The organism is Streptomyces otsuchiensis (genome assembly GCF_004305975.1).
GTDB lineage: Bacteria > Actinomycetota > Actinomycetes > Streptomycetales > Streptomycetaceae > Streptomyces > Streptomyces otsuchiensis.
Genome location: NZ_BHZI01000003.1, coordinates 1 through 57,671 on the forward strand (window position 1 = coordinate 1; position 57,671 = coordinate 57,671).

The window sequence follows — 57,671 nt, forward strand, 5'->3', positions numbered from 1 at the left end:
CGACCACTCCACCCACCGCCCCAACGCCACCTCACACTCCACCAACGACTCCCGGAACACCGACGACCACACCGCCAGCTCCCGACCCATCCCCACCCACTGCGAACCCTGACCCGGAAACACGAACACCACGCCACGCCCGCCGTTCGCCACACCCCGCGGGGAACTGGTGGACGTTCCGCCGACCACCGATCCCAGGCCCGCCACCGCGCTCTCGCGGTCTGCGGCCAGCACCACCGCGCGGTGCTCCAGTCCCGCCCGGGACAACAACGACCGACCGACATCGAGCAGTTCAGGACCGGACTCACCCGACACGAACTCGCGCAAGCGGTCGGCCTGGCCCGCGAGGGCCGCGGCTGTCTTCGCCGACACCACCAGCGGCACCGGCCCGGCACCGGCCGAAGGCTCCGGCACCGAGACCGCCACCTGCTCAGCCGGTTCAGCCTGCTCGATGATCACATGCGCGTTGGTGCCACTCATCCCGAACGACGACACACCCGCCCGACGCGCACGACCCGTCTCCGGCCACGCCCGCGCCTCAACCGCCAACTCCACCGCACCAGAAGACCAGTCCACATGCGGAGTCGGCTCGTCCACGTTCAACGTCGCCGGCACCACCCCGGACCGCAACGCCTGCACCATCTTGATCACACCCGCCACACCGGCGGCCGACTGCGTGTGCCCGATGTTCGACTTCACCGATCCCAGCAGCAGCGGCGCACCTTCGCCTCGCCCCTGGCCGTAGGTCGCCAGCAGCGCCTGCGCCTCGATCGGGTCGCCCAGCTTGGTCCCCGTACCGTGCGCCTCCACCACATCCACGTCCGACGCACCGAGACGCGCGTTGGCCAGTGCCTGCCGGATCACCCGCTCCTGCGACGGACCGTTCGGCGCCGTCAGACCGTTCGACGCACCGTCCTGGTTGACAGCCGAACCCCGCACCACAGCCAGCACCTCATGGCCGTGACGCACCGCGTCCGACAACCGCTCCAGCACCAGCACACCGACACCCTCGGACCAGCCCGTACCGTCCGCCGCACCCGCGAACGACTTGCACCGGGCGTCCTCGGCGAGGCCGTCCAGGCGGCTGAACTCGGTGAAGATGCTCGGGCCCGCCATCACCGTCACACCGCCGGCCAGGGCCATGCCGCACTCGCCGTTGCGCAGTGCCTGCGTCGCGAGATGGATCGCCACCAGCGACGACGAGCACGCCGTGTCCACCGTCACCGCGGGCCCTTCCAGGCCGAACGAGTACGCCACCCGGCCGGAGAGCACACTGGTGGCGCCGCCGGTGAGCTGGTAGCCGGCGATGTCCTCCGGAAGGTCCTTGTCGAGGCCGTAGTACGAGGAGGCGGCGCCCGCGAACACTCCGATCGGCTCACCTGCGACCGCCAGGGGGTCGAGCCCGGCCGCCTCGAACGCCTCCCATGCCGTCTCCAGCAGCAGTCGCTGCTGGGGGTCCATCGCCAGCGCCTCACGCGGCGAGATGCCGAACAGTTCGGCGTCGAACCCGGCCACGTCGTCGAGGAATCCGCCGAGCCGCGCGTACGGGAGGTCCGTGGCGTCGATGTCCCAGCCGCGGTCGGTCGGGAAGGCGGTGATGGCATCCTCCCCGGAGCGCACGAGCCGCCACAGGTCCGCGGGCGACCGGACCCCACCGGGCAGCCGGCAGGACATGCCGACGATCGCGATCGGCTCGCCGAGGTCGGTGGCGGCGCCGGAAGGCGCCTGGTCCGCCGGCCCGATCTCACCGACCAGTTCGGTGCCGAGGTGGTCGGCGAGTGCGGCCGGAGTGGGGTGGTCGAACAGCAGCGTCGCCGGCAGGCGCAGCCCGGTGGCCGCGTTGATGCGGTTCCGCAGTTCGACGGAGGTCAGGGAGTCGAATCCGAGTTCCTTGAACACCCGGTCCGGGGCGACCGCGTCCGCGCCCGCGTGCCCGAGGACGGCAGCGGCTTCGGCGCACACCAGCCCGGTGAGCAGGCGGTGCTGTTCGGCGGCGGGCAGCGCGGCGAGACGTCCGGCGAGTCCCGTTCCGCCGGTGACCGTGCCGGCGGCGCGGCGCGCGGGGGCGCGCACCAGGCCGCGCAGCAGCGCGGGCACGGGCCGCAGCGTCCGGGCGACGGACACATCGAAGCGCAGCGGCAGCAGGTACGGCAGGCCGGTGGCGTGGGCGGCGTCGAAGAGGGCGAGTCCCTCGTCGGCGGTGAGCGCGCCGCCGACGCGGGTGGCGCGGGCGAGATCGGCGGTGCCGAGGTTGCCGCTGATGGCGCTCTCCTCGGCCCACAGGCCCCAGCCGAGCGCGGTCGCGGCGAGTCCCCGGGTACGGCGGTGCTGGGCCAGGGCCTCCAGGAAGGCGTTGGCGGCGGCGTAGTTGGCCTGGCCCGGGGTGCCGAACGCGGAGGACGCGGAGGCGTAGACGGTGAAGAGAGCCAGGTCGTGGCCGGCGGTCAGTTCGTGCAGGGCGAGCACGGCAGCGACCTTGGGGCGCAGCACGCCGGTGATCCGTTCGGGCGTCAGCGCCTCGATGACGCCGTCGTCGGCGACTCCGGCCGCGTGGACCACCCCGGTGAGCGGGTGCTGTGCGGGGAGGGTGGCCAGCAGTTCGGCCAGTGCCTCCCGGTCGGTGACGTCGCACGCGGCGACTCGTACCCGTGCGCCGAGCGCGCCGAGTTCGTCCGCGAGTTCCTGGGCGCCGGGGGCGGTCGGCCCGCTCCGGCTGGAGAGGACCAGATGCCGTACGCCCCGGTGTTCGACCAGGTGCCGGGCCAGCAGCGATCCGAGGGCGCCGGTGCCACCGGTGATCAGGACAGTGCCGTCCGGGTCGAGGGCGCGCGGCAGCGTCAGGACGTTCTTGCCGACGTGGCCACCCGACCCGACGTGCCGGAAGACCTCGGCCGCCAGCCGGACGTCCCAGGTCCGCGCGGGGAGCAATGTGAGGCGGCCGGTCCGGAAGAGCGTCAGGACCTGCCGCAGCATCTCCTGCAGCCGGTCCGGGCCTGCCTCGCCGAGGTCGAAGGAGCGGTAGCTGCGGTCACCGAACGAGTCCGGGTCGCGCAGGTCGGCCTTGCCCATCTCCACGAAGCGGCCGCCGGGGGCCAGCAGCCGTGCCGAGGCGTCGACGAACTCGCCGGCCAGCGCGTTGAGGACGACGTCCACACCGCGTCCGCCGGTGCGCTCCGCGAAGGCCGTCTCGAAGCCCAGGTCACGCGAGGACGCGAGATGCGCCGCGTCCAGGCCGGTCGCCGGCCACTTGGCCGGCGAGGCGGTCCCGTAGACCTCGGCGCCCAGGTGCCGGGCGATCTGTACGGCGGCCATCCCCACGCCGCCGGCGGCGGCGTGGACCAGCACCGACTCGCCGGACGCCAGCCCCGCCAGGTCCACCAGCGCGTAGTAGGCGGTCAGGAAGGCCATCGGCACCGAGGCCGCGTCCGAGAAGGTCCATTCCTGCGGCACCGGCGCCACCATCCGCCGGTCCACCACGGCCAGCGGCCCGAAGCCGCCCTCGAACAGGCCGAAGACGCGGTCACCCGGCGCGAGGTCCGTGACCCCGGGGCCGACCTCGGCCACGATCCCCGCGGCCTCCGATCCCATGAGGGCCGAGGGGTCCGGGTACTGCCCGAGTGCGATCAGCACATCGCGGAAGTTGACCCCGGCCGCGCGGACCTCGACCCGTACCTCGCCCGGTGCCAGCGCCGCGGTCGCGTCGGAGGCGGGGGCGAGGGCCAGGTCGCGGAGGGAGCCGGAGGCCCGGTCGGCGGTGAGTCGCCAGCCCTCGGTGTCGGGCACGGCGAGGGCGCCGGACGCCGAGGCGCGGGCCAGCCTGGGGGCGAGCAGGGTGCCACCGCGCAGTGCGAGCCAGGGCTCGTCGCCGTCCGCGAGCGCGGCGAGCAGGTCGGCGCCGGTGCCTGCGTCGGTGCCGGTGCCTGCGTCGGTGCCGGTGTCGGTGTCCAGCAGGACGAATCGGTCGGGGTGCTCGGCCTGCGCGGAGCGTACGAGACCGCCCACTGCGGCCCCGGACAGACCGGTGACATCGTCACCGGGTACCGCGGCCACGGCGGCGCGGGTGACCAGCACCAGACGGGACGCGGCGAATCTCTCGTCTGCCAGCCATGCCTGGATGCCGGCCACGACCTCGGTGACGACGGCCTCGGTGTCCACGTCGGCCGCGTCAGCCACGGGCCACGCGACGACATCGGGTGCGGCACCGGAGAACCCGGCCATGAAGGCGGCGAGTCCGTCGGTGGCCGTGGCGAGCGAACCCCGCCGGGCCGGCACCGGCACGGGCGTCCAGTCGAGGATGAACAGTGAGTCGTCGTGGCGCGGGCCGACGGCGGTCGCGGTCCGCAGGGTGAGCGTCTCGACGGTGGCGACGGGGGCACCCTCGGGGTCGCTGATCCGCAGCGTCCAGGCGTCCACGCCCGCGGGTGCCAGGTGGACGCGGGCCCGGGTGGCACCGGTCGCGTGCAGGGTGGCGCCTTCCCAGGCGAAGGGAAGCCCGGCGCGGTCCGGGTCGAGGCCGGTGAGGTGCAGCGCGGCGTCGAACAGGGCGGGGTGCAGTCCGCAGCGGCCCGCCTCGCGCTGGGCGGACTCGGGCAGCTCGACTTCGGCGTACAGCTCCTCGCCCGCCCGCCACGCGGCCTTCAGCCCCTGGAAGAGGGGACCGTACGCGAAACCGGCCTCGGTGGCCCGCCCGTAGAAGCCGTCGAGCTCCACCGGTTCGGCGGCGCGCGGCGGCCATGTCCGCACGGTGCCGGTCGGAGCTGCGGGGGAGGCGGCGAGCAGGCCGACGGCGTTGCCGGTCCATTCCTCCTCGCCGTCGGGACGCGAGTGGATCTCCAACTGGCGAGTGCCGTCCTCGCGTTCGGCTCCGGCGCTGACCTGGATCTGTACGCCTCCGCGCGTGGGCAGCACGAGCGGCGCGGTGAGGGTGAGGTCCGCCACGGTCCCGCAGCCGATGTGTTCCCCTGCCTGCCAGGCGAGTTCGACGAACGCGGTGCCCGGGACGAGGACGCTGCCGAGGATGGTGTGGTCGGTGAGCCAGCTGTGCGTGGCGGTGGAGAGCCGGCCGGTGAGCAGGACCCCTCCCCCGGCGGCGAGCGACACGGCGGCACCCAGCAGCGGGTGCCCCGCCGCGCCGAGCCCGGCGGAGGTCAGGTCTCCGGAACTCAGCCGGACGCTGGGCCAGTACGCCTGCCGCTCGAACGGGTAGGTGGGGAGTTCGACGCGCCGGGCGCCGGCCGCGGCGAGCGGCGCAGCCCAGTCGACGGGGGCGCCGTGCGCATGGACGCGCGCGATGCCGTGCAGCAGCGACGCGCCCTCGTCCGCGCCGGAACGCAGGGCGGGGACGGCGGTGGTGTCCTCGGCGATATACGGGACGAGGGCGGACAGGGAACCGTCCGGGCCGAGTTCGAGGAAGCGGGTGGCGCCGAACTCGTGGGCCCGGCGCACGGCGTCGGCGAAGCGGACGGGCTCGACGATCTGCCCGACCCAGTAGTCGGGGGTGGCCGGGTCACCGGTGGCGGTGGTGAGGACGGGGATCGTCGGGGCGTGGTACGTCAGCGACCGCGCGACGGCGGCGAACTCGTCGAGCGTCGGTTCCATCAGGTGCGAGTGGAACGCGTGCGAGACGGCCAGCCGTTTCACGCGCACACCCCGCGCCCGGAACCGCTCCTCCAGCGCACCGACCGCGTCGGCGTCACCGGAAACGGTGACCGAGGTGGGCCCGTTGACCGCCGCCACATCGATCCCGTCGGGCAGCGCCAGCCCGTCCTCGGCCGCTTCGACGGCGAGCATCGCGCCGCCCTGCGGCAGCGCGTCCATCAGCCGGGCGCGCGCCGACACCAGAGCGCAGGCGTCCTCCAGCGACAGCACCCCGGCGAGGTGCGCGGCGGCCAGCTCACCGATCGAGTGGCCCACCAGCATGTCCGGGGTCAGCCCCCAGGACTCCACCAACCGGAACAACGCCACCTCGATGGCGAACAGAGCGGGCTGGGTGTACGCGGTGCGCGCGAGGAGCTCCGCCTCCTCCCCGAACATCACGGCCTTCAGGGGGCGTTCGAGGTCGACCCGCGCGCATACGGCGTCGAGCGCTTCGGCGAACACGGGGAAGGCGTCGTACAGCCCACGCCCCATCCCCAGCCGCTGCGCGCCCTGTCCCGAGAACAGGAACGCGGTGCGCCCGGGCGCCGCCGTGCCGGACTCCGTCTCCGGCACGGCCGTGCCCTCGGCGAGGCCCGCGAGCGCCCGCAGCGCGTCGTCGCGCCCCGCCGCCAGGACGACGGACCGCTCGGCCAGCGACGCACGCGTGGTGGCCAGCGAGTAGCCGAGGTCGGACAGGCGGGTGTCGGGGCGCTCGGCCAGATGCGCGTGGAGTCCGGCCGCCTGCGCGCGCAGGGCGCGCGGGGTGCGGGCGGAGAGCGGGAGCGGGGTCAGCGGCGGTTCGGCGGCCGCCGGCGACGGCACGGGCGGGGCCCCTGTGGCCGCGGGGTCGGGTTCGGGCGCCTGCTCCAGCACCGTGTGCGCGTTGGTGCCGCTCACCCCGAACGAGGAGACGGCGGCGCGCCTGGTCCGGCCTGAGCCGGGCCAGGGCCGGTTCTCGGTGAGGAGTCGGACGGCGCCGGCCGACCAGTCGACCTGCCGGGTGGGCTCGTCGGCGTGCAGGGTGCGGGGCAGCACGCCGTGCCGGAGTGCCATGACCGTCTTGATGACGCCGGCGACACCGGCGGCGGCCTGGGTGTGCGCGATGTTGGACTTCACCGAGCCGAGCCACAGCGGGCTTTCGGCGGGGCGGCTCCGGCCGTAGGCGGCCAGCAGCGCCTGCGCCTCGATCGGGTCGCCGAGCCTGGTGCCCGTACCGTGCGCCTCGACCAGGTCCACGTCGGCGGGAGCCAGGCCGGCCGAGGCCAGCGCGTCACGGATGACCCGCTGCTGCGAGGGGCCGTTCGGCGCGGTCAGCCCGTTGGACGCGCCGTCCTGGTTGACGGCCGAACCCCGCACCACCGCCAGCACGTCGTGGCCGTTGCGTACGGCGTCCGAGAGCCGTTCCACCAGCAGCACCCCGACGCCCTCGCCCCAGCCGGTGCCGTCCGCGCCGTCGCCGAACGCCTTGCACCGGCCGTCGGCCGCCAGCCCCCGCTGACGGGAGAACTCCACGAACGCGGCGGGCGTGGCCATGACGGTGACGCCGCCCGCGAGAGCCATGGTGCATTCGCCCCTGCGCAGCGACTGCACGGCCAGGTGCAGTGCCACCAGCGACGCCGAGCACGCGGTGTCCACGGTGAGGGCGGGGCCTTCCAGCCCGAAGACGTAGGAGAGCCGTCCGGACAGCACGCTCGCTACGGCGCCGGTGGCGAGGTAGCCCTCGGCGGCCTCCGGGTCTGCGGCGAGCGCGGTGGCGTAGTCCTGGCCGTTGGTGGCGGCGAACACGCCGACCCGCCCACCGCGCACCGACTTCGGGTCGATACCGGCTCGCTCGAAGACCTCCCAGGAGGTCTCCAGGAGCAGCCGCTGCTGCGGGTCCATGGCGACGGCCTCGCGCGGCGAGATCTCGAAGAGCCCGGCGTCGAACTCGGCTGCGTCGTGCAGGAATCCGCCCTCATGGCCGTAGCTGCCGCCGGACCGCTCGGGGTCCGGGTCGAGGAGCGCGTCCAGGTCCCAGCCCCGGTCGGTGGGGAAGGAGCCGACCGCGTCACGGCCCTCGGTGACCAGTTGCCACAGCTGTTCCGGGGTACGGACGCCACCGGGGAAGCGGCAGGCCATGGACACGATGGCGATGGGCTCGGAGTCCCGGTCCTGCTGTTCGCGCATTTCCTGGCGCGCCTGACGGAGCTCGCCGGTGACGAACTTCAGGTGGTCGAGCAGCTTCTCTTCGTTCGTCATCAGGATGACTCCCCGCGGGCAGGACCGTACATAGCGTCAGGATTTGCCGAATTCGTTGTGGATGAGGTCGAAGAGGTCGTCGGCGCTCGCCGACTCCAAGTCGATGTCCGCGGACTCCGGCCTGGAGCGTGCGGGTGGCACGGCCGCCGCGGCGCCGAGCCGGTCGACCAGTTCGCGCAGGCGGGCGAGCAGGACCGCTGTCTCCTCGCCGTCGGGCGGGGTCTCGGCGAGTGCCGCCTCCAGCTTCTCCAGCCGGGCGACCGCGCTCTCCCCGCCCGCGGCCGGGCCCGCACCGCTCACGAGAAGGCCGCGCAGGTGCGTGGCGAGGGCGGCGGGGGTCGGGTGGTCGAACACCAGGGTCGCGGGCAGGGTCTGCCCGGTGGCGGCATCGAGCAGGTTGCGCAGTTCGACGGCCATCACCGAGTCGGTGCCCAGGTCGCGGAACTGCCGGTCCGGGTCGATGGCCGCCGGGCTGCCGTGGCCGAGGACGGCGGCGGTCCGGGAGAGCACCAGGTCGACCAGGAGGCGCTCCTGTTCCACCTGCGACGCCCCGGCCAGCCGTTCGGCCAGACCCGGCCCCTGCCGGTCGGGCGCGGGCGGCTCGGGCCGGAGTGCGGCGGGCAGCAGGTCGAGCAGCCGCCCACCGCGCCCGGCGTCCAGAACAGCGCCGAAGCGGCTCCAGTCGATACCGGCCACGCAGAGCGTCGTCCGCTGCTCGGCGAGGGCCGCTTCCAGCGACAGAAGCGCCTCCTGCGGCGGCAGCGCTGTCACACCGGTGCGCTGCTGCTGCTCGCCCGCCGCCGTGCTCCCGCCCACGCCTGCTCCGGCCCACGGTCCCCACGCGAGGGCCGTGGCGGGACGCCCGGCCGCTCGGCGCCGCTCGGCGAAGGCGTCCAGCGCGGCGTTGCAGGCGGCGTAGGCGGCCTGCCCGAGGTTGCCGACGACCCCGGCGAAGGAGGTGTACAGCACGAAGGCGTCGAGCTCGTGGTCCGCGGTCAGTTCGTCGAGGTGCCGGACGGCCGCCAGGCGCGCGTCCAGCACGTCCGCGACCCGTTCGGGGGTGAGCGAGCCGATCACTCCGTCCTCCACCGTTCCCGCCGAGTGCACGACGGCGGTGAGCGGCAGTTCCTCCGGTATGTCCGCGACCACCTCCGCGAGCGCGGCGCGGTCGGTGACGTCGCAGGCGACGAGGGTGACGCGACTGCCGAGGGCGGTCAGTTCGGCGGCCAGCTCGGCGGCGCCGGGTGCCTCCGGGCCCCGGCGCCCGACGAGCACCAGGTGCGGCGCGCCCCGCCGGGCGAGCAGGCGGGCGGTGTGGGCGCCGAGTGCGCCGGTACCGCCGGTGACCAGCGTGGTTCCGGCCGGGCGCCACTCCTCGGCGGTACCGTCCGTGGTGCTGCGGGCGCTCTGGACGAGGCGCCTGCCGAGTACGCCGGTCCGGCGGATCGCCGCCTGGTCCTCGGGCCCGTCGGCGCCGAGCAGCGCGGCCAGCCGTGCACCGGCCCGGTCGTCCCATTCGGCGGGCAGATCGACCAAGCCGCCCCAGCCGCGGGGCATCTCCAGGGCGGCGACCCGGCCGAAGCCCCAGAGTGCCGACTGGTCCGGGTCGGGCCCCGGGTCGTCCGTGGAGACTCGCACCGCGCCCCGAGTGGCACACCACAGCGGGCCCGTCACTCCCGCGTCGTCGAGCGCCCGGGTGAGGGCGACGACGGACGCCAGGGCGCCGGAGCCCGATGCGGGCGGCAGAGCCAGCACGCCGGCCGGGGTGGCCTCCGCCGTCGCGGCGCGGAGCCGGGCCGCGAGGGCGGCGGGGTCGGTGCCTCCGGGGATGACGAGGGTACGCACGCCGGCGTGGTGAAGCGCGGAGCTGACGTCGTCGGTACCGGCGTCAGCGCCGTCGTGCCCGCCGGGCGGCGCCACCAGGAACCACGTGCCGGTCGGCCGGGCAGCCCCGTCGGCCACCGGCACCCAGCGCACCTCGTACTCGCCCTCTCCCGAGGGGGTGCGGTGCCGGGCCGGGAGGGCTTCGGGCCAGAAGCGGGTGTGCTGGAAGGGGTAGGGCGGCAGGGTGACGGGCGGGGCCTCGGGGAACACCGCCGCCAGGTCCACCGCCGTCCCCTCGACCCACAGCCGGGCGACGGCCGCGAACAGGGACTCCACCTCCGGACGGCTGCGGCGCATCGCGGGCACCGCACCGGGGACGAGGGCGGACAGGGCACCGTCCGGGCCGAGTTCCAGGAAGCGGGTGGCTCCGGTGTCATGGGCCTGGCGCATCGCGTCGGCGAAGCGGACCGGCTCACGCACCTGTCCCACCCAGTAGTCGGGGGTGGCGATGTCGCCGGGCGCGGTGGTGAGAACGGGGATCTGCGGGGCGTGGTAGGTCAATGACTGCGCGACGGCTGCGAATTCGTCCAGCATCGGCTCCATCAGCGAGGAGTGGAACGCGTGCGAGACGGCCAGCCGCTTGACCCGTACCTCCTGCGACCGAAGCTGCTTCTCCAGCGCCTCGATCGCCTCCGCCGCACCGGAAACGGTCACGGAGGTGGGCCCGTTGACCGCCGCGAGGTCCACCCCGTCCGGCAGTTCCAACTCGCCCTCAGGCAGCTCCACGGCCAGCATCGCCCCACCGGCAGGCAGGGCATCCATCAACCGCCCACGCGCCGACACCAGAGCGCACGCGTCATCCAGCGACAACACCCCCGCCACATGCGCGGCGGCCAGCTCACCGATCGAATGCCCCACCAGCACATCGGGAGTCACACCCCACGACTCCACCAACCGGAACAGCGCCACCTCCAACGCGAACAACCCAGCCTGCGCATAGACAGTCCGCTCCAACGACCCCGCGTCCTCACCGAACACCACCCCACGCAAAGGCAGCTCCAACTCCACCCGCGCACACACCGCGTCAAAAGCATCCGCGAACACCGGGAACGCCCCGTACAACTCCCGGCCCATACCCAGCCGCTGCGAACCCTGACCCGAGAACAACAACGCCGTGGAACCCTCACGTGCTGTTCCCCAAATGGCCCTGGCGGACGGCTCGTCCGTCGTCAGTGCCGCCAGGCCGTCGGAGTAGCCCGCGGAGTCCTCGGCGAGCACGACGGCGCGGTGTGACAGTCCGAGGCCCGTCGTGGCGAGTGCCCGGCCCGCCGCGACGGCGGAGACGCCAGTGTCCTGACAGAGCGTGATGAGCCCCTTCGCCCGTGCGTGCAGCGCCGTGCCGGAGTGGGCCGAGAAGGCCCAGGGCAGTACGGAGCGCTGGGCAGGTGCCGGGGGCAGGGCGACATCGGCCTGTTCCAGGACGACATGGGCGTTGGTGCCGCTGATTCCGAACGAGGAGACGGCTGCCCGGCGCGGCCGGCCGGCCCGTGGCGTCCACGGCGTGGTCTCGGTGAGGAGACTGAGGCTGCCGGTGTCCCAGTCGACGGAAGGTGACGGTTCTGCCGCGTGCAGGGTGCGGGGCAGCTCACCGTGGTGCATCGCGAGCAGCAGCTTGATGACGCCGGCGACGCCCGCCGCCGCCTGCGTGTGCCCGATGTTGGACTTCACCGACCCCAGGTAGAGGGGTTCGGAGCGGTCCTTGCCGTACGTCGCGAGCAGTGCCCCCGCCTCGATCGGGTCGCCGAGCTTGGTACCCGTGCCGTGCGCCTCCACCGCGTCCACCTCCGACGGGAACAGCCCGGCGGAGGCGAGCGCCGCGCGGATCACCCGCTGCTGCGCGGGGCCGTTCGGCGCGGTCAGGCCGTTGGACGCACCGTCCTGGTTCACCGCGCTGCCCCGCAGCACCCCGAGCACGCGGCGGCCGTTGGCCCGCGCGTCCGAGAGCCGCTCCAGCAGCAGCAGTCCGGCGCCCTCACCCCAGCCGGTGCCGTCGGCGTCGGCGGAGAACGCCTTGCAGCGTCCGTCGGCTGCCAGGCCGCGCTGGTGGGCGAACTCGACGAACGCGGTGGGTGCGGCCATGACCGTGACGCCTCCCGCGAGTGCCATCGAGCACTCCCCCGACCGCAGTGACTGCGCGGCCAGGTGCAGGGCGACCAGCGACGACGAGCAGGCGGTGTCCACCGTGACGGCCGGGCCCTCCAGCCCGTATGTGTAGGAGATCCGGCCGGAGAGCACGCTGGCCGCGCTGCCGGTTGCCACGTGGCCCTCAAGCCCCGAGCCGGTGGCGGGGAACAACCCGGCGTAGTCCTGGCCGTTGGTGCCCACGAAGACGCCGACACGGTTGCCCTTGAGCGAGGCGGGGTCCAGGCCGGCCCGCTCGAAGGTCTCCCAGGAGGTCTCCAGCATCAGCCGCTGTTGCGGGTCCATGGCCTGCGCCTCGCGTGGCGAGACGCCGAACAGATCCGCGTCGAATCCGGCCGCGTCGGGGAGGAAGGCGCCGCGACGTGCGAAGTCGGGGGCGTCGCGAAGGTCCCAGCCACGGTCGGCGGGGAAGTCGCCGACCAGGTCGAGGCCCTGGGACAGCAGTTCCCAGAACTCCTCCGGGGTGGCAGCTCCGGGGAACCGGCAGCCCATCGCGACGATGGCGACCGGGTCCTCGGGCGCGGGAGCGGCGGGCGGGGCAGGAGTCACGGTGGCGGAGGCAGCCGTGTCAGCGCCCCCAGTCAGCTCGGCGCGCAGCCAGGCGGCGAGGGCGGCCGGTGTGGGGTGGTCGAAGATCAGGCCCGCCGGGAGCGGTAGCCCGGTGGCGGCCCGCAGCGCGTTGCGCAGCTCGATGGCGGTGAGCGAGTCGAAGCCGAGGTCGCGGAACGCCTTGTCGGGCGCGACGGTGGCCGCCGTACCGTGGCCGAGCACGAAGGCGGCCAGGCTGCGCACCAGTTCCTCGGAGATCCGGCGCCGCTCGCCCTCACCCGCGGCGGCGAGGCGCGCCGCGAGGCCGTCGGCACCGGCGGCGTCGTCGGCACCTTCGGGTGTGTCGGTGGGGGCGAGTTCGCGCAGCAGCGGACTCGGTCGCGCCGCGGTGAAGCCGGCGGCGAACCGTGTCCAGTCGACGTCCGCCACGACGACGGCAGCGGCCGTCCCGTCGCCGTCCGCGACCGTGCCGCCGAGCATCCGGCTGAGGACGGTGACGGCGAGGTCCGGCGGCAGGGGGGTCAGTCCGGAACGGCGCAGCCGCTGGGTGAGGGCCTCGTCCTCGGCCATGCCGGACTCGGCCCACGGCCCCCAGCCGATGGACGTGGCCGGCAGTCCCTGGGCGCGGCGGCGCTCGGCGAGGGCGTCGAGGTGGGCGTTGGCGGCGGCGTAGTTGGTCTGGCCCGCCGTGCCGACGGCGCCGGTGAAGGACGAGAAGAGGACGAAGGCGTCGAGCGGGAGGTCGCGGGTGAGGGCGTCGAGGTTCTCGGCGGCCAGGGTCTTGGCCCGGAGCACCTGTTCGAAACGATCGGGGGTCAGGCCGTCGAGTACCCCGTCGTCCAGCACGCCGGCCGCGTGGACGACGGCGGTGAGCCGGTGCTGCTCGGGTATCCCGGCGAGCAGGGCGGCGACCGCGTCGCGGTCGGCGACGTCGCAGGCCACGGCCGTCGCCGTGGTGCCGGTCGCCGCCAGTTCGGCGGTCAGCTCCGCGACGCCGGGCGCCTCGGGTCCGCGCCTGCTGACGAGCAGCAGCCGGGTGTGGCCGCGCGCGGCGAGCAGGCGGGCCACCTGGGCGCCGAGCGCTCCGGTGCCGCCGGTGATCAGCACCGTGCCGTCGGCGCGGGGCGCGGGCGCGGTGGCCGGGGAACTCGGTACGGCGGCGACGAGGCGGCGGGCGAAGACGCCTTCGGCCCGGATCGCCACCTGGTCCTCCACCTCGCCCGCGCGTGCGTCACCGGCGGCGAGGACGGCGCAGAGCCGGTTCCCGGCGCGGGCGTCGAGGGTCTCGGGCAGGTCGATCAAACCGCCCCAGGCGTGCGGGAGTTCGAGGGCGGCGCCCCGGCCGAAGCCCCAGATCTGGGCTTGGGCGGGGTCAGGCGGGCCGTCGGCGCGGCCGATCGAGACCGCGCCCCGGGTGAGGGCCCACAGCGGAACGTCGGCGTCGGCGCAGGCCTGGGTGAGGGAGAGCGTGGCGGCGAGCCCACGCCCGAGGGCCGCCCCCGTGCGCAGCGCACCGGGGCCGGTCCCCAGCAGCGAGACGACTCCGGCGAGTTCGCCGCAGGAACGCAACTGGTCGGCGAGGGCGGTGCGGTCGGCGCCGGGGTCCGGCAGGGCGAGGACGGTGGCGCCGCTTCGCCGCAGCGCATCGGCGACCTGGGCGTACAGGTTGTGTGGATTGCCCTCGTTCTCCGGGCTGTGCGGGCTGTCCGGGCTGTCCGGGCTGTCCGGGCCGACGATGAGCCAGGCGCCGTCGAGTACGGCGGGCGCCGGGGCGACGGGCCGCCAGACCGCGCGGTAGTACCAGGTTCCGACGGCCGCCTCGGTGCGGCGGCGGTCGTGCCAGGACGCGAGGTGCGGCATCAGGCCGGCCAGCCCGCGTCGCGTCTCGTCGTCGGGCAGCCCCAGGGTGTCGGCGAGCCGGTCGACCTCGCGCCCGGCCACGGCCGTCCAGAAGCCGTCCTCGGAGCGTTCGCGGGGGGCCGTGGCGCCTTCGTCGGCGACGGTGTCGGGCCAGTAGCGCTGGTGCTGGAAGGCATACGTCGGCAGCTCGACGGCGTGGCCCGCGAGCGGTGCGAAGTACCGGTCCCAGGCGATGTCGGCGCCGTTCACGTACATCTCGGCGATGGCTCGCAGCACCGTGGCGTGCTCGTCGTGGCCGGAGCGCAGGGCGGGGACGACGGTCACGTCCTCGACGAGGTGCGGGACGAGGGCGGACAGGGCACCGTCCGGGCCGAGTTCCAGGAAGCGGGTGGCGCCCGCCTCGTGAGCACGGCGCACCGCGTCGGCGAAGCGCACCGGCTCCCGCACCTGTCCCACCCAGTAGGCGGGGGTGGCGATATCGCCGGGCGCGGTGGTGTCCACGGGGATCTGGGGGGCGTGATAGGTCAACGCCTCGGCTACGGCTGCGAATTCGTCCAGCATCGGCTCCATCAGCGAGGAGTGGAACGCGTGCGAGACGGCCAGCCGCTTGACCCGTACCCCCTGCGACCGAAGCTGCTTCTCCAGCGCGGAGATCGCCTCCGCCACACCGGAAACAGTCACGGAGGTGGGCCCGTTGACCGCCGCCAGCTCCGCCCCGTCGGGAAGCTCCAGCGACTCCTCGGCCAGCTCCACGGCCAGCATCGCCCCACCGGCGGGCAGGGCATCCATCAACCGCCCACGGGCGGACACCAGAGCGCACGCGTCATCCAGCGACAACACCCCCGCCACATGCGCGGCGGCCAGCTCACCGATCGAGTGCCCCACCAGCACGTCCGGGGCCATCCCCCAGGACTCCACCAACCGGAACAGCGCCACCTCCAGCGCGAACAACCCCGCCTGAGCGAACACCGTCCGCTCCAACTGCCCAGCTTCCTCACCGAACACCACCTCACGCAGCGGCAGTTCCAACTCCACCCGCGCACACACCGCGTCAAAAGCGTCCGCGAACACCGGGAACGCCCCGTACAACTCACGGCCCATCCCCAGCCGCTGCGAACCCTGGCCGGTGAACAGGAACCCCGTCCGCCCGGGCGCCACGACACCGTGCGGCGCCTTGCCGCGTCCTGCCGCCAGCGCGTCGAGTTCGCGCAGCAGTTCCTCGCGCCCCGTCCCGAGTACCACCGCGCGGTGCTCCAGGGCCGCGCGCCGGGTCGCCAGCGAGAGCCCGACATCGGCCGGCTCCTCGGCTGCGGCCGTGGCGCGCAGCCGGGCCGCCTGGGCGCGCAGGGCCTCCGGGGAGGCTCCGCTCAGCATCCAGGGCACGAGCGTGTCCGGCGTCCGCGGACCCGGGAGGGGGGCGGGTTCGTCCGGTGCCTGTTCGATCATGGTGTGGGCGTTGGTGCCGCTGATCCCGAACGAGGAGACCGCCGCGCGTCGGGGTCGCCCGGCCGAGGGCCATTCCCGCTCCTCGGTGAGCAGTTCCACCGATCCGGACGACCAGTCCACGTGTGGCGAGGGCTCGTCGGCGTGCAGGGTGCGGGGCAGCACGCCGTGCCGCAGCGCCATGACCGTCTTGATGATGCCGCCGACGCCTGCCGCCGCCTGGGTGTGCCCGATGTTGGACTTCAACGACCCGAGCCACAGCGGCTGTTCGGCGTCCCGCTCCTGCCCGTAGGTGGCCAGCAGCGCCTCCGCCTCGACCGGGTCGCCGAGCTTCGTTCCGGTGCCGTGCGCCTCCACCAGGTCCACGTCGCCGGGCTCCAGGCCGGCGTCGGCGAGGGCGGCGCGGATGACCCGCTGCTGCGAGGGGCCGTTCGGGGCCGTGAGGCCGTTGGACGCACCGTCCTGGTTGACGGCCGAGCCGCGCACCACCGCGAGGACGTCGTGCCCGTTGCGCCGCGCGTCGGACAGCCGCTCCACCAGCAGCACACCGGCGCCCTCGGACCAGCCGGTGCCGTCCGCGTCCGCCGAGAAGGACTTGCAGCGGCCGTCGGGCGCGAGCCCGCGCTGCCTGCTGAAGTCCACGAACACGCTGGGTGTGGACATCACGGTGACGCCGCCGACGACGGCCATCGAGCACTCGCCCGCACGCAGCGAGCGGGCGGCCAGGTGCAGCGCGACCAGGGAGGACGAGCAGGCGGTGTCCACGGTCACGGCCGGGCCCTCCAGCCCGTACGTGTAGGCGATCCGGCCCGAGACCACGCTGCCGGCGCCGCCGGTGGCCCGGTAGCCCTCGGTCTCGGGGAGGGCCTCGGCGGCAGATGCGTAGTCGTGGTACATGACGCCGGCGAAGACACCGGTGTCGCTGCCGCGCAGGGCGGCCGGGTCGATGCCGGCCCGCTCGAAGGTCTCCCAGGACAGCTCCAGCAGGAGTCGCTGCTGCGGGTCCATGGCCAGCGCCTCGCGCGGCGAGATGCCGAACAGCTCGGCGTCGAACTCGGCGGCGTCGTGCAGGAAGCCGCCGTACCGTGCGTAGGTGGTGCCGGTGCTGGACGGGTCGGGATCGTGCAGGCGCGCGAGGTCCCAGCCGCGGTCGGTGGGGAAGCCGGTGATGCCGCCGCGGCCTTCCCGGACCATCCGCCAGAGTTCGTCGGGGCTGTCCACCCCGCCCGGGTAGCGGCAGCTCATCGCGACGATGGCGATCGGGTCGTCCGCTGCGTCGGTGTTCCGCGAGCGCGGTGCGGCCGCGACGGCGGCCGTACCGCTCAGCTCCTCGCAGAGGTGGGCGGTCAGCGCGGCGGGGCTGGGGTGGGAGAAGACCAGGGTGGCGGCCAGCCGCAGTCCGGTGGCGGCGGCCAGCCGGTTGCGCAGTTCGACGCCGGTGAGGGAGTCGAACCCGAGGTCCTTGAAGGTCCGGCCGGTGTCCACGCCCGTACCGGAGGTGTGCCCCAGCACGGACGCGACGGTCGTCCTTACCAGCTCCTCGACGGCGCGGGTCCGCTCGGGCTCGGGCAGGGCCGCGAGGCCGTCGCTCTCCGCGGACGACGTGGCGGCGGCCGAGCGGAGCACGGGGCGCGCCAGGTGCCGCAGCAGCGGCGGTGCGGGGCCGTCACCGGGGACGGGTTCGGCGGCCATGGCCAGTACGTGGGCGGGCCCGGCGGAGACGGCCGCGTCGAGCAGCCCCACGCCCCGGGCGGGGTCGAGCGCGCCGCCGAGCGCGGCGAAGCGCGCGCGGTCCGCCGTGCCGAGTCCGGCGGCCATGCCCTCGGTGCCGCCCCACAGGCCCCAGCCCACCGCGACGGCGGGCAGGCCCTGGGCGCGGCGGCGGGCGGCGAGTCCGTCGAGGAAGGCGTTGGCAGCCGCGTAGGACGCCTGGCCGGCGGTGCCGAAGGAAGCGGCGACGGACGAGAACAGCACGAAGGAGGTGAGGTCGAGACCGCGGGTCGCCTCGTCGAGGAGGGCCGCCGCCTCGGCCTTGGGGCGCAGCACCGCGGCGGCCCGTTCGGGGGTCAGTGAGGTCAGCAGGCCGTCGTCGAGGACGCCCGCGGTGTGGACGACGGAGGTGATGGGGTGGTCGGCGAGCACCCGGCCGAGGTCGCCCCGGTCGGCGGCGTCTCCGGCGACGACCACCACGGTGGCGCCCCGCGCGGTCAGTTCGGAGGCGAGTTCGGCGGCGCCCGGCGCCTCGGTGCCGCGACGGCTGAGCAGGACCAGGCCCGCGACCTCGTGCGCGGAGACCAAATGGCGGGCGACGCGGGCACCGAGCGCCCCGGTGCCGCCGGTGATGAGGACGGTGTCCCGCGGGCCCCACGGCGGCTCGGCGCCGGCCCGCAGCCGGGTCGCGCGCGGGGTCAGCGCGGTGCCGGCGCGCACCGCGGTCTGCGGTTCGTCGGCGGGCAGGCCGGTGGCGAGGGCGGAGGCCGACGCGGCCGTGCAGTCCAGGTCCACCAGGCCGAACCGGCCCGGGTGTTCGGCCTGCGCGGACCGCAGCAGGCCCCAGACCGCGGCGGCGGCGGGGTCGACACTCTCACCGTCAGCTGTGGCGACCGCGTTCCGGGTGACGACGAGCAGCCGGCCACCGGCGAAGCGCTCGTCCTCCACCCAGGCGTGCAGCAGGCCGAGTACGGTGGTGACCGTGTCGTGCGTGCGCCGCGCCAGGTCCGCGCCGGCCGCGGACGGGTCCGGTCCGGCGCCCACGCAGGCGAGCAGCGTGCCGGGCACGGCCCGCACGTCGGCCAGGGCGGCGAGGCCGGGGAAGCGGCCAGCCGCGGTGACCGTGTCGAGCAGTTCGGTGGTGCCCACCGGTACGGCCGCGAACGGCACTTCGCGGTCCCCGTCGCCCGCGGGGGTCCATTCGACGCCGTAGAGGACACCGGAGGAGGTGCCGCCCAGCCGGTCGGCGGTCACGGGCCGGAAGGCGAGCGACCGCACCGTCAGCACGGGCGCGCCCGTCGGGTCGGTGAGGCGGACCGCGTACTCGTCGGCGCCGAGACCGGTCACGGTGACGCGCACCGCGGTGGCGCCGACGGCGTGCCGGGTCACGCCGGACCAGGCGAACGGCAGCAGGGTCGCTCCGTCCTCGCGGAGGAGCCCGGTGGCACCGAGCCCGTGCAGCGCGGCGTCGTACAGCACGGCCTGCGGTCCCTCGGGCAGTTCCACCTCGGCGTGGACGGTGTCCCCGTCGCGCCAGGCGGTGCGCAGGCCCCGGAAGGCGGGGCCGTAGGCGAGTCCGGCGGCCGCGAGTGCGTCGTAGGCGGGTGGGGTGGCCGTACCAGTGGGCGGCCACGGGTCGCCCGCGCCGGGAATGTCCTCGGTGGGGCGGACCGGCTCCAGGACGCCGACGGCATGGGTGGTCCAGTGCGCTCCGGAGTCGCCGTCGGGTCGGCTGTGGATCTCGACTGCCTGATCGGCCACGGTCATCTGGATCTGGACGCCGCCGTGTTCGGGCAGGACCAGCGGCTCGCGCAGGGTCAGTTCGGCGAGCCCCGGCAGCCCGGCGTCGGCTCCCGCGTGGAGGGCGAGATCGACCAGGGCGGTTCCGGGCAGCACGATCCGGCCGTGGACGACGTGGTCGGCCAGCCAGGGGTGGGTGGCCAGGCCGAGGACGCCGGTCCACACCAGCCGGCCGTCGCCCGCCAGCGGCACGACGGCGCCCAGCAGCGGATGGCCGGCTGTGGCCAGGCCGACGGCGGCCAGCGCGGTCGTGGAGGAGGTCTGGGAGGTCCAGTAGCGGGTGTGCTGAAAGGCGTAGGAGGGGAGTTCGACCGGGCGGGGGCCGCCCGAACCGGCGAGGGCCGTCCAGTCCAGCGCCACGCCTCGGGTCCACAGCGCGGCGGCTGCCTGGGCGGACGCGGTGTCGTCCTGGCCGCGACGCAGCAGCGGTACGGCGACAGCCTCCTCCAGCAGCAGCGGGACGAGGGCGGACAGGACGCCGTCGGGGCCGAGTTCCAGGAAGGTGCGCACCTCGGGGAGCGAGGCGAGGGCGTCGGCGAAGCGGACCGGCTCACGGATCTGCCCCACCCAGTAGGCCGGGGTGTCGATGGCGCCCGGGGCGGTGGTGCGGACCGGAATCCGCGGGGCGTGGTAGGTCAACGACTCCGCCACAGCGGCGAATTCGTCCAGCATCGGCTCCATCAGCGAGGAGTGGAACGCGTGCGAGACCGCCAGCCGCTTGACCCGGACCCCCTGCGACCGAAGCCGCTCCTCCAGCGCGGAGATCGCCTCCGCCGCACCGGAAACCGTCACGGACGTGGGCCCGTTGACCGCCGCGAGGTCCACCCCGCCCGGCAGCTCCAACTCGCCCTCGGCCAGCTCCACCGCCAGCATCGCCCCACCGGCGGGCAGGGCATCCATCAACCGACCCCGCGCCGACACCAACGCGCAGGCGTCTTCCAGCGACAACACCCCCGCACAGTGCGCCGCGGCGATCTCCCCCACCGAGTGCCCCACCAGCACGTCCGGGGCCGTCCCCCAGGACTCCACCAGCCGGAACAGCGCCACCTCCAGCGCGAACAACCCGGCCTGGGCGAACACCGTCCGCTCCAGCTGCCCGGCGTCCTCACCGAACACCACGTCACGCAAGGGCAGTTCGAGATCCACCCGTGCGCACACGGCGTCGAAGGCGTCCGCGAACACCGGGAACGCCACGTACAGCTCACGGCCCATCCCCAGCCGCTGCGACCCCTGACCTGCGAACAGGAACCCGGTACGCCCGGGCGCCGCGACGCCACGCAGCACACCCGCCGTGTCGTGGCCCGCCGCCACCGCCTCCAGGCGGGTCGCCAGTTCTTGGCGGTCAGCGGCGAAGACGGCCGCCCGGTGGTCCAGGGGGAAGCGGGTGACCGCCGAGGAGCGTGCGATCGCGGGCAGCGGCACGGACGGTTCGGCGTCCAGGAAGGCCCGCAGCCGGGCAGCCTGGTCGCGCAGGGCGGCGGCGCCGTGTCCGGAGAGGAGCACGGGAAGCGCGAGGCCGGACCGGTGCCCTTCCTCGTCCCGGACGGCCGGATCGGGCACCGGATCGGGCGCCGCATCGGGTGCCGCCTCGATCACCGCGTGGGCGTTGGTGCCGCTGATCCCGAACGAGGACACACCGGCCCGGTACGGCCGGTCCGCGGGGGGCAGGGTCACGTTGTCGGTGAGCAGCTTCACGGCGCCGGCCGACCAGTCCACGTGTGGCGTCGGTTCGTCGGCGTGCAGGGTGCGGGGCAGCACGCCGTGCCGCAGTGCCATGACCGTCTTGATGACGCCGGCGACACCGGCGGCGGACTGGGTGTGGCCGATGTTGGACTTCAACGAGCCCAGCCACAGCGGCCGTTCCGCGTCCCGGTCCTGTCCGTAGGTGGCCAGCAGCGCCTGCGCCTCGATCGGGTCGCCCAGCCGGGTGCCGGTGCCGTGCGCCTCCACCACGTCCACATCGGAGGGCTCCAGACCGGACGCCGCGAGGGCCGCGCGGATGACGCGCTGCTGTGCCAGGCCGTTGGGCGCCGTCAGCCCGTTGGAGGCCCCGTCGGAGTTGACGGCGGATCCCCGCAGCACGGCCAGGACGTGCTGTCCGTCGGCCAGCGCGTCGGAGAGGCGGCGCAGGACCAGTACGCCCACGCCCTCGGACCAGCCGGTGCCGTCGGCCTCGGCTCCGAACGCCTTGCAGCGGCCGTCCGGGGAGAGGCCGTCCTGCCGCGCGAACTCGACGAGGACGCCGGGGGTGGCCATCAGGGTGACGCCGCCGGCCAGGGCGGTGGAGCACTCGCCCGCGCGCAGCGACTGCGCGGCCAGGTGCAGCGCCACCAGCGACGACGAGCACGCGGTGTCCACGGTCACCGCGGGGCCGTCGAGCTCGAAGGCGTAGGCGATCCGGCCGGAGGCCACGCTCGCGGTCGTACCGGTCAGCAGATAGCCCTCGGAGCTCTCGGCCGGTTCGTGCATCCGGGGGCCGTAGTCCTGCGCGGTCGCGCCGACGAAGACGCCGGTGCGGCTGCCGCGCAGCTCGGCCGGGTCGGTGCCGAGCCGCTCCAGGGCCTCCCAGGTGACCTCAAGGAGCAGCCGCTGCTGCGGGTCCATGGCGGTGGCTTCGCGCGGCGAGATTCCGAAGAGCGCGGCGTCGAAGCCCGCGATGTCGTCCAGGAACCCGCCGGCCGTGGGAAGGGTGGTGTCCAGCGCGGCCAGAGACGGCTGCCAGCCCCGGTCCTCGGGGAGGCCGGTCAGCACCTCGCGGCCCTCGCTCAGCGCTTCCCACAGCGCGGCGGGCGAGTCGATGCCGCCGGGGAAGCGGCAGGCCATGGCGACGATGGCGACGGGGTCGTCGGCGTCGGCGCGCTCCGCGGAGGCGGTGGCGGTGGCGGTGGCCGTGGCGCGGGAGGAGCCGGCGGGGTCCTCACCGCGCAGCGTGTCGCACAGACGGCGGGCGGCCGCGGCCGGGGTGGGGTGGTCGAAGAGGAAGGTCGGCGCCAGGGTGAGCCCGGTGGCGGCGGCGAGCCGGTCCCGCAGCTCGACCAGGGTCAGGGAGGCGATCCCGAGCCCCTTGAAGGTCTGTTCCGGGTCGATGTCCCCGGCCGTGGCGAACCCGCCGACCACGGCGGCGTGGGACAGGACCAGCTCCCGCACCGTGCCGCGGGCGGACTGCGCTGACAGTGCGCGCAGTCGGCCGCGCAGCGAGTCGTCCGCGACCGCGGCGGCATCGCCGTCGGCGCCGGTGCCAGGGGCCGCGGCCTCCCGGGCGGGCTCGGCGGAGCCGTCCCACCGCTCGGCGGCCGCGCCGGGCCGCCAGTGGCGCTCCCGCTGGAAGGCGTACGTGGGCAGGTCGACGACCGCGCCCGGCGGGGCGGGCAGACGGACGTCCCGGCCGTGGGCGAGCAGTTCGGCGGCGGAGCCGAGCAGCCGCGCGAGCCCGCCTTCACCGCGCCGCAGCGAGCCGGTCACCACGGTCTCGTGCACGTCCAGTTCGGCCAGGGTGTCGCGTACGGCGGCCGCCAGCACCGGGTGCGGGGTGGCTTCGACGATGAAGCGGAAGTCCTCGGCGGCCAGCCGCCGGACGGCGGTGGCGAACTCGACGGTGGACCGCAGGTTCCGGTACCAGTAGGCGGCGTCCAGCCCGGCAGTGTCCGTCCACTCGCCGGTGACGGTGGAGAGGAACGGCAGCTCGGACGTGCGGGGTTCGATGTCCGCGAGCGCGGTCAGCAGCTCGTCGCGGATGAGTTCGACGTGCGCGGAGTGCGAGGCGTAGTCCACCGGGATCCGCCTGGTCTCGACGCCGTACGACACGCACCGTGCCGCGAAGTCGTCGAGGGCGTCGCCCGGCCCCGAGACCACGACGGCGGTGGGCCCGTTGTCGGCGGCGATGGAGAGCGCGGGCACGTCGTCGAGCCACGGGCGCACCTGCGCCACCCCGGCCTGCACGGACAGCATCCCGCCCTGCCCGGCGAGGGCGCCGAGGGCGCGGCTGCGGAGCGCGACCACCTTGGCCGCGTCCTCCAGCGACAGTGCGCCCGCCACGCAGGCCGCGGCGATCTCGCCCTGGGAGTGTCCGGCGACGGCGTCGGGCGCGACGCCCAGCGACCGCCAGGTCTCGGCCAGCGCCACCATCACGGCGAAGAGCGCGGGCTGCACCACGTCGACCCGCTCCAGCGTGGGCGCGCCCTCGGCGCCGCGCAGGACGTCCGTCAGCGAGAAGTCGGTGTGCGGGGCGAGCGCTTCGGCGCAGGCGTCGATCGTGCGGGTGAACACCTCGTCGGTGTCGAGGAGTTCGGCGGCCATGGCGGGCCACTGCGAACCCTGCCCGGAGAAGATCATGGCCAGCCGGCCGGTGCGCGCGGCGCCCTCGCTGACGCCGGTCGCCGGGAGCCCGGCGGCCACCGCGTCGAGCTGCGCGAGCAACTGCTCCCGGTCACCGGCGAGGAGCACGGCGCGCCGGGCGAAGCGGGTGCGGGTGGTGGCCACCGAGTGCGCCACGTCCGCCACGGCCAGGTCAGCGCCCTCCACCGCGTCCTTCAGCCGGGTGGCCTGGGCGCGCAGCGCCCGCGCGGTGTGGCCGGAGACCAGCACGGGCACGGGCAGTGCGCTCCCGTCGGCGGCCGGGTCCTGGCGCAGGGAATCGGCCGCCCGGGCCGCCGGGTCGGTGGCCGGACGGGCCGCCGGGTCGGGTGCGGGGCCCAGCACCAGGTGGCAGTTGGTGCCGCCCATGCCGAACGAGCTGACTCCGACGAATCCCCCGCCGCCCAGGGGCGCCGCCTCGGTCTCCACTCGAAGGTTCAGCCGTTCCAGCGGGATACCGGCGGGCGCGGAGCGGAAGTTGAGGCTCGGCGGCACGACGCCGCGCTCGACGGCGAGCGTGGCCTTCAGCAGGCCGGCGATGCCGGCGGCGCCCTCCAGGTGCCCGATGTTGGTCTTCACCGAACCGACCGGCAGCGGCGCGGTGCGTGCGGCGCCGAGGACGGCGCCGAGAGCCGCGGCCTCGACGGGGTCGCCGACCGGGGTGCCGGTGCCGTGCAGTTCGACGTAGCCGACCGCGTCGGGGGCGACCCCGGCGCGGGCGTACGCGGCGCGCAGGACGGCCTCCTGGGCGGCGGTGCTGGGCGTGGTGAGGCTGGGGCCGCCGCCGTCGTTGTTGACGGCGCTGCCGTGGATGACCGCGTGGACACGGTCGCCGTCGGCGAGGGCGCGGGCCAGCGGCTTGAGGACGACGACCCCGCCGCCCTCACCGCGTACGAAGCCGTTGGCGCGTTCGTCGAAGGTGAAGCAGCGGCCGTCCGGGGAGAGTCCGCCGAAGCGCAGCGCGGAGACGGTGCTGTCGGGGGCCAGGATGAGGTTGACGCCACCGGCGAGCGCCAGCTCGGACTCCCCGCGCGCCAGGCTCTCGCACGCGAGGTGGACGGAGACCAGGGAGGAGGACTGGCCGGCGTCCACGGTGAGGCTGGGGCCGCGCAGTCCCAGGGTGTAGGACAGGCGGTTGGCGATGAGGCCGCGCTGCAGCCCGGGCATGGAGTGCCGGTCGATGCCCGCGCCACCCTCGCGGTGCAGGAGGGCGGCGTAGTCGTCCCAGATCGCTCCGAGGAAGACACCGGTGCGGCTGCCGCCGAGGTCGGCGGGGATGTGCCGGGCTTCCTCCAGCGCCTCCCAGGCGAGTTCGAGAGCGAGGCGCTGCTGCGGGTCGGTGGCGGCGGCCTCGCGCGGGGAGATGCCGAAGAAGCCGGCGTCGAAGTCGGCGGCGCGTTCGATGAATCCGCCGTGCGTGGCTCCGGGAACGCGCACGCGGTCGGCGGGGGTCTCGGTGATCGCGTCGGTACCCGTGGCGAGCAGGTCCCACAGCGGTGCGGGGCCGGGCGCGCCGGGCAGCCTGCACGCGTACCCGATGATCGCGAAGGCCTCGGAACCACCGGTGTACGTCTCCGACATGAATGCCCCGAAATCACTTGACGGCGCGGAATCGCCGGACCCGAATCCGGCCGGCTGCCAGGGCAGGCGGTTACGCGCCCACCGTGTTCCGGCCACTCTTCCTCGACTGAAGCACTCGGACGCTAGCCAGGGGCGTGACAGGCGGCCAACCCCTAGCCTCCGCGCCGCCGCCCCTGACCAGGTGACTAGGGGGCGGCTCGGCGGTCCGGCTCGGGGGTGCGCGAGGCGGCTGGTGTGTTCCTGACGGTCTCCCTCTGGGGCCGGTGATGTTCGGCGGTCAGCCGAGGATGCCGCGCTGGTAGGCGACCGCCACGGCGGCGGCGCGGTCCCGCACGTCCAATTTGCCGTAGATGTGGGTCAGGTGCGTCTTGACCGTCGCCTCGCTGATGAACAGCCCGCGAGCGATCTCCCGGTTGGACTCGCCGCGTGCCACCTGCTCCAGCACCTGTACCTCACGTGCGGAGAGCGTGGCGTCGGCCGGTGGCGCGGCGGGGACGCGCACCGCCGTGACCAGGCGTGAGGCGACCGCCGGGGACAGCACCGTGCGGCCTGCCGCCGCCGCCCGGATAGCCGCGAACAGCTCGTCCCGCAGCGCGTCCTTCAGCAGGTATCCGGTGGCCCCGGCCTCGATCGCGGGAAGGGTGTCGGAGTCGGTGTCGAAGGTGGTGAGCACCAGCACGCGGGCCCGTGCGCCGCGCCGGGTCAGCTCGGCGATGGCCTCCACGCCGCTGCCCTCCGGCATGCGCAGGTCCATCAGGACGACGTCCGGGTCCACACGCAGCGTCATCTCCACCGCCTCGGTGCCGCCGGACGCCTCTCCGAGCACGGTGAAGCCGTCCGCGGGCTCCAGGATGCCGCGCAGGCCGTCGCGCACCACCGGGTGGTCGTCGACGATCAGCAGGGTGATCGCCTTGTCGTTCTCAGCGTTCATAGGGCACCGACGGTACGCGTGCGGACACGGCGGTGCCCAGGCCGGGCTCGGACTCCACGGTCAGCTCCCCCGTCAGCCGTTCCGCACGGGCACGCATGCCCTGCAGGCCGAATCCGGAGGCGGTGTCGCGCTCGGGCAGGGCGGACGGGTCGAATCCCTCGCCGTCGTCGCGTACGTCGAGCACGACGTCCTCTCCCATGTAGGACAGGGTCACGCCGACCCGGGTCGCCTTCGCGTGGCGTGCCGTGTTGGACAGTGCCTCCGCCGCGATGCGCAGCAGCGTCGCCTCCACCTCGTCGTGCAGCGGCTCGTCAGAGCCGGTGAGGGTGAACTCGGCGTTCACGCCGGTGCGTTCGGACCAGCGGACGACGGTCTTCTTCAACGCCTCGGGCAGGTCGTCCTCGGCCAGCGCGACGGGCGCGAGGTTGGCGACGGCCCGGCGTGCCTCACCGAGGCTGTGGCGGGCCAGTTGCAGGGCCCGTTCGGCGTGGACGCGGGCCGGGCCCGGCTCCTGGGTGTCGGTGACGACCTGGAGCTGGGCGATCACGCCGGTCAGGTCCTGGGCGACGGTGTCGTGGATCTCCGCCGCCAGCCGGCGGCGCTCGTCGGCGATCCCGGCCTCCCTCGCCTGGAGCAGGAGTTGCTGGTGCAGGGCGGCGTTCTCCACCAGGGCCCGCTCCAGCGCGAGGTTGGCGTGCTCCAGCTCGCGGATGGTCGCCACGCGTTTCCGGGCGCGGTCCTCCTCCTTCCCCGCGTCCTGCTGGACGGTCAGGAAGATGCCCATGTTGGCGGCGACCAGCATGCAGTAGAACACCCAGCTCGCCGTGTCGTCGGGCGGCAGCCCTCCGATCTGCGCGCCGGCGATGGTCGCGGCGGTGGCCAGCAGGCCGAGGGGGATCCATCGGCGGGGCAGCAGCCGCTCGATGTCGAAGCATCCGACCGCGGCGTAGAAGGCACAGAACGGGTTGGTCCAGGCGAGGCCGAACCCCAGGGCGGAGCGCAGCGCGTAGTACGTGGCGCCGACCGCACCGGGGCCGTGCCGACCGCGTGCCACCCGGCCCCACCACAGCTCCAGGACGAGAGCCGCGACGGCGAACACCCCCGCCGCCGCCCAGTCCGCGCCGCCCATGCCGACCAGGGAGGAGGTCGCCGCGGCGAGCACCAGGCTGAGGACGAGGAGGACGGGAGGGCTGAAGCGAAGGAGCAACCGCGGCCGCGCGTGGTGCGCGGCCTGCGGCTCGGCGACCGGGAGGGATGCGTCGGGTGCCACGCCCTCAGTATCGGCCATGGCACCCGGCGCGCGGGACACGTGCCTCACTCCCAGCGGAACCAGCGGGCGGCGGCGCCGGAGAGCACCAGGGTCCACAGCGCCAGCACACCGAGGTGGATCCAGTCGGGCCAGTCGCCGGCGGTGGCCTGGTTCAGGGCCTGGGCGGCGGCACCGAAGGGCAGCGTCTCCACGATGCTGGCCATCAGGTCGGGCATCTGCTGGATGGGCATGTAGACACCGGCCGCGAGCATCGCGGGGAAGAACACCGAGATGCTGACCGCCTGGGCGATCTTCGTGTTGGGGGACAGCGCGGAGATCAGCGAGCCGAGCGCCATCACGCAGACGACCGACAGCAGCAGGGTCAGCAGGTAGCCGAAGATCTGGCTCGGCAGGGCGACGCCGGAGAAGATCCGCCCCACCGCGAGGGTGAGCACGGCGGAGATCAGCGAGGCTGCGGCGTGCAGGCCCACCTGGGCACCGAGAACGGAGCTGGGGCGCAGCGGGGTGGTGGACATCCGGCGCAGGATGCCGCGCTCGCGGTAGCCGGTGATGACCGGGGGCATGGCCATCAGGCCGGCCATGATCATCGAGAGCAGCACGGCGACGGGCACGTAGGCCTCGACCGTGGAGAGACCGCCGATCTCCTCCTTGGGCTCCGTCATGGCCGGGATGAAGCCGAGGATCAGCAGCAGCAGCGTGGGGAAGGCCATGACCCAGAACACGGAGCCGGGCTCACGGAAGAAGAGGATCAGCTCGGCACGCAGCACGGCCCGCCCAGGACGGGGCGTGACGTCGGTGGAGGGCACCGGGGGTGTGGAGGTGGCGCTCATGCGTCGGCTCCCGTCAGGTCGAGGTAGGCGTCATCGAGGGTGGAGTCGGTGACACGCAGCTGGTGGGCGCTCACGCCGTTGCGGGCGAGCAGGCTGATCACGGCGTTGACGGTCTCGTCGGTGCCGCCGAGGGTGATCCGTCCCTCGTGCTGCGTGACGGAGGCGAGGCCCGGCAGGGCGGCCAGCTCGTCCTCCTCCAGCGGGCGGGAGGGGGTGAAGGAGATGACCGTGCCGCTCGCGGACTGCGCGACCAGACCGGAGGGGGTGTCGAGTGCGACGACCCGCCCGCGGTCGAAGATCGCGAGCCGGTCGCAGAGCCGCTGTGCCTCCTCCATGAAGTGCGTGACGAGGAGGATGGTGACACCGCTCGCGCGGACGTCCTCGATCAGCGACCACACCTCGCGCCGCGCCGCCGGGTCGAGGCCGGTCGTCAGCTCGTCCAGGATGACGACCCGGGGGTTGCCGACCAGGGCGAGCGCGATGGCCAGCCGCTGCTTCTGGCCGCCGGAGAGCTGCGCGAAGCGGGTGTTGAGCTTCTCCTTCAGGCCGAGACGCTCGGCCAGGACGCGCCAGTCGGCGGCGCGCGGGTAGCAGGCGGCGAACAGCTCAAGCGACTCGGCAACGGTGAGCTTGCCCTGCATCTCGCTTTCCTGCAGCTGCGCGCCCATGATGAGCGTGGTCTTCGCGCGGTCCACGTGCGGGTCCAGCCCACACACGCGAACCGTGCCGCTGTCCGGGACGCGCAGTCCGAGGATGTGCTCGACGGTGGTGGTCTTGCCGGCGCCGTTGGAGCCGAGGACGCCGAAGATCTCACCCTCCTCCACCGCGAGGGAGATGCCGTCCACGACGGGGCGTCCGCCGTAGCTCTTCCGCAGGTCGGTCACTTCAATGAGGCTCATGACCTCACAGTGCCAGCCGGCGCCGGGTCGGCACATCACCTATCCCGCTGGCAGGGGGATCAACCGATCGGTTGATCCCCCTTACACCCCCTAGCGGAAGACCCCTACGACCCTGACATCGCACCGGGTCCTCGGGTGCGGGCCACCTCGGCCTCTGACCTGCGACCGGCCGCGGGTCAGGCCGTCGGTCAGGCCGCGGGTCAGGCCGTCGGCGTGGCGGTTCCGACGAAAAGGCCACGCGGTGCGAGGGGGTCCTTCACGTACTCGACCTCGCACCCCGCCCGGGCGAAGGCGGTCTCGTACTCGTCGCGGGTGAACAGCGTGGTGCGGTGCACGTCGTGGAAGTGCGTGATACCGCTCTCCGCAGAGGCGACCAGGAAGTGCACCTCCATGTGACTGACCCCGCCGTCCCGGACGGTGTGGGAGACGCGGACGTAGGTACGCCCGCCCGACTCGACCGTGTCGGTACCCACATAGCCCTCCAGGAAGTCCTCGGGAAGCCAGAAGGGCTCGATGACGATGACACCGCCCGGCGAGAGGTGACGGGCGAAACTACGGAGCGTCGCGGTGAGTTCGTCGAGGTCGGCGCAGTACGCCACTCCGCTGAACAGGCTCACCACCGCGCCGAAGGTGCGGTCGAGGGCGAAGTCGCGCATGTCGCCCCGGTGGATGGGGACCCCGGTGTTCTTCCGGGCCAGCTGCACCATGTCCTCGGACAGGTCGAGGCCCTCGACGTGCCCGAACGACTCGGCGAAGCGCGTGAGATGGTCACCGGAACCGCAGGCGACGTCCAGCAGCGAGTCGGCGCCAGCCAGCCGGTCCCGTACCAGGGACGTCACCAGGGCGGCCTCGCCCGTGTAGTCCTTGCCCCGGCCCCGGTAGAAGGCCTCGTACATCTCGCCGCGGTCGTAGATGCTCTCGTGCCGGTCAGTGGTCACGCGTCTGCTCCTTGTGGTCGTTCGGTCGTCTGGGTGTCCACGCGCCTGTCGCCTCGCCTGTCCGTCCCCGCGCGGCCGTCATCGGCCCGGGCGCCGGGAAGGCGTGCGGTACGCACGAACTCGCCGTAGTCGTAGAGGTAGTCGTCCAGTTCGTACGGAGCCGAGCAGAGCACCAGGCAGATCGCGTCGGGCGAGAAGTCGGCGAACTCGGTCCATACGCCGGGCTCGACGTGGAGCGCCTGGTCCGGTCGGTCCAGGCGCACCCGGGCACGTGAGAAGCCGTCGTCCACGACCACCTCGAAGGACCCGCTGGCGGCCAGGATGAACTCGTGCAGTTCCCGGTGCATGTGCAGCCCCCTGACCGCCTGCCGGGGCACTCCGTGCACGAAGAAGACCCGCTCGATCGGGAAGTCGACCTGCTGCCCCCGCTCGATCACGGTGAGCGAGCCTCGCGGGTCGGTGTTGTCCGGGAGCGTGACGAGACGGCAGCCGCGTACCGCCGCGAGGGGCGCCTCGGGAGTCTGGTCAGGGGCCATGGGGGCCTTTCTCAGGTGTGGGGTGTGATCGGTGCGGGCACTCCGGGCGGGTGGGCTTCGCCGGGGTCATCGGGGCAGCTCCTCGATCCACCGGTGGACCGCGCGGGCCGTGGTCCCGGCGTGCTCGGCCATCATGGTGAAGTGGTTGCCCGGGACGTCGACGACGTCGCGGGCCGCCTTCCACGAGCTGCGCCAGTCGCGGCCGCCGGCGGGCTCGCGCAGCGGCTCCGAGGCGCGCAGCAGGAGGGTGGGAATGCGGCTGTCGGGCCGCGGGCTCTCCCAGAACAGGCCGCCGTACCAGGTCATCGCGGTGAGACGGCTGTCGTCCATGGGCACGAACTGCTCCGCCCGGTCGAAGATCCCTTCGGAGAGCTCGGCGCTCCACTCGGCCATCTGCGGGTCGTCCAGCGGGTAGACGTCCGCCAGCACCAACCCGGCCGGTGGCGCGCCAAGTTCGATCATCCGCACCGCCAGCCGGTGGGCGAGGATCGCGCCGCCGGAGTGCCCGAAGAGGACGACCGGCGTGTCCTTCGCGTGGGCGATGATGCCCTGGGCCTGCCAGTCCAGGGCGACTTCGGGTGTCGCGGGCAGCAGCTCGCCACGGCCGTAGCCGAGGACGGGCACCGCGGCCACGGGCCGCGCGCCGCGCAGGGGCGCGGCCAGCCGGACGAACTCCTGCGGACCGCCGCCGGCCGTCAGTCCGCTGACGCCGATCAGCAGTTCGGTCGCCGGGCCGTCGGCCAGCGTGGTGAGCGCCGCCGGTCCGCCCGCCTGGGCCACGTCGTCGGCCATCGGCCGGAACTTCGCGGTTTCGCCGACCAGTTCCAGGAACTCCTTGATCCGCCCGGTGCCCATGGCCTCCCGGTAGAGGGAGTCCAGCAGGCCGACCGGGTTCCGGTCGGTGGGCGAGATGCCGAGCGCGACGGCCGGTACCGCGCCGTCCGGGGTCCCGCCGTCGGCGGCCGTGGCGGCGAGGTGGCGGGCGAGGGCGGCGGGCGTGGGGTGGTCGAAGACGACGGTGCCCGGCAGTGACAGGCCCGTCGCCCGCTCCAACGCGCCGCGGATCTCCAGCGCGGCGAGCGAGTCGACGCCCAGTTCCAGGAACTGCCGGTCGGGGGCGACGGACGCGGCGTCGGTGTGCCCGAGCACCGTGGCGGCGGTCCCGCGGACGAGGTCGAGCGCCGCCTGGTGCCGGTCGGGACCGGCGAGGCCGAGGACCGCGCGCGGTCCCGGTGCCGGGTCGCGCACAGCGGCGGACAGGGCCCGGACCTGCGGGAGTTCGTCGAAGAGCGGGCGGTGCCGGGCGAGGGTGTAGGCGGGGTGGAAGCGTTCCCAGTCCACATCGGCGACGACGGCGCAGGGCGCCGCACCGGCCACGGCCTCGCGCAGGGCGGACCAGACCGTCTCGGGCTCCACGGGGCGCAGACCGTGCCGCCGCGCGGCCGGGTTCTCCTCTTCCGTCGCCCACGGCCCCCAGGAGATCGAGGTCGCCGGCAGGCCGAGGGAGTGCCGGTGTCCGGCGAGGGCGTCCATCCGGGCGCACGCGGCGGCCCGTACGGCTGCTCCGGTACCGCCCCAGACGCCGGTCACCGAGGAGATCAGGACGAACGCCCTGAGGCCGGTGGCCAGTTCGCGGGTCACCTCGTGGAGCACCCGGGCGCCGTCGGCGGCGGCCCCCGCGCGCAGCTCGCCGGGGCTCAGCTCCGTCCAGGGGGCGTCCTCGCCCGCGCCGACCGCGTGGAACACGGCGGTGAGGGGGCGGTCGGCGGGGATCGCCGCCAGCACCTCGGTGACAGCGGCCCGGTCGGTGACGTCCGCGGCGGCGAAGGTGACGCCGACGGGCAGGCTCTCGGCGAACTCACGGGCACCGGGCGCTTCGGCGCCCCGGCGGCCGAGCAGCACCAGGTGCCCGGCTCCGTCGGAGGCGAGCGCCGTGGCGAGCGCGGTGGCGAGCGCCCGGCCCCGGCGGCCGGTTCCGCCGGTGACCAGCACGGTGCCCGAGGGCTGCCAGGGTGCGGCGCCGACCGGCGGGGCGGTGACGATCCTGCGGGCCATGGGAGTGCCACGCAGGGCGATCTGGTCCTCGCCCGCGCCCCCGGCGGCGAGCAGCGCGGCCAGCCGCGCCGCCGTCCTCGGGTCGGGGCGGGCGGGCAGATCCACCAGACCGCCCCAGCGGTCCGGGGCCTCCAGCCCCAGGGTGCGGCCCAATCCCCAGACGGCGGCGCCGGCGGGGTCGGCGGGCGGGTCGGCCGGTCCGGTGGCGACCGCGCCCGTGGTCACACACCACAGGGGCGCGTCGGCGGCGAGGTCGCCCAGTGCCTGGGCGAGGGCGAGGACGTCACCGGGCTCCGCCGCCAGGCAGAGCACTCCGGTGGCCGTCGGCACGTCGGCCGACGCGCGCCGCAGCGCCTCGGCGCGGGACTCCCTGCTGCCACCGGCGTCGGTGACTTCGGTCAGGCGCATGCCCTGTTCGCGCAGCAGCGTGAGCAGGCCGGCGGTGTCCCCGTCCCCGGGGGTCACCGCGAGCCAGGTGCCGTGCGGCACCGCCTGCTCCGGTTCGGGCAGAGCCCGCCAGGTCACCTCGTATCGGCCCGCGGGCGCGCTGTCCGGTGCCGCGGTGGGGTGCGGCTCGGGCCAGTAGCGGCGCCGCTGGAAGGCGTACGTCGGGAGGTCCGGGCGGGGCCCGGTGACGGGTCCGAGGAGCGCGTCCCAGCCGATCGGGACTCCGGCCGTGTGCAGCCGGGCGACGGCGGTGAGCAACGCGGCGGGCTCCTCCCTGCCCGAGCGCTGGAGCGCCACGCAGAGGGTGCCGGTGGTGGTGTCGAGGGAGCGGGCGCGTTCCAGGTTCCGCTCCAGCGGGACGGTGAGCGCGGCGCCGGGTCCGATCTCGGCGAAGCGGGTCACCCCCTGGTCGAGCAGGGCGCCGACGGCGTCGGCGAAGCGAACGGTGGCGCGTATCTGGCGGACCCAGTACTCCGGGGTGGACATCGCCCCGTCGTCGGGGAGCCCGGTCACCGTGGACACCAGCGGGATGCGGGCGGGGTGGTACTCCAGGGACGCGGCCACGGCGGCGAAGTCGTCCAGCACGGGGTCCATGCGCGGGGAGTGGAACGCGTGCGAGACATCCAGGTCGCGGACCCTGCGGCCGGTCAGCCTGCCGTCCCCGGCCAGTTCCGCCAGGGCGTCGGCGTCGCCGGAGAGAACGACGTCCTCCCAGCTGTTGACGGCGGCGACCGCCACCCGGGCCCCGTGACCGCTCAGCGCGGCGTGCGCCTCGGCCTCGGTCATCCGCACGGACATCATCGCGCCGCCCTCGGGCAGCGCCCCCATGAGCCGTCCGCGGGCGGCCACCAGGGTGCAGGCGTCGGCGAGCGAGAGGACGCCGGCGACGTGGGCGGCGGCGAGTTCGCCCACGGAGTGCCCGGCCAGCCGGTCGGGGGTCACGCTCCAGGACTCCAGGAGCCGGAAGAGCGCGACCTCGAAGGCGAAGAGGCCGAGCTGCGTCCAGGCGGTGCGGCCCAGCGCGTCGGCGTCATGGAGGACGACCTCGCGCAGCGGGCGGTCGAGACTCGGGTCGAGGTGGGCGCAGACCGCGTCGAAGGCGTCGGCGAACACCGGGTAGGTCTCGTACAGTTCGCGGCCCATACCGGCGCGCTGCGCGCCCTGGCCGGAGAAGACGAAGGCGAGGTCGCCGCGTCCGGCCACGCCGGTGACGATCTCGGCTCCGGCGTCGGTTCCGGTTCCGGTCGCGGCGGTGAGCCCGCGGCGCAGCGCTTCGGCGTCGGATGCCAGTACGACGGCGCGGTGTTCCAGGGCGGCCCTGGCGGTGGCCAGTTGGCGGGCGGCGGCGCGCAGGTCGAGCGCGGCCCCGGTGCGGTCGAGGTACGAGCGGAGCCGGTCGGCCTGATCCCGCAGCGCGGCCTCGGACCGGCCGGAGACGGGCCAGAGCAGGAGCGGGGCGGCGGTGTCCGGCTCGGCGGCAGGAAGCGGCTCGGTCCCGGTCTCCCGAGGAGCCTCCTCGATGAGGACGTGGGCGTTGGTGCCGCTGATCCCGAACGAGGACACGCCCGCTCTGCGGGCACGGCCCGTCCGCGGCCAGGGCCGGTCGTCGGTGAGAAGCTCGACGGCGCCGGCCGACCAGTCGACCTCGGGGGTCGGCACGTCGACGTGCAGCGTCCTGGGCAGCACGCCCCGGCGGATCGCCTCGACGGTCTTGATGACGCCGGCGACGCCCGAAGCGGCTTGGGTGTGACCGATGTTGGACTTCACCGACCCCAGGTAGAGGGGTTCCGAGCGGTCCTTGCCGTAGGTGGCCAGCAGCGCCTGCGCCTCGATCGGGTCACCGAGCTTCGTGCCCGTGCCGTGCGCCTCCACCGCGTCCACGTCGCCGGCCTCCAGGCCGGCGGCGGCCAGCGCGGCGCGGATCACCCGCTGCTGCGCGGGGCCGTTCGGCGCGGTCAGGCCGTTGGACGCGCCGTCCTGGTTGACCGCGCTGCCCCGCAGCACCCCGAGCACCTGGTGCCCGTTGCGGCGCGCGTCGGAGAGCCGCTCCAGCAGCAACAGACCCACGCCCTCGCCCCAGCCGGTGCCGTCGGCGGAGGCGGCGAAGGAGCGGCAGCGGCCGTCGGAGGCGAGGCCGCCCTGACGGCCGAACTCGGCGAAGACGACGGGCGAGTGCATCACGGTGACGCCGCCCGCGAGCGCCATGGAGCACTCGCCGCTGCGCAGCGACTGCGCCGCCAGGTGCAGGGCCACCAGGGACGACGAGCACGCCGTGTCCACGGTGACCGCGGGCCCCTCCAGTCCGAATATGTAGGAGATGCGGCCGGACAGCACGCTGTTGGAGGAGCCGGTCATGACATGGCTCTCCGAGCCCTCCGGCAGGACGCCGGACATCGCGTAGCCCCCGGCGGAGGCGCCGACGAAGACGCCGGTGCGCGTGCCCCGTACGGCGGTCGGCGCGATCCCTCCGCGCTCCAGCAGCTCCCAGGCGCTCTCCAGCAGCAGCCGCTGGTGGGGGTCCATGGCGACCGCCTCGCGGGGCGAGATGCCGAAGAGGTCGGCGTCGAACTCCGTCGCGTCGTGCAGGAATCCGCCCTCGGCGGTGAATCCGCCCGGGTCGGGCCGGTCCCAGCCCCGGTCCACGGGGAACGGCGACATGGCGTCGGTCCCGGCCGCGACCAGCTCCCAGAGGTTCTCCGGGGAGTCGGCGCCGCCGGGGTAGCGGCAGCTCATGGAGACGATGACGACTGGGTCGTCCGCCTCGGCCCGCACCGCGGGGTGTGCCGGCCCCTCCGTGGCGGCCGGTTCCGCGACGCCGAGCAGACCGAGGAGTTCGGCGGCGGCCACACGGGCGGTGGGGTGGTCGAAGACCAGGGTGCCCGGGAGCCGGAGACCGGTGGCGCCGGCCAGGCCGTCGCGGACCCGGAGCGCGGTCAGCGAGTCGATGCCGAGCTCGGTGAAGGCGCGGTCCGGGTCGACGGCCTGGGGGCCGGTGTGCCCGAGAACGGTGGCGACCACGGTGCGCACCAGGTCGAGCAGGAGACGGTTCCGGTCGGCGGCGCCCACCGCCTTGAGCCTGGCGCGCAGCTCGTGGCCGTCGCCGTCGTCGGCCCCGGCCGTGGCCGCGGACGCGTCGGCCCGCTCGGTGGCCGTCCGCGGCAGGTCGCCCACCAGCGGGCTGGGCCGGCGGGCGGTGAACGTGGGGACGAAGCGGTCCCAGTCGACGTCGGCGAACACGCCGGTGGCGCGGCCGGAGTCGACGGCGGAGGCCAGGGCGGCCAGGCACAGTTCCGGCCGCATGGGGGCGATGCCCCGCTCGCGCAGGTAGTCACCGGCCTCCCGGTCGGCGACCATGCCGCCGCCGTCCCAGGCTCCCCAGGCCACGGCGGTGGCGACCTGACCGTGTGCCCGGCGGTGTTCGGCGAGCGCGTCGAGGTGGGCGTTGGCGGCGGCGTACGCGGCCTGCCCTCCCCCGCCCCAGACGCCGGCGACCGAGGAGAACAGCACGAAGAGGTCGGCCCGGTCGCCCAGCAGGGCGTCCAGGTGGACCGCGCCGAGCACCTTGGCGCGGGCGTCACCGGCGATCTCGGCCGGTGAGGTGACGGCCAGCGGCGCGGTGGTGGAGACGCCCGCGGTGTGGACGACTCCGGTCACCGGGTGGCGTTCCAGCAGGGCGGCGAGTGCCGCACGGTCGGTGACGTCGCAGGCCGCGACTACCGCGGTGGCTCCGGCCTCGGCCAGTTCGGCGACCAGTTCACCGGCGCCGTGGGCCTCCGGGCCCGACCGGCTGACGAGGAGCAGGTCGGTGACGCCGCGCCGGGCGAGCCAGCGGGCGACCTCGCGACCGAGCGCGCCGGTCCCGCCGGTGACCAGTACCGGGCCGCCGGGGGTCCACGGGGCCGTGGCGGGGTCCGGCGCGGCGCGCCGTACCCGGCGGGCGAACACGCCGGAGGGCCTTACGGCCAGCTGGTCCTCGTCCTCGGCGGCACCCGCCAGGAGCGCGCCGAGCCGGGCGGCGGAGCGGGTGTCCCCGGTCTCGCCCAGGTCGATCAGTCCGCCCCACCGCTCGGGGTGCTCCAGCGCGGCCACCCGGCCCAGGCCCCACAGCATGGTCCGGCCGGCGTTCACCGCCGCGTCGAAGCGGCCCACGGTGACCGCGCCGCGGCTGAGGCACCACAGGGGTGCGCCGATCCCGGCGTCGCCGAGTGCCTGCAGCAGGGTGACGGTGTCGGCGGTTCCGGCGGCGAGGACCTCGTCGCCGGGGTGCGGCAGTTCGGCGAGCGCCACCAGGGAGAGGACCCCGGTGAACTCGCCCGGATCGGTCAACTGCGCGAGGGCGGCCGTCAGTTCGTCGCGTCCGGCTCCGGCGGGAACGACGACCTCGGTCACGTCGGCGCGGCCCAGCGCGGTGCGCACGGTCTCCGCGTCCGTCTCCGCACCGGCCGGCGGGAGGGCGAGCAGCCATCGTCCCGTCGGCGCGGTGGACGGCAGGCCGACCAGGGGGCGCCAGGTCACCTCGTAGCGCCAGGAGTCCACGGTGGACTCCTGACGGCGGGCCCGACGCCAGGTGGCGAGGGCGGGCATCACCTGGTCGAGGCCCGGTGCGTCGATCCCCAGAGTCCTGGCGAGCGCGGTGGTGTCACCGCGTTCGACGTCGTCCCAGAACGCCTGCTCCGCCTGGCCGGTCCCTCCGGGGCCGCCGTCGGGTGCGGCGGGCGCGGCGGCGGGGTGCTCGACGGAGTCGGGCCAGTAGCGGTCGCGGTCGAAGGCGTAGGTGGGCAGTTCGACCGGGCGGCCCCCGAGGAGGAGGTGTTCCCAGTCGACCCCGACACCACGTACATGGGCCTCCGCGAGCGCGGTGAGCCAGCGTTCGCGGCCACCCTCGCCGCGCCGCAGGGTGCCGAGGACGGCGCCGGGGAGGTCCGCGTCCTCCAGGGTCTCCCGCAGGCCCACGGTGAGCACGGGGTGGGGGCTGACCTCGATCAGCACCCGGTGCCCGTCGTCCAGCAGGGCGCGGGTGGCGTCCTCGAAGCGGACGGTGGCCCGCAGGTTGTCGTACCAGTACGCGGCGCCCAGGGTGGAGGTGTCGATCCGCCCTCCGGTGAGGGCCGAGTAGAACGGCACGGCGGAAGGCGCCGGCTCGACGTCCGCGAGGTCGGCCAGCAGGCGTGCCCGCAGCCGCTCCACGTGCACCGAGTGCGACGCGTAGTCCACCGGCAGGCGGCGCGCCCGGATGCCGGCCGCCTCGCAATGGGCGACCAGTTCCTCCAGCCCCGCCACATTCCCCGAGACGACGGTCGAGCCGGGACCGTTGACCGCCGCGACCGAGAGTCCTTCCCAGCGGCCGGCCAGCTCGTGGGCCGCGTCGCGGGAGACGGCCAGCGACACCATTCCCCCGTGCCCGGCAAGCTCATCGGCGATGGCACGCGCCCGCAACGCCACCACCCGGGCACCGTCATCGACCGACAGCGCCCCCGCCACCACCGCGGCGGCGATCTCTCCCTGCGAATGCCCCACCACGGCGGAGGGGAGCACACCGACCGAAGCCCACAGCTCGGCCAGGGACACCATCACCGCCCACAACACCGGCTGTACGACGTCGACCCGCTCCAGCTCAGAGCCCTCGCCACACACGACCTCCAGCAGCGAGAAGTCGGTGAACGGCTCCAGCGCCCGGTGGCACTCCTCCATGCGTGCGGCGAACACCGGCTCCGCGTCGAGCAGTTCGGCGGCCATTCCCACCCACTGGGAACCCTGCCCCGGGAACACGAACACCGTGCTGCCCCGCACCACCTCGCCGCGCACCACGCCGGCTGCCTCCTCCGCGGCCACCAACGCCCGCAGCTGAGCCGCGTGGTCGGGGCCCAGCAGCACCGCACGCTGTTCCAGCACGGCGCGCCCGGTGGCCAACGACCAGGCCACATCCAGGGGATCAGCGCCGTCGACCGACAGCAGACGCTCCGCCTGCCCCCGCAGCGCGTCCCCCGTCCTGCCCGACAGCAGCCACGGCACCACGTCAGCGGCGCCCGACGGCTCCTCCGGCGTTTCCCGCGACGCGGCGCCGGCCGCGTCCCCGGCCGCGTCGACAGCCTGCGGCGCGGCCTCCAGGATCACGTGCGCGTTGGTGCCGCTCATCCCGAACGAGGACACACCCGCCCGGCGCGGCCGGTCGGTCTCCGGCCACCGCCGCACATCGGTCAGCAGTTCCACGGCCCCCGCGGACCAGTCCACCTGCGAGGACGGCTCCCGCACATGCAGGGTGGCGGGCAGTTCCCCGTGCCGCAGCGCCTCCACCATCTTGATGACGCCCGCGACACCGGCAGCCGCCTGGGTGTGCCCGATGTTCGACTTCAACGACCCCAGGTACAGGGGCTCTTCGCGGTCCTGGCCGTAGGTGGCCAGCAGCGCCTGGGCCTCGATCGGGTCGCCCAGCCGCGTGCCGGTGCCGTGCGCCTCCACGACGTCGACCTCGGCGGCGGTCAGCCGCGCGTCGGCCAGCGCCGCCCGGATCACCCGCTCCTGCGACGGGCCGTTCGGCGCGGTCAGACCGTTGGAGGCACCGTCCTGGTTGACCGCGCTGCCGCGCACCACCGCCAGCACGCGGTGCCCGTTGCGCTTCGCGTCGGAGAGCCGCTCCATCAGGAGCAGCCCGGCGCCCTCGCCCCAGCTGGTGCCGTCCGCGTCGGCGGAGAACGCCTTGCAGCGGCCGTCGGCCGCCAGCGCGCCCTGGGCGCTGAACTCGATGAACGTGCCGGGCAGCGGCATCGCGGTGACGCCGCCGGCCAGGGCCATCGAGCACTCCCCCGCGCGCAGCGACTGGGCCGCGAGGTGCAGCGCAACCAGGGACGAGGAGCAGGCGGTGTCCACGCTGAGGGCGGGTCCGCGCAGACCGAAGGTGTAGGAGACCCGGCCGGAGAGCACGCTGGCGGAGTTGCCGGTGCCCAGGTGCCCCGCTGTGGCGGCCTCCGAGCCGAGCAGCAGCGCCAGGTAGTCCTGGCCGTTGGTGCCCGCGAACACTCCGGTCTCACTGCGGTGGACCGAGGTGGGGTCGATACCCGCGCGTTCGAACGCCTCCCAGGCGGTCTCCAGCAGCATCCGCTGCTGCGGGTCCATGGCGAGCGCCTCGTTCGGGGAGATGCCGAACAGGCCCGCGTCGAAGGCCGCGAGGTCGTCGAGGAAACCGCCCGAGCCGGTGCGCGAGGGGCCGTCCTCGCCGAGCAGGGAGTCGAGATCCCAGCCCCGGTCGGCGGGGAAGTCACTCATGGCGTCGACGCCGTCCCGCACCAGGCGCCACAGCGACTCGGGCGAGTCGACTCCGCCGGGGAAGCGGCAGGACATGCCGATGATGGCGATGGGTTCGTCGTCCGCCGCCCGGCGGCCGTCTCCGGCGGAGGGGGCGTCGGCGGAGGCCGCCTCCTCGGACAGCAGGGCGAGCAGGTGTTCGGCGAGGGCGCCGGGGGTCGGGAAGTCGAAGACGAGGCCGGCGTTCAGGGTCAGCCCGGTCCGGGAGGCCAGGAGGTTGCGCAGCTCCAGGGCGGTGAGGGAGTCGAAGCCCATGTCGTGGAAGGCGCGTTCACGGTCCACGTCCGCGCGCGAGCCGTGACCGAGGACGCCCGCGACGGCCTCCAGGACGAGGTGTTCCACGTCGCGGGCCTGCTCGGCGGCGTCCACGCCCGGCCCGGTGAGCGCGACGGAACCGGCCGCCTGGGCACCGCGGACGACCGGGACGGCCTCGGGGAGTTCGGCGAACAGCCTGCTCGGCCGTACCGCGGTGAAGCCCGGCACGAAGTGTTCCCAGTCGATGTCGGCGACGACCAGCGCGCCGTCCCTCTCGGTCAGCGCGGTGGCCATGGCCTCCAGCGCCCGGCCCTCCTCCATGGCGGGCAGTCCGCCACGCGCCAGGCGGGCGGCGGCGGCCGGGTCGGCGGCCATGCCCGCGCCGGCCCAGGCACCCCAAGCGAGGGCGGTGCCGGGCAGGCCCCGGGCACGGCGGCGTTCCACCAGGGCGTCGAGGTGTGCGTTGGCGGCCGCGTAGGGGCCCTGCCCGGCGCTGCCGATGACACCGGCCACGGAGGAGAAGACGACGAAGTCGGCCAGCTCGCCGGTGAGTTCGTCCAGTACGTCGGCGGAGTGGGCCTTGGCGTCGAGCACCGCGGCCAGCCGCCCCGGTGTCAGCGCGTCGAGCACACCGTCGTCGACGATGCCCGCGGCGTGGACGACCGCGGTCACGGGGTGGCGCTCCAGCAGCTCGGCCACCGCGCCACGGTCGCTCAGGTCGCAGGAGACGACGACGGCGTCACAGCCACGCTCCGAGAGGTCCGCGACCAGCTCGGACGCACCGGGTGCGTCGGGGCCGCGCCGGCTCGCCACGACGAGGCGGGTGGCGCCGCGCTCGGCCAGCAGCCGGGCGACCTTGCCGCCCAGCGCACCGGTGCCGCCGGTGACCAGGACCGGACCGTCGACGTGCCACTCGGCGGGCTGCGTCTGGGGGGCGGCACCGGTGGGGGCGCGCCGCAGCCGGCGGGCGTGGAGGCCCGTCGGCCGGATGGCCGCCTGGTCCTCGCCCGAGTCCCCGGCCAGCAGCTGGACCAGCCGGTCGACGGCTCGCCGGTCGAGGTGGTCCGGCACATCGACCAACCCACCCCAGCGGCCGGGGTGTTCGAGGGCGGCGACCCGGCCGAGGCCCCACAGCTGCGCCGCTGCCGGGTCGCATACGTCGCCAGGTGCGACCGCGACCGCACCGGAGGTGAGGCACCACAGCGGTGCGGAGATTCCGGCGTCACCCTGGGCCTGGATCAGCCGCAGAAGTTCCGCGACGGTGTCCACGCAGGCGAGCACCCCGGCGACGGGACGGGCCCGCTCGGCGGCGGCCGAGGCCTGACCGGCCAGAGCGTCCGCGCACGCGGCGCGGTCCGCGCCGAGTTCCGTCATCTCGACGATGTCGGCGCCCGCACCACGGAGGCCGTCCACGACCCCGCCGGGCACCTCGCCACCGGCGACCAGCAGCCAGGTACCGGCCAGCCGTGCCTGCCGGGCGGTGACCGGGGTCCAGCCCACGCGGTAGCGCCAGGCGTCGGTGGTGGCCTTGTGGCGGCTGCGCTCCCGCCAGGCGGCGAGAGCGGGCAGGACGGTGCCGAGGCCGTTCCGCTGCTCGTCGTCAAGGCACAGCGCGCCGGCGACGGCATCGGCGTCGGTCGAGTCCACGGCCGCCCAGAAGTCCCGCTCGGCCGGGTTCTCCCCACCGACGGGGCGGGGAGCGGCGACCGGCGTGGGCCAGTACCGCTGACGGGCGAAGGGATACGTGGGCAGCGCGATGCGGGCGCCCTTGAAGGGGGCGAGGTAGCCGGCCCAGTCCACGGAGACGCCCTGGGTGTGCAGGCGGGCGAGGGCGCGGACAAGGGTGACGGCCTCGGGGCGGTCCGGGCGCAGCGCGGGGACGGCGGCCAGGGCGTCGTGCTGCTCCTCCACCTGGGAGCAGAGCACTCCCGCGGGGCCCAGTTCCAGCGCCGTCCTCACCCCGGTGAGCGAGGCGAGGGCGTCGGCGAAGCGGACCGGCTGCCGCACCTGTCCCACCCAGTATTCGGGGGTGGCCAGGTCGCCGGGAGCGGTGGTGAGAACGGGGATCTGCGGGGCGTGGTACGTCAATGCCTGTGCGACGGCTGCGAATTCGTCCAGCATCGGCTCCATCAGCGAGGAGTGGAACGCATGCGAGACCGCCAGCCGCTTGACCCGCACACCCTCCGCCCGAAGCCGCTTCTCCAGCGCGGCGATTGCCTCGACATCACCGGAAACCGTCACCGAGGTCGGACCGTTGACCGCCGCGAGGTCCACCCCGCCCGGCAGCGTGAGGGCATGCTCGGCCAGCTCCACCGCCAGCATCGCGCCACCGGCAGGCAGGGCATCCATCAACCGACCACGCGCCGACACCAAAGCGCACGCGTCATCCAGCGACAACACCCCAGCCACATGCGCGGCGGCCAGCTCACCGATCGAATGCCCCACCAGCACATCCGGAGTCACACCCCACGACTCCACCAACCGGAACAGCGCCACCTCCAACGCGAACAACCCCGCCTGAGCGAACACCGTCCGCTCCAACAACGCGGCGTCCTCACCGAACACCACCCCACGCAACGGCAGTTCCAACTCCACCCGCGCACACACCGCATCAAAAGCATCCGCGAAGACCGGGAACGCCCCGTACAACTCCCGGCCCATACCCAGCCGCTGCGACCCCTGACCCGAGAACAACAACGCCAGGCCGCCGTGCACGACCTTGCCGGCCACCGCGTCCTGGGTGGGCTCGCCGAAGGCGAGGGCGGTCAGTGCGGCAGCGTGGGAGTCGAAGACCACGGCACGGTGCGCCAGTTCGGCACGCGTGGTGGCCAGGGAGTGCGCCAGGTCGACGGGGTCCGCGTCCACTCCGGCGAGCAGCGCGGCTTGCCGGGCGAGTGCGTCCGGCGTGGCGCCGGACAGCAGGACGGGCAGCGGGATGTCCGGGCGCTCGCCTCGGGTGCCGACGGTTGTCTCCGTGCTTTCCGGAGCCTGTTCCAGGATGGTGTGCGCGTTGGTCCCGCTGATCCCGAAGGAGGACACCCCGGCACGGCGCGGCCGGGCCGCTCCCGGCCAGGTGCGGTTCTCCGTGAGCAGTTCGACCGACCCGGACGACCAGTCGACCTCGGGGGTCGGCTGGTCCACGTGCAGCGTGGCCGGGAGGACCCCGTGCCGCAGCGCCATGACGGCCTTGATCACGCCCACGACACCGGCGGCGGCCTGGGTGTGCCCGATGTTGGACTTCACCGACCCCAGGTAGAGGGGTTCCGAGCGGTCCCTGCCGTAGGTCGCGAGCAGCGCCTCGGCCTCGATCGGATCGCCCAGCCGCGTGCCCGTACCGTGCGCCTCGACGAGATCGACGTCGGTCGTCTCCAGTCCGGCCGAGGCGAGCGCGGCGCGGATCACCCGCTGCTGTGAGGGCCCGTTCGGTGCCGTCAGGCCGTTGGAGGCGCCGTCGGAGTTGACGGCGCTGCCGCGGACGACGGCGAGCACGTCGTGGCCGAGGCGGCGGGCGTCCGAGAGCCGTTCGACCAGCAGTACGCCGACGCCCTCGCCCCAGCCGGTGCCGTCGGCGGAGGCGGAGAACGCCTTGCAGCGGCCGTCGGCGGCCTGGCCGCGCTGTTTGCTGAACTCCGCGAAGACGGAGGGCATGGAGAGCACATTGACTCCGCCGACCAGGGCGAGGTCGCTCTCCTGGTGGCGCAGGGACTGGCAGGCGAGGTGGAGGGCGACCAGGGACGACGAGCAGGCGGTGTCCACGGTGACCGCCGGGCCCTCCAGCCCGAAGGCGTAGGCGACCCGTCCGGACAGCACACTGGGGGAACCGCCGGTGACCAGATAGCCCTCGCCGGCCTCGGGGTCACCCGCCAGCACGCCCAGGTAGTCCTGACCGCCGGTGCCGGCGTAGACCGCCGTGCGCGAACCGGCCAGCGACCGGGGGTGGATGCCCGCGCGCTCCAGCACCTCCCAGGAGGCTTCGAGGAGGAGTCGCTGCTGCGGGTCCATGCCCAGCGCCTCGCGCGGCGAGATGCCGAACAGCTCGGCGTCGAAGTCGGTCGCGTCGGGGAGGAAGCCGCCGGTCTGCGGATAGTCCCCGCCGAGCGCGTCGAGGTCCCAGCCGCGATCGGCGGGGAAGGGCCCCATGGCGTCGGTGCCGGACTCGACCAGCGTCCACAGGTCTTCCGGCGAGCGGACGCCGCCGGGGAAGCGGCAGGCCATGCCGACGATGACGATCGGGTCGTCCCCGACGGGGGCGCTGTCGCCTGCGGGCACCGCCGGGGCGGCGGCCTCAGGATCGCTGCCGGCGCCGGCGCCGGCGATCTCGGTGGCCAGGAAGCGGGAGAGGGCCAGCGGGCTGGGGTGGTCGAAGACGACGGTCGCGGAGATACGCAGACCGGTGGTGAAGGTGAGGCGGTTGCGCAGCTCGACGGCGCCCGCCGAGGTGAGGCCGAGTTCACCGAGCGCCCGGCCCGGCTCCACCTCGGAGCCCGACTCGTAGCCGAGGACCAACGCCACCTGGTCACGCACCAGTTCGAGCAGGAAGCGGTTGCGCTCCGCCTCCGAGGCTCCCGCCAGCCGCTGCGCGGGCGACTGGCTCTCCTGGTCGGCGGCGGCTTCCTGGGCGGGGCTCTGCTGTGCGGTCTCCCGGAGCTTGCGCACGTCGGGGAGTTCGTCGAGCAGTCGGCTGGGATGGGTGGCGGTGAAGAACCAGGAGAAGATCTCCCAGCGGATGTCGGCGAGGACGAGCGCGGTCTCGTCGCGCTCCAGCGCCGAACGCAGCCCCGCCAGGGCGAGTTCGGGCTCCATGCGGAAGATGCCGTGGCGTTCCAGGACGTCACCGAAGTCGCCGTCGGCCATGCCGGCGCCTGCCCACGAGCCCCAGGCCACCGAGGTCGCGACCAGGCCCTGGGAACGGCGGTACTGCGCGAAGGCGTCCAGGAAGGCGTTGCCGGGGGCGTAGTTGCCCTCCCCGGCCGAGCCGAAGACCCCGGCGAGCGAGGAGAAGAGGACGAAGGCCGACAGGTCCAGCTCCGCGGTGGCCCGGTGCAGGTTGAGGGCGGCGGCGGCCTTGGCCCGCAGCGCGGTCTCGACGCGGTCCGGCGTGAGCGAGTCCACGATGCTGGAGTCGACGACGCCGGCGGCGTGGAAGACGGCGGTCAGCGGCTGGTCGGCGGGCAGCTCCGCGAGGACGGCGGCCAGCGCGTCGTGGTCGGCCGCGTCCACCGCGGCCACGGTGACCTCGGTTCCCGACTCCCGCAGTTCGGCGGCCAGTTCGGCCGCGCCGGGGGCCTCGGGCCCGCGCCGGCTGAGCAGCAGCAGGTGTTCCGCGCCCGAGGCGGCGAGCCACCGGGCGACGTGTGCGCCGACGCCGCCGGTGCCGCCGGTGACGAGCACGGTGCCGGACGGCTGCCACACCCGCCGGGGCGGGGTCGGCTCGGCGCGGCGCAGGCGGGGCACGAAGACCCCGGTGGCGCGTACCGCCGCCTGGTCCTCGTCGCTGCCGGCGAGGACGGCGGCGAGCCGGGCCAGTGCGCGCGGTTCGGGTTCGGCGGGCAGGTCGACCAGCCCGCCCCACTGGGTGTACTCGTGGGCGGCGACCCGGCCGAGCCCCCACGTCAGAGCCTGGTCCGGGTGGGTGAGAGTGTCCCCGGGTCCGGCGGCGACGGCGCCGGAGGTGGCGCACCACAGGCGCAGCGGTTCGCCTGTGTCGTGCGCGGCGTGCAGCAGGGTGATGGCGAGGGCGAAGGCGGCCGGGGTGGCGGGGTGTTCGGGGGCGTGACCGTCGGTGAGGAAGAGCAGTGACAGCACACCGCTCGCGCCACGCAGCCGCTCGGCGAGGGCGCCGCGCTCGTCCTCGTGGGTGACGGGCAGCAGTTCGGGAGCGGCGCCGGCCTCGGCCAGGGCCGCGGTGACGGCGGTGACCAGCGGGTGTGCGTGGTGGTCCGGCGGCACGGCCACCACCCAGCGGCCGTCGAGCCACCCGGCGGGGAGTTGTGCGGGGCTCCAGGCGGTCCGGTAGTTCCAGTTCTCGATCCGGCTGCGCTCGCGGTCCCGCCGGTGCCATGAGGAGAGAGCGGTCAGCGCCTCCTCCAGCGGGGTCCGGCCGCTGACGTCCAGCATGCGCTGGAGGGCGGGCAGGTCCTCCTGCTCGACGGCCGACCAGAACCAGTCCTGCGAGCGGTCCACGGTGAAGGTGTCGGGGTCGATGGCGTCCAGCCAGTAGCGGCGGCGCTGGAAGGCGTAGGTGGGCAGCTCGACGCGTTTGCCGCCCCGGCCGGCGTAGACCGCGGCCCAGTCGACGGGGACGCCGTGTACGGCTGCCTCGGCGACGGCGGTGAGCCAGCGCCGGACCCCGCCTTCGCCGCGGCGCAGGGTGCACAGCACGGAGGCGCGCAGCCCCAGGGCCTCGACGCTCTCGCTGATCCCCAGGTTGAGGCCGGGGTGCGGGCTGACCTCCAGGAACAGGGTGCGCCCCTCGGTCAGCAGGCCGCGGGTGACCTCCTCGAAGCGGACGGTGTTGCGGAGGTTGTCGTACCAGTAGGCGGCGTCGAGTCCTGCGGTGTCCGTGCGGGTGGCGGTGACGGTCGAGTAGAACGGCACCGTTGAGGTGACCGGCGCGACCGGTGCCAGGTCCTCCAGCAGACGCTCACGGATCCGCTCCACCTGCGCGCAGTGCGAGGCGTAGTCCACCGGGACCCTACGGGCCCTGATCCCCTCCTCCTCGCAGTGCGCAAGCAACTCCTCCACCGCGCCCGCCTCACCCGAGACGACCGTCGAACCGGGCCCGTTGACCACCGCGACCGACAAACCCTCCCAGCGGCCCGCCAGCACCTCCGCTTCCTTCAGCGGCAACGCCAGCGACACCATCCCACCCAGCCCCGCCAACTCCTGAGCCACCGCACGCGCCCGCAACGCCACCACCCGCGCACCGTCCTCCAACGACAGACCGCCCGCGACCACCGCAGCCGCGATCTCCCCCTGGGAATGCCCCACCACCGCCGCCGGCACCACACCCACCGACGCCCACAGCTTCGCCAACGACACCATCACCGCCCACAGAACCGGCTGAACCACCTCCACCCGATCCAACTCGGCGCCCTCACCACGCACCACATCCACCAGCGAGAACTCCGTGAACGGCGCAAGCGCCCGCCCACACTCCGCCATCGCCCCGGCGAACACCGGCTCCCGCTCCAGCAACTCCGCAGCCATACCCACCCACTGCGAACCCTGACCGGGAAAGACGAAGACGGTCCCGCCCTGTCCCGGGTCCTGGGTGCGGGCGATCACCTCCGGGGTCTCCCGGCCCTCGGCAAGCGCGGCCAGGCCACGGCGGAACCCGGCCTGGTCCTCGGCCAGCACCACGGCGCAGTGTTCCAGCGTCGCCCGGGTGGTGGCGCAGGAGAAGCCGATATCCACGGGCGCCGGGGCGTTCTCCTCCCCTGCCTCCTGGAGGTGGCTGAGCAGCCGCCCGGCCTGTCCCCGCAGCGCCTGCTCGGTGCGCCCGGACAGGATCCAGGGCAGGACGGGGAGGGCGGGCCGCTCCGGTCCGCCCTCCGTGACAGGCGCGGGCACGGGTACGGGCGCACCGGCGGGCTCCGGCGCGCGGTACTCCTCCAGCACCACATGCGCGTTGGTACCACTCACACCGAAGGACGAGACGGCCGCACGGCGGGGCTGCTCCCCGCTGGGCCACTCCCGCGCCTCCCTCAGCAACTCGACCGCACCGGAGGACCAGTCCACATGCGGCGTCGGCTCATCCACATGCAGAGTCCGCGGCATCACCCCGTGCCGCAACGCCTGCACCATCTTGATCACACCACCGGCACCCGCCGCAGCCTGCGAATGCCCGATGTTCGACTTGATCGACCCCAACCACAACGGCCGCTCCGCCGGACGATCCTGACCATAGGCATTGAGCAACGCCTGCGCCTCGATCGGATCACCCAGCGTCGTACCCGTACCGTGCGCCTCCACCACATCGACATCCGCCGCCGTCAACCGGGCCGCGGCGAGCGCCGAACGGATGACCCGCTGCTGCGAGGGGCCGTTGGGCGCGGTCAGCCCGCTGGACGCGCCGTCCTGGTTGACCGCCGAGCCGCGCACCACCGCCAGCACCTCGTGCCCGTTACGGACCGCGTCGGAGAGCCGCTCCACCAGCAGCACACCCACACCCTCGGACCAGCCGCTGCCGTCGGCCTGCGCGGAGAAGGCCTTGCATCGGCCGTCGGAGGCGAGACCTCCGGACAGGGCGAAGTCGACGAAGGTGTACGGAGTGACCATGAGCGCCACGCCGCCGGCCAGCGCGAGAGAGCTCTCCCCGCTGCGCAGCGACCGCATGGCCAGGTGAAGTGCCACCAGCGACGAGGAGCAGGCGGTGTCCACGGTCAGGGCCGGGCCCTCCAGCCCCAGGGTGTAGGACACCCGGCCGGAGACGACGCTGCCGCTGTTGCCGGTGCCCAGGTGCCCGGCGACCTCGTCAGGGACGGACATGACGCGCGTGGCGTACTCGTTGTACATGACACCGGTGAAGACACCGGTGCGGCTTCCGCGCAGGGACAGCGGGTCGATGCCGGCGCGTTCCACTGCCTCCCAGGAGGTCTCCAGCATCAACCGCTGCTGGGGGTCCATGGCGAGGGCCTCGTGGGGCGAGATGTTGAACAGCGACGGGTCGAAGTCGGCGACGCCGTCGATGAACCCGCCCTCCCGGGAGAACTCCACCTCCGCGGCGAGACCGGTGGTGAAGGGCGTCATGTCCCAGCCGCGGTCGGTGGGGAACTCGCCCATCGCGTCGGCGCCGTCCCGCACCAGGCGCCACAGCGCCTCGGGCGAGTCGACTCCACCGGGGAAGCGGCAGGACATGCCGATGATGGCGATCGGCTCGTGCTCGGTCGACTCCGCGGCACGTAGCCGCTGACGCACCGAGGCGAGGTCCGTGGTGACCCTCTTCAGGTAGTCCCGCAGCTTGTCCTCGGTCGACACGGCACGTGCGCCGACTGTCTCGTCCGGCATCGCCTCAGGCTCCCAGTTCGTTGTCGATGAAGGCGAAGAGGTTGTCGTCGTCCGCCGCGTCGAGGTTTCCGGCGGCGGTGACCAGGCCCGAGCCGTCGGCGGTGTCGTGCCGGGCGAGCAGCGCGTGCAGCCGCGAGACCACGCGGCTGCGGGTCTCGTCCCCCGGGCTGGTCCCGGCGAGGGCGGCGTCGAGCCGGTCCAGGTCGGCCAGGAACGCGGCGGGGCCGGTGTCGGCGCTCTCGACCACCAGTTGTTCCAGCAGGTGGTCGGTGAGACGGGCGGCGCTCGGGTGGTCGAAGACCAGCGTGGTCGGCAACCGCAGGCCGGTGGCGGCACTGAGCTGGTTGCGGATCTCGACCGCGCTCAGCGAGCTGAACCCCAGGTCGGTGAAGCCCAGTTCGGGGTGGATGGCCTCGGCGGAGGCGTGTCCGAGGACCGCGGCCGCGTGGCCACGGACCAGGTCGAGCACCACCTGCCGCCGCTCGGCCGGGTCGAGGGGAGCCAGGCGGGAGCTGAGCGACGCCGTCTCCGGCCGCTGCTCCTCGGCGGTCCGCCGGACGGGCGGTGGTACGAGGGTACGCAGCAGCGCGGGGACCGGAACGGTGTGCGCGTGGGCCCGCACGGCGGCCAGGTCCAGGCGTGCCGCCACCACGTGGGAGCGGCCGGTGGTGAGAGCGGCGTCGAGCAGGGCGAGGCCGTCCACGTCGGACAGCGCGGTTCCGCTGCCGGTCGCGTCCTCGCGTTCGCCCTCGGAGAGGTGGCCGGTCATGCCGGTGCCGGTGGCCCACATGCCCCAGCCGACGGAGAGGGCGTCCCGGCCACCGGCGCGGATGCCGGCGGCGAGCGCGTCCAGGGCGGCGTTGGCGGCGGCGTAGTTGGCCTGGCCGGGTGCTCCGAAGGTGCCGGCGGCGGAGGAGAAGAACACGAACAGTTCGGCCCCGGCCAGCCTGCTCAGGTGGAGCGCCGCGTCGGTCTTGGGGCGCAGCACGGCCGCGACGCGCTCGGGGGTCATCGACGCGAAGACCCCGTCGTCGAGGACGCCCGCCGCGTGCACCACGGTGGCGATCCGCCGGCCGGTCAGCACCTCGGCGAGGCGGTCCCCGTCGGCGGCGTCACAGGCCACGATCTCGGCCCGCGCGCCGAGGGCGGCGAGTTCGGTGGCGAGATCGGCGGCTCCGGGGGCTTCCGGGCCGGAGCGGCTGAGCAGGAGCAGTTCGGTGACGCCGTGGGTGGCGGCGAGATGCCGGGCCACGAGGCGGCCGAGCCCTCCGGTGCCGCCGGTGACCAGGACGGTTCCGGTGGGCAGCGCGGGCTCGCCCTCCGGCCGGGCCCGGACCAGGCGTGGAACCAGCGGGGTACCGCCGCGCAGCGCGGTCTCCGGCTCTTCGGGTACGAGCGCCTCGGCGAGCCCGGTGAGGTCGCCGTCGGTGTCGAGGAGGACGAACCGGCCGGGGTTCTCGGAGTGTGCCGACCGGACCAGTCCGCGCGCGGCGGCGCCGGGCAGGTCGGTGATGTCCTCACCGTCCCGCACGGCGACGGACCCGCAGGTCAGCAGCACGATGCGGGAGTCGTCGAAGCGCCGGTCCGCGAGGAGGGTCTGTGCCGAGTCGAGCACCTCGGCCACCCGCCGGTGCACCGCCTCCACGTCGTCGTCATCGGGTGTTCCCGCCCCGGAGAGGAGGACGACCTCGGGTACGTTCATGCCCGCGTCGACGTACTCGATCAGCGCGGCGGTGTCGGCGTGCCACTCGACGACGAGGTCCTCCTCGGCCAGGTGGTCGGCCGCGCCGAGGATGTCACCGCCGACCACGGCCCACGACGCGGGGAACGGGCCGGGGGCGGCGGATATCCAGTCGGTGGTGAACAGCGCGTCGCCGGGACCGCTCGCCGAGGTCAGCTGGGCGGCGGATACCGGACGGAACGCCAGCGACTCGACGTGGACCACCGGAGCGCCGGTGGTGGTCACGGCCTCCAGGCGTACGGAGTCCCCCGCGGCGGAACGGCTCAGCCGGACCCGCAGTTCGGTGCTGCCTGCCGCGTGCGTGGTGACGCCCTGCCAGGCGAAGGGGATCTGCACCCCGCTGGTGCCGGGGAGGAGCTCTCCGGCTCCGATGGCGTGCAGGGCGGTGTCGAAGAGGGCGGGGTGCAGACCGAACCCCTCGGCGCCGGCGCGCGCTTCCTGGGGAAGCGTCACCTCGGCGAACACCTCGTCGTCCCGCCGCCAGACGGAGCGCAGGCCCCGGAAGGCCGGGCCGTAGCCGTATCCGCTGTCGGCGGCGGGCTCGTAGAACCCGGTCAGGTCGACCGGCTCGGCGTCGGTGGGCGGCCACTGGACCGCAGCCGGGACGTACCCGGCCGGGTCGGCGGCGCGCACCGTGCCCCTCGCGTTCCGGGTCCAGGCTCCGTCGTCGCCCTCGGGGCGGGAGTAGACGGTGAGGGTGCGGGCGCTCTCCGTGGGGGCGCTCTCTCCGACGACGACCTGGAGGACGACCGCCCGGCCCTCGGGCAGGGTGAGCGGGGCCTCCAGGGCGAGGTCGTCCAGGTGCGGGCAGCCCGCCGACGTACCGGCCCGGACGGCGAGTTCGACCAGGGCGGTGCCGGGCAGCAGCACGGTGCCCAGCAGGACGTGGTCGGCTATCCACGGGTGGGTGTCCGCGGCGATCCGGCCGGTGAGCAGTACCCCGTCCGTGCCGGCCACCGGTACCGCCGCGCCGAGCAACGGGTGGTCGGCGCGGTCCAGGCCCATGGCGGAGACGTCGGCGGGCAGCGCCCGACTCTCGGGCCAGAAGCGTTCCCGCTGGAACGGGTAGGTGGGCAGCTGGACGCCGCTGCCGGTGCGGTCCTCAAGGACCGTGCGCCAGTCGACGGGGACGCCGTGCGCGTGGGCCTCGGCCAGGGCGGTCATCCAGCGGCGCAAACCTCCCTCACCACGCCGGAGCGTGCCCAGCGCCGCGCCGGTGCGCCCGGTGGCCTCGATGCTCTCCTGCACCCCGACGGACAGCACCGGGTGGGCGCTGATCTCCAGGAACACCGTCCGGCCCTCGGCCAGCAGGGCCTCGGTGACCTCCCCGAACCGCACCGTGTTGCGGAGGTTGTCGTACCAGTAGGTGGCGTCGAGTGCGGCGGTGTCCGTGCGGGTGGCGGTGACGGTGGAGTAGAACGGCACGGTGGAGGTGACCGGCGCGACCGGTGCCAGGTCCTCCAGCAGACGCTCACGGATCCGCTCCACCTGTGCGCAGTGCGAGGCGTAGTCCACCGGGATACGCCGCGCCCTGATCCCCTCCACCTCGCAGTGCGCCAGCAACTCCTCCACCGCATCCGCCTCGCCGGAGACCACCGTCGACCCGGGCCCGTTGACCACCGCGACCGACAGCCCCTCCCAGCGCGCCGCCAGCTCCTCCGCCTCCTTCAGCGGCAGCGCCAGCGACACCATCCCCCCACGCCCCGCCAGCTCCTGAGCCACCGCACGCGCCCGCAACGCCACCACGCGCGCACCGTCCTCCAACGACAGACCGCCCGCGACCACCGCAGCCGCGATCTCCCCCTGGGAATGCCCCACCACAGCCGCCGGCACCACACCCACCGACGCCCACAGCTTCGCCAACGACACCATCACCGCCCACAGAACCGGCTGCACCACCTCCACCCGATCCAACTCGGCACCCTCACCACGCACCACATCCACCAGCGAGAACTCCGTGAACGGCGCAAGCGCCCGCCCACACTCCCCCATCGCCCCGGCGAACACCGGCTCCCGCTCCAGCAACTCCGCAGCCATACCCACCCACTGCGAACCCTGCCCCGGAAAGACGAACACCGGAGAGACCCCGGAACGGCCCGAGCCGCGCACTACGTCGGGGTGCGGGTCGCCGGCCGCCAGCGCCTCCAGGGCGGCTGCCCGGTCCGGTCCCAGCACCACCGCACGGTGCTCCAGCACCGCGCGGCCGGTGGCCAGCCGCCACGCGGCGTCGGCCGAGTCCGCGTCGTCGGCGACGGGTACGAGCCGGGCGGCGGACTCCTGGAGGGCGGCGGCGCTCTTGCCGGACAGGATCCACGGCAGGACCGGGAATGTGGGCCGCTCCGGACCGCTCTCCACCGCAGGCCTGTCGGCCGCGGGTGCGCGGTACTCCTCCAGTACCACATGCGCGTTGGTACCACTCACACCGAAGGACGAGACGGCCGCACGGCGGGGCTGCTCCCCGCTGGGCCACTCCCGCGCCTCCGTCAGCAACTCGACCGCACCGGAGGACCAGTCCACATGCGGCGTCGGCTCATCCACATGCAGAGTCCGCGGCATCACCCCGTGCCGCAACGCCTGCACCATCTTGATCACACCACCGGCACCCGCCGCGGCCTGCGAATGCCCGATGTTCGACTTGATCGACCCCAGCCACAACGGCCGCTCCGCCGGACGATCCTGACCATAGGCGTTGAGCAACGCCTGCGCCTCGATCGGATCACCCAGCGTCGTACCCGTACCGTGCGCCTCCACCACATCGACATCCGCCGCCGTCAGCCGGCTCGCGGCGAGCGCCGAACGGATGACGCGTTCCTGCGAGGGGCCGTTGGGCGCGGTCAGTCCGTTGGACGCGCCGTCCTGGTTGACCGCCGAGCCGCGCACCACCGCCAGCACCTCGTGCCCGTTACGGACCGCGTCGGAGAGCCGCTCCACCAGCAGCACACCCACACCCTCGGACCAGCCGGTACCGTCGGCCTCCGCGGAGAACGAGCGGCAGCGGCCGTCGGACGCCAGACCGCGCTGCCTGCTGAAGTCGATGAAGACGGCCGGGGTGGAGAGCACGGTGACGCCGCCCGCCAGTGCCATGTCGCACTCGCCGTTGCGCAGTGCCTGGCAGGCCAGGTGCAGGGTGACCAGCGACGAGGAGCAGGCGGTGTCCACGGTCATGGCCGGACCCTCCAGCCCGAAGGTGTAGGACACCCGGCCGGCCAGCACGCTGCCCGAGGTGCCGGTGCCGAGGTAGCCCTCGACCCCCTCCGGCAGCACGGTCATGGTGGCGCCGTAGTCGTGGTACATGAGTCCGGCGAACACGCCGGTGGAGCTGCCGCGCAGCGAGCTCGGGTCGATTCCCGCTCGTTCGAAGACCTCCCAGGAGGCTTCCAGCATCAGCCGCTGCTGCGGGTCCATCGCCAGCGCCTCGCGCGGCGAGATGCCGAAGGGCACCGGGTCGAAGCGGTCCGCGTCGTGGACGAACCCGCCTTCGAGGACGTAGGACTTGCCCGCGGCGTCGGGGTCGGGGTCGTAGAGGGCCGTGGTGTCCCAGCCGCGGTTGTCCGGGAACGGGCCGATGGCGTCGGAGCCCGTCGCGACCAGGTTCCACAGGTCCTCGGGGCTGTTGACCTCGCCGGGGTAGCGGCAGCTCATCGCGACGATGGCGATGGGCTCGTCGCTGCCGGCGGTGCGGGCGGCCCGCGCGGGCGCCGCGGCGTCCGCCGCCCCCGTCAGCTGGGACAGCAGGTGGGCGACCAGGGCCTGCGGGGAGGGGTAGTCGAAGACGAGAGCCGCGGGCAGCCGCAGGCCCGTCACGGCGCCGAGCCGGTTGCGCAGTTCCACGGCGGTCAGCGAGTCGAAGCCCAGGTCGTTGAACGGCTTGTGGTCCTCGATCAGCTCCGCGCCGCTGTGCCCGAGCACACCGGCGGCCTCGGACCGCACCAACTCGGTGAGCAGCTGGACCCGTTCGGCCTCGCCGAGGCCGGCGAGGCGCTCGCCCAGCGGTGAGGCGGCACCGCGCACGGCGCGCGCCGCCTCGGGCAGGACGCGGCGGGTGACCAGGCCCCGCAGCAGGGGCGTCACGGCGGCGGGGGCGCGGTCCGCGGCCTCCCGCAGCTCGGGGAGGTTCAGGCGGAGGGCGACCAGGTGCGGGATGTCACCTGTCCGGACGGCGTCCAGAACGGCCAGCGCGTCGGCGGTGGCAAGGGCGGAGCCCACACGGCGGATCCTGGCCAGCCCCGTCTCGTCCAGCCCGGCGGAGATACCGGAAGCCTCCGCCCACAGGCCCCAGCCGACGGAGACGGCGCCCGGCCTGCGGTGGGCGACGGCGTCCAGAACCGCGTTCGCGGCCGCGTAGCCGGCCTGGCCCGCGGAGCCGAAGGTCGCGGAGACGGAGGAGAACAGCACGAACAGCGGTACGTCGCCGACCAGTTCGTCCAGGTGGAGCGCGGAGGTCGCCTTGGCGTCCAGCACCGCGTCGAGCCTGTCGGGGGTCAGTGAGGTGACCACACCGTCGTCCACGATCCCGGCGGCGTGCACCACACCGGTCAGGGGCCGGTCGGCGGGTATGCCGGCGAGGACCTCGGCCAGTGCCTCGCGGTCGGCCACATCGCAGGCGAGGGCACGGGCGCGGGCGCCCAGGGAGGCCAGCTCGGAGATCAGTTCGTCCGCCCCGGGCGCTTCGGGACCGCGTCGGCTCACCAGCAGCAGGTCACGGACGCCGTGTTCGGTGACCAGGTGCTGGGCGACGCGGCCGCCGAGGACGCCGGTGCCGCCGGTGAGGAGGACCGTGCCGTGCTCCTGCGCCGGGTCCGGCGCCGCCGGGGGAACGACGGCGCGGGCGAGACGGGGCGCGTACAGCCGGCCGTCTCGCAGGGCCAGTTGGGGCTCGTCGGTCTCCGGCAGGCCGGTGACGGGCGTGCCGGTGTCGGCCGGGTCCAGGTCGAGCAGGACGAAGCGGCCCGGGTGCTCGGTCTGCGCGCTGCGCACCAGCCCCCACACCGCGGCGGCGGCGGGGTCGACCGGGGTGTCACCGGCGGGCACGGCGCCCCGGGTGAGCAGGACGAGACGGGAGGCGTCGAAGCGCTCGTCGGCGAGCCAGGTCCGCACCTGCTCCAGGGCGCGGTGGGCGGCGCGGCGGACCGCGGCGGGCCCGTCGGGCGTCGCCGGACCGTCGGAGTCCTCGGCAGCGCCGTCGGCGTGGACGGCCACCAGGGCGGGGAGTTCGGCCGAGGCCGCCAGCTCCCCGGCGTCGGCGACGACCGTCCACGGGGTGGAGGGTCCGGACGCGGGCAGGCCGGCCCAGTCGACACGGAAGAGCGTGTCGGCGGGTATCCGGCTGTCCACGGGCGCCGCCGGCCGCAGCACCAGGGACTCAACGGAGGCGACCGGCCGTCCCGTCGGGTCGGCGAACTCCAGCGAGACGGCGTCCGTGCTCGTCGGGGTCAGGCGCACGCGCAGGGCGGTGGCGCCCTTGGCATGCAGGGTGACGCCGGACCAGCTGAACGGGATGCGAACGGACGGATCGTTCTGCGAGGGACCGGTCAGCGCCGCGCAGTGCAGTGCGGCGTCGAAGAGGGCGGGGTGCAGGTCGAAGCCCTCGGCGTCGGGGGCGTCCGCGCCGTCGGCCACGCCGGGAAGCGCCACGTCGGCGTAGACCACACCGTCGGCTGCGCGCCAGGCGCCGCGCAGGCCCTGGAAGAGCGGCCCGTAGTCGAGGCCGGCGGCGGCCGCCGAGGCGTAGAAGTCGTCCAGGACCACCGGCTGGGCGTCCCGCGGCGGCCACTCGGCCAGGGGTTCGCCCGTCGTCGGGCGTGCGGGGGCCAGAACGCCGGTCGCGTGCCGGACCCAGCCGCCGTCGGTGCCCTCGCTGCCGTCGGCGCTGTCGGCGCTGTCGGGCCGGGTGTAGAGGGCGATCTCCCGGGAGCCGTCCGCCAGCGGGGTGCCCACCTCCGCCTGGATCCGGATACCGCCCTGCTCGGGCAGTTCCACCGGGGTGCCCAGGGTCAGCTCGTCCACGACGGCACAGCCGACCTGGCCGCCCGCGTGCAGGGCGAGGTCGACGAGCGCGGTGCCCGGGACGATGACCGCACCGTGCACACGGTGGTCGCCCAGCCACGGGTGGGTGGCGCGGGACAGCCGGCCGGTGAGCACGAGGCCGCCGTCACCGGCCACCGAGACGAGCGCGCCCAGCAGCGGGTGCCCGGTGCCGTTCAGGCCGACCGTCCTGAGGTCGGCCGGGCTGCTGAGGGCCGGCCAGTAGCGCTGTCGCTG

At 74.4% G+C, this 57,671-nt stretch carries 9 protein-coding genes and 1 pseudogene (1 of these 10 running past the window's edge); all 10 read right to left on the reverse strand.

Annotated elements, in window-relative coordinates:
• On the reverse strand, window positions 1-7,878 hold a 7,878-nt coding region (locus tag E0D90_RS28400; RefSeq protein ID WP_438827356.1), incomplete at its 3' end, for an SDR family NAD(P)-dependent oxidoreductase.
• Between the two features lie 33 nt (window positions 7,879-7,911).
• Complete coding sequence (locus E0D90_RS00640; protein ID WP_130796218.1) at window positions 7,912-25,197, reverse strand: type I polyketide synthase; 17,286 nt, start codon at window positions 25,195-25,197, stop codon at window positions 7,912-7,914.
• 277 nt (window positions 25,198-25,474) lie between these two features.
• A complete protein-coding gene (locus E0D90_RS00645; RefSeq protein ID WP_130796219.1) occupies window positions 25,475-26,128 on the reverse strand; it encodes a response regulator in 654 nt (217 codons plus the stop codon).
• Window positions 26,118-27,416, reverse strand: a complete 1,299-nt coding sequence (locus E0D90_RS00650; RefSeq protein ID WP_130796220.1) for a sensor histidine kinase — start codon at window positions 27,414-27,416, stop codon at window positions 26,118-26,120. The genes E0D90_RS00645 and E0D90_RS00650 overlap by 11 nt, the downstream gene beginning before the upstream one ends.
• A 26-nt stretch (window positions 27,417-27,442) precedes the next feature.
• Window positions 27,443-28,228: an ABC transporter permease gene (locus E0D90_RS00655; RefSeq protein ID WP_130796221.1), complete on the reverse strand. Its 786-nt coding sequence runs from the start codon at window positions 28,226-28,228 to the stop codon at window positions 27,443-27,445.
• Window positions 28,225-29,127: an ABC transporter ATP-binding protein gene (locus tag E0D90_RS00660; protein WP_103504255.1), complete on the reverse strand. Its 903-nt coding sequence runs from the start codon at window positions 29,125-29,127 to the stop codon at window positions 28,225-28,227. Before E0D90_RS00660 ends, E0D90_RS00655 begins: the two co-directional genes overlap by 4 nt.
• 200 nt (window positions 29,128-29,327) lie before the next feature.
• Entirely contained in the window at window positions 29,328-30,065 is a 738-nt protein-coding gene (locus tag E0D90_RS00665) for a class I SAM-dependent methyltransferase (protein ID WP_227869886.1), read from the reverse strand.
• Window positions 30,062-30,601: a sugar 3,4-ketoisomerase gene (locus E0D90_RS00670; protein ID WP_130796222.1), complete on the reverse strand. Its 540-nt coding sequence runs from the start codon at window positions 30,599-30,601 to the stop codon at window positions 30,062-30,064. Before E0D90_RS00670 ends, E0D90_RS00665 begins: the two co-directional genes overlap by 4 nt.
• A gap of 99 nt (window positions 30,602-30,700) precedes the next feature.
• A pseudogene (locus E0D90_RS27555) lies at window positions 30,701-49,639 on the reverse strand (type I polyketide synthase); the annotation flags it as partial.
• A 34-nt stretch (window positions 49,640-49,673) separates the two neighbouring features.
• Window positions 49,674-57,671, reverse strand: partial view of a type I polyketide synthase gene (locus E0D90_RS00725; protein ID WP_227869888.1) — the 3' portion only. The gene runs 1,227 nt beyond the window's last position; only the last 7,998 of its 9,225 coding nucleotides appear in the window; its start codon lies off the right edge, out of view; the stop codon is at window positions 49,674-49,676.

Excerpts from the sequence above, each read along its gene's own strand:
- E0D90_RS00640 (WP_130796218.1), bottom strand. The coding sequence starts at position 25,197 with ATGTCGGAGACGTACACCGGTGGTTCCGAGGCCTTCGCGATCATCGGG.
- E0D90_RS00645 (WP_130796219.1), bottom strand. The coding sequence starts at position 26,128 with ATGAACGCTGAGAACGACAAGGCGATCACCCTGCTGATCGTCGACGAC.
- E0D90_RS00650 (WP_130796220.1), bottom strand. The coding sequence starts at position 27,416 with ATGGCCGATACTGAGGGCGTGGCACCCGACGCATCCCTCCCGGTCGCC.
- E0D90_RS00655 (WP_130796221.1), bottom strand. The coding sequence starts at position 28,228 with ATGAGCGCCACCTCCACACCCCCGGTGCCCTCCACCGACGTCACGCCC.
- E0D90_RS00660 (WP_103504255.1), bottom strand. The coding sequence starts at position 29,127 with ATGAGCCTCATTGAAGTGACCGACCTGCGGAAGAGCTACGGCGGACGC.
- E0D90_RS00670 (WP_130796222.1), bottom strand. The coding sequence starts at position 30,601 with ATGGCCCCTGACCAGACTCCCGAGGCGCCCCTCGCGGCGGTACGCGGC.